Here is a 57,671-nt window from a genome sequence, read left to right as displayed (position 1 = left end):
AGTGGCTACGAAGCAACTTACTTAATTCGTCAAGCAGGACACCAAATGCCCATTCTTTTTCTATCAAATTTATGCTCAATTGAGGAGAGGTTAAAAGCTTATGATTCTGGAGGCAATGACTTTATTGCAAAACCTGCAGAGCCTACCGAACTGATTAAAAAGATTAATACGCTTCTTTCGTATGCACAACAGTCTAGCAATGACGCGGAAGATATCGCGATTCAAGCGCTTTCTGACATAGCCTCCCTTGGAACAATCATTCAGTTTTATAAACAAACCCAGCAATGTAGAACATACAGTCAACTTGCCAGCGCCATTTTTGAAACAACTCGCTCTTTTGGGCTACGCACCTCGCTGGTTTTTAGAGTAAACCGAGAAGAGATTGTCTTTTTCGACAACAAAGTGTTTAACAATATCGACGTTAGCTTACTTAGTTCTCTTAAAAATGCCCAGCGCATCATGGAGTTCGGTAGCAGTCGAGCTGCGTTTAATTGGCAATATTGTAGTTTGTTGATAAAAAACATGCCACGCAATGACAGTCGCAGTGGCGTTATGAAAGACTATCTCGCTTATTTAATGGATGGAATTGAGAGTTGTATTTTAAGAATAAAGACGGAGATTAGCCTAGGTAATACCCTTGACACTTATAAAAACCAAAATGCCGTGATAAAAACCGGTATCGTCGAGATCATAGAACACCTTGAGACTGAGCTAAATCAGCTATTTGCGTCTTTTGAACTGGGCCATGAACTTTCCCAGCAAACAGAAACCCAGCTACTTTCTTTGATAACCAACGCTCAAAACAAAGCTGATACATTGATGGAGGCTGGCTATGGGATCGAATCAGACTTAGAAGAAATACTTGAGCAGTTTAACGAACCAAAACACCAACTTTGATATCTTGATTCAAATGAAATCTTAATTACCCATTAAGCGGTGATGGCGCATTGCGATGGGTATTTAACTCTGACAACTATTTCGATTCTGCATAACTTCTGGTGGGTAACGGGAAAAGCAGTTTTGCTTTTCTAACTCAATTGGAATTTTGGCGACTTGTTTTTAAGTAAATATCAAGGTCCTTCGTCAAGTCTAAGAGCTGGTTCACTAACCTAACCATACTTTCAATTTCTTGCTTGCTAATCGAACCCAAACCGTCAGTTTTATGCTTGTGCAGTGCTGCAAATAGGCTTTGTAACGAAGTTTTGATTGCATCATTGTATTCAGCTACTCCCCGAAGGTTTAGTCGCTGTTTTTCAACTGCCTCTTTTTCGCTTTTTTGAAGCGTCGAGATCACTGCTTCAGATTCTGAGCAACGACTTTTAATGCCGCGCGCCAACTCACTTACCTCTTCACAATTGTCTTGCTGAGCTATTTCAAACTTGGTTACCTCTGGATAGTGTTTTATATACGATACCAGCACACTTATCGGTTTAAGAACTTTATACCAAATTGAATAGATTAACCAAATTATCAAAATGGCATACACAAGCTCTAACATCACGATGGACGAAGAGAGTAATCTTTTCGCATCTTGATATTCTCTTGTGCGTTTACTAAGTAAGTTTCTTTCCTCTTGTTCAAAAGCAAACAGAACCAACTCTATCTCTTCCATTAGGTGTTTACCTAAGTCAGTTTTGACTAAATCAACGGCTTCTTGCTTCGTAGCATGCTGTAATAGCTCGATTGTTTGCTCTAGTTCTGAAAACTTTTTATTAAGAATGACATCGAGCTCAGCGAGCCGTTTTTGTTGTGTCGGATTGTCAGCCGTTTTGCGCATTAATACCTCAAAAGTGCTTAAGCTTAAATTTGTTCCCTTTCTAAACGGTTCTAGGTAATCCATATTTTGAGTGAGCAAAAACCCTCGCTGACCTGTTTCTGCATTTTTAACATGTACTTTGAGCTGGCTAATTAAATCGATGACTTCATACGTATGTATTAACCAATATTCATGTTCATTTTTATTTGCATGACTACTCACTATGATAGATAGGTTCACGCCTGCTGCGACAAGGCTAAAAATCATAAAAATCAAAAGAACACTTTTTAAACTATAACCCAAAGCTCTACCCACCTTTTATTAACTCAATAAATTGTAGACCGAATAAGATAGGATGTAACTGACTTCAATTTGACTTAAAACACTTTGTACAAACTAGTAAACTAAAACTTAAAATACAGTGACAACAAATAAGTTCTCCGTCCTATTTTTAAAAAGACTCTGATCACCCTAAAATTTATAGCTAGAGGATGAAGTTGAAACTCCCAACGGCTATATGCGTGCGTTAACAATGATTTTATATCCAACACCCACTTTTGTTTTTATTACTTGAGGTTTTCTTGGGTTAATTTCGATTTTTTTCCTTAGTCTGCAAATAATTGTATCGACAGCCCGGATAGATTCAGGGCCTTCACCTAGTCGAGTCGCATCTATTATCTCCTCTCGCGAATATGTGCGCGGCGCGTTTTTTGCCAGCAAAAACAGAACTGCTTGTTCATGGTATGTCAATTCAATCTCTGCACCGGAATGTTCCAATAACATTTGATTGTAGATATCTAGCTTTTTGTCAGCAAGATACAATATTCCTATTGTTTTGGGCTGCATTGAAGTTGCGTCAATTAAGAGGTTAATTCGTAACAACAACTCCTTAACCGTATACGGCTTTGCTAGATAGTCACTGGCACCGAACTCTAAACCAGCAATTCTATCTTCATCACTTCCCCGGCCAGATGAAATAATGATGGGTGTCGAAGTTTTATTGCTTTTCAATTTACGCAGTAAAACCAAACCATCTTCGTCTGGTAAACCTAAATCGAGTATCATTAGCGCGTAGCTTTTTTTTTGTAAAGCATCCCAGCAAGTTTTCGCACTGTTAACCACATCTACCTTAAATCCAGTTAGCTCCAAGTATGCACAAGTCACCTCGGCCAGTTGTTCATCATCTTCAATTAGGAGTAAAGAGTGCACTAAGTTTCCTCATTTGATCAATTTTGTGTACAGAGATATTTCAGAAACATGTTAGACAAAGTATAGACACATATGGACGCTATAACTGTTAATGGTACACACGCTTTCATGAGCAATGCGCTTTTACAATCATACTCCCACAGAGGTATCTCTATGAAACAGTTAGCAGGAAAAGTCATGATTGTAGAAGACGATTTAGAGTATTTAAATCTCTACAGGGAGGTATTAAACACCCACTTCGATGTTCATTTTTTTACATGTGCACGGGATGCGCTCGGGGCCGTGAACACATTAAACCCACAGGCAATTATACTCGACCTACATTTGCCAGATATTTCCGGAATAGAACTTTGTAATGAACTCAACCAACAAAAACGAGAATTAACGGACGTCGAGATAATATTTGTCTCGGGTGAAACTGACATAGCACAAAAGCTAAAAGCTTATGAACTAGGTGCCGCAGACTTTTTAGGCAAGCCCTTTGAAATAGAAGATCTCAAGCATAAAATCGCATCAAGCATTCAACGTCATATCACCAAGCAAAAGTTGCGTGAAGAACCTCTAAAAAACACCTACTCTCCCAATCATTACAATACACAAGCGCCACTATGCAACCAAATTATGCACTTTTACAACTATTTATCTGGTTGCACTAACCCGCAGAATATTGCCGATGCGTTTTTTTCATTAATGTCAAATTTTGGTTTACAGACATCAATTTGTTTCAGGCTACCCAATGTTAAATGCTTACGCGACGACCATATTCGCCCGACACCAATCGAAGAAGAAATCTTTGAGATACTTCGACATACAGGGCAAATACATGAATTCGCAAACAGAATGCTCGTAAACGAAGAGCAAGTTTCCTTTTTAATCAAAAATATAGAGTGCGAAAGCCTAAGCTTTAAGGAAATTAAACATTCCGTTTCAGACATAGCTCAAGCGATGAATGCAAAAATAATCGCGCTTTCTGCATTAGGGGAAAAAACACCAATATCGTGTGACCTTTCTAGAAACCTTGATGAGCTTTGTTTCAATATATCCGACTATCAAATCGATACAAATAGATTACTCACCATCATGACGTATAAAATCACCGAGCATTTACAGTCTTTAAACATCCCGAACGAAGAAAACCTCAGACTGAATGAATTAATACAAAACACCATTCAAGAGATTGACGCAGCAAGTGAAAATCTTTTAGTCACTACATCAAAGTTGTCAGAGCTATTGAAATATTCAAAGTAATTTCAAAGTGCCTCCTACTGGCATATGCTAAATAGATAAAGATTACTTCATGAGTTACGCACTTAATCCTTTCTACATAGCGCACATACTTCACACTTTTTGACTATACTTTCAATAACTTTATGCCGTTCACGCTACCAACAGAAACGGTGGTAGTCGGTTTAATACCCCACTTACTTTTAGCTGGTTTGAGACAATTTAATGAAGCTGAGAACATTAATTTTTTTGGTTATGCTGTCTTGCACGACGGTTCCTTTAATCATATTTCACCTGTTAAACATAACAAGCGAAAAACAGCTCCTACTTAACGAAACCATCGCAAAACTGCAAGATGTTGCAGACATTAACCACAAACGAATTACGAGTCTACTTGCGAACAAAAAAAACTCAGTCGCCCTAATAAAGAGTCGAACTCAACTTAGGCAATTATTAAAACGATCTGACCGCGATGCAGCTCAAAAAGATGTAGCACGAATAGATAAGATTATAAGTCACGCGATTTCTTCGAGTGAAAGCATCTATGGCATCGCCATTTACAATCACGGCAAAGAACTTATTTATACTTCGAGAGAAGGTTTGCGCTCTCTCATCAATGTAAGTGACTTAAAAAAAGATAGTTCACTTTATAACGTAAAAATACTGTTTTCAGATCAATTGCAATTGCTCCTTTTTATCGAGCCAATCGAATTGGATGGACAACTAATTGGCTATATTGAGGTTGCATTTAAAAATGATGAACTTAGATCCATTGTCAGTGACTACACAGGCTTAGGCAAAAGTGGAGAAATAGTTCTGGCTTCGCGCGATGAAAATGGAGATGCTTTCTTTCTTACTCCAACAAGAAACGATCCAACAGTTGCCCTCTCCCTCACAGTGCCTAAAAGCAACCTAGAAATCCCTATAACACACGCGATCAATGGTACTAATGACATATTTCCGGACTATGTCGATTATAGAGAGGTCCCCGTATTGGCCATTTCACATCACATCCCAGAAACTGATTGGGGTATGGTTGTAAAAATTGACAAAGCCGAGGCATTTAAACGGGTTGAAGAACTAAATTTGCAGTCAATAGAAGTTGTAATTGGCGCACTTTGCTTGGTTTCTTTGCTTTCTTTTATATTGATCAGTTGGATCACCAAACCCTTTTTGATAATTCACGAGGTTTTAGCAAAAGCAGTTAATGATAAGCACATTTCAATCACAGAGCACCATACAATCCATGAGATCCAGGAGGTCGTGCAGTCCCTTAACTTCATGCTTCAACAACGCAATCAAAATGAAGAAGCCCTGTATAACAGCATCAAGGAGCTCACCAAACTAAACCATCAACTAGACTCTGAAGCTGAGCGCTTTAAAAGGTGGAAAGAGTCAAACTTCATTGGCATTATTCATTCAGATGCAAAAGGGAATATCCTCGACGCTAACTCAACTCTGCTTGAAATGATTGGCTATACACAAGACGAATTAACTGATGGCAAAATAGATTGGAAGAACCTGACACCAGAAAAGTATCTGCCGCTCGATCTGCGTGCTGTAGAGGAAGCGAATGACAAAGGGTACTGGACCCCATTCGAAAAGGTTTATATCCACAAATCTGGTTTAGAAGTTCCGATATTAATTGGTGGATCTATTTTCAATAAAGACAGTCAAGAATTCATCGTATTTGTGGTCAGCCTAGCTGATAAATATAAGCAAATGAGAGAGCTCGAACAATACAAAGGAATTATTGAGAATTCGAGTGATATGTTCGCATTCCTTGATTTGACGTATACATTTAAGACAGTTAACCAAGCTTATTTAAAATTGCATGGAAAAAAACGTGAAGAAGTTGTTGGCCATACCGTCTCTGACATTTTAGGCAACACCCTTTTTAAAAAACTAAAGAGCAAAATCGACCATGCTATAAAAGGTAATTCAGTCACGTTTAAAGAAAGCTTGTTTGTTGGGACACCACAAGAGCGTACATTAAGAGTCTCCTATATTCCCTACCACTCAAGTGAAAAGGAAATTATCGGCTTTATTTTCAAAGGCGAAGACATTACCGAGCTCGAGTCCAAACAGAAATTGATTGAGCTAAAAGAAGCTGAGCAAAAGCGTATTATAGAGTCACTGCTAGAAGGTATATTTACCACCGACTCACATGGCACAATTCTTTCCTTTAATCCCGAAGCCGAAAATATATTCGGTTATCAAGAGGACGAAATTGTTGGGCACAATATTGATGAGTTAACCGATGGCATAGATCAGCATAGCGCAAAGCTAGCTAACTACATCAAGTCCGGAAAGTCTCAGATTATCAATAACCGTCTAGGAAGAGACGTAAAGGCAAAACACAAAACCGGTTATATTTTCCCTATTCGTATTTCAGTCGCAAGTATGCCGTTAACGGAACAAGGCGAACTGCATTTCATCGCTAACTTTCAAGACATGAGTGAGCATGAACAACAGGCAAAATTAATCAACCGTAGTTCAAAACTAGAGTCCCTAGGTAATATTGCAGGTGGCGTTGCGCATGATTTTAACAATATCCTAGGCATCATTTTGGGCTACACTAATCTTATTTCAGATCACGATAAAGACCCGTCTTCATGCGTCCAAGCTATTGAAAGAGCTTGCTATCGAGGGCAAAAGCTCACTGGCAATTTGCTTACTTTTGCAAAAAAGAAACCCAGTACGCCTGTATATACCGATCTCAATGAGCTAATAAAGAAAAATAAAAAATTACTCGAAGCTGCAATGACCTCGAAAATTAGACTCACATTGGAACTTAATCCCTTGATTAGCCGTGCTCATATTGAAGAGAACCTATTTGAAGACCTCCTATTAAACTTATCAATCAATGCCATGCACGCGATGCCTAATGGTGGAGAGTTTAAAATATCAACTCAGCAAGTCACGTTATCTGATGAACAAATGGCTGCTCTCGAACTTAAAACAGAAAAAACGATAAGAGTCAGCTTTCAAGACACAGGTGAAGGAATTTTGCCGGAAAATATTGATAAAGTGTTCGACCCTTTCTTTACAACCAAAAAAGAGACAGGAAATGGTTTAGGACTTTCACAGTGTTACGGGTTTGTAAAAGCTTCAAATGGCGCAATCGATGTTTCATCTGAAATAGGGATCGGTACAGTATTTACAGTTTATTTTCCGGCTGTGGTTGAGAAATCTACCAATGGAACTTTTACTCACCAAAAGCAGTTATTGTCCCTCCCTCAACAGATTAAAAATATACTCGTAGTAGACGATGAAGAAGATATTCGTTTTTTAATTCAATCTTTTTTAACAGGAACTAAGGTTAATGTCGTCGAAGCAAGCAATGCCGTTGATGGCCTATCAATACTAAAAGAGCAAAGCATTGATTTGGTGATCAGTGATGTCATCATGCCTAAAATTGACGGGCTTGAGTTTATTCAGGCTGCTTTGAAAAGCAATAAAGAGTTAAAATATATGTTTATATCAGGCTTTATAGGCAATGAAGATATAGAGCACTTAACAACAAATTGTATCCTTTATAAGCCTTTCAACAAGCAACAGCTTATTGAAAAAATTATCGGTATCTTCAGTTGAAAAACTAAAAAAGGCGACATTAAATGTCGCCTTGCACCTTTAATCTCAAGGTTTTAAGGAATTAGTTACACTTACCTAGGTCAGTCCACACTTTCCAGGCGTTACCAACGTTGGAGTTTTGTGCTGGGTTTGCACCACGGTTCCACCAGTTACTGCGGTACTTGCTACCATTGTAAGACACCTCTGTACCAGCTACGTAAACTTGACCGCTGTTCCACTCGGTCAGACCTACACAACCTGTGTTATCAACACCATCAGTCACAGTTACAGACTTAGTTACGCTGTGCGTTGCGCCTGCATCGTCTGTTACGGTCACAGAAACTTGGTATGTGCCAGCATTTGCGAATGCATGCGCAACTGTTGCACCCGTTGTATTGAATCCGCCAACATTCCAGTCATAACTGACTACTTGACCATCTGCATCGCGGCTTGAGCTTGCATCAAAGTCACAAGCTAGAGCTGAACAGCTAAAAGTAAAATCTGCAACAGGCGCTTGATTGTCTTGTACACCGCTACAACCATGTGTCGCGATATAGTCTGAAGCAGCTTTGGCTTGAACTAGACCATAGCCATATTCATCATCACGACCCGCTGTACCTAAATCAATCGCGGTTGCATTTAGTGCATTACGAATATCGACGTTTGTACAACTTGAGTGCTGAGACCACACTAGTGCGGCAACACCTGCAACATGTGGGCTTGCCATTGAAGTACCGCTCTTAAGACCGTAATCTAGTACCGCGTTCAGCTCAACTTTCACACTGCTACCAACTGATGATTTAAGTGCAGTACCTGCTTCTTGTGATAAGGAAAGCACAGGAATAGTTAGGCCATGGTTTGTATCACCAAGCGTACCACCAAATTCACCTGGCGAGTTATTGTAAATGATTGCAGCGACACCACCACCCGCTTGGCAATTAGCTGCCTTATCTTTGAACGATGCACCACCACGCTCAATTAAACAGATGCTTTGTGTAGCAGCACATGTTGTTAAGCCTTGGCCACAATCAACTAGATCAGCACTCACTGTGCCTTCAACTGAGTGCGTCATGCCGCCCGCTTTAACTTGATTACCACCCGTTGTAATAGCAGCAAGAATACCGGAACTTCTTGGCACAGTTGACAGTACATCAGTACCTGGCGCCGCGATTTCAACTTGCACATTATATTGAGAAGATGGGTTTTTAACTCGGTTTTCGTCAATATTCGCGACTGAAACAACCGTATCGTAACTTGCTGGATAACTCATGGTCGCATTACCATCATTACCGGCTGCGGCAATCAACAATACACCTTTGTCGTATGCTGCTTGCAGACGCTCTTGGAAATATTGACTTGGGCTACCACCACCCAAACTCATGTTGATGACTTTTGCGCCATTTTCTACACAGTTATCTACAGCGCGAGCGATACGAGATGTTAGACCTTGTTTACCGTCGTTATCAAATACTCGAACGTTATGGATCCCTACTCTGTCGTTAGGAAGTACACCTACAACGCCTTTACCGTTTTTAAGTGCAACGATAGTACCAGCAACGTGTGTTCCGTGGCCGGAACCGTCTTGGTACCAAGTTAATCCACCTGGTAAATCAGTGAAACCTGTCGCATTTTGAGGTAAATCTGGGTGGCCTAAATCATAACCAGAGTCAATAACACAGACTTTGAATAGATCAGCGTTTGTGTCTTGCAACAAGTTTGCTTGCACTTCAGCTAAACCGTAAGGCGATGCCTCACCAGCAAAGTCTTGAGTAAACGGCTTGTATTCAATGTCTTCTTCGATATAAGCATATTGACCAGATGCTTTAAGTTTTGCCACTTGCTCTGGTGTAAGCTCCATTGTCACAACCGTACCATTGGGATCCGCAGACAATACTTCTGCTGTTGGTTCCGCGCTAAAGCTCTCTGCAATATTTGCTCTAGAAAAACGGCTCGTCTCAGGAGCAAAAATACTAAGATCACTCTGTTTTAGAATGTACTGTTTTGTCTCTTGAGCTTGAGCAACCGTTGCAGAAAGCGCAGCAACTGCGAATGCGACCGATGTTAACTTAAATGTTTTTTTCATGTTGATTCCTAATTATTATTCTTATCCGCATCCGATGCGGTGGTGTCCTGTTTAATATTTAACCATGTACCTTGTTTAAAAACAAACTACACAAACAAAAATACAATTACAACCTTTTATTTACACTTTTTAATTTTTTTGTCATTAAATACAAAAAAGCAATAAAAAAGTCTTTAATCAATGCTCTGCAAGCAAGAAAGAGAAAGGGTTAATACGAATTGCTTTTCTATTACACTTAAATACAAACTGGCAACATTTTGAAAAATAACACTGGAATTGAAAATTATTTAGCCACAGGGTATGTGGCTAAAGATAAAAGTTAAACAGAAAATGAAAAAAGCACTTATTTTCTCAGTAAGTTACCTGAGTATAATTTACTCCTCAATTTAACCGGCCATGTGATTGTCCCAACGTAGGCCTGAGTTTGAATTGAGTACATTAGAACCCTGCACTATTTCACCTCTACCTGTAGATATCATAAAACCTGATTCGGAAGCGCAAAGGCCTGCACAGTCTCTGACACTAACAACCTTTTTAAGCGAAAGAGTCTCTAAATCCCAAAAGCTTGTGATATTGCCTTTGGGAGAGGTCACACCAAGCGTTTTTCGTTTTTCATCTACAGCCAAACTTGCAGTGTATTGTTTGAAGCTAAGCCAAGTCGCTTGTGGTGCTTTAAGCGGCTCAAGCTTTGAGTTCATTTTGTGCTTATAAATTAAAGGTTTAATAATGTAATCTGGACCCTGAAATTGACAACCAACGTATATATTATCTTGCTGGTCGACACACAAATGCCGAGTACTCAGCTGATGATGAGGCGGCGCAACAGAATCAATAATGTGCCCTTTTTTCAAATCCAAATAAGATAGATTGGGCTTCATATCATTGAGATTCAATTTTGTTCTTGTTGAGCTTGGGTGAGTATGGATCCCACCGTTTGCAATGACTAATATATTTGGGTCAGACAAACTTTGAAGTTGATGAGGACCAACACCGCCACTGGGGAGAAATGTCTCTACTTTCCAGTTTGCGGTGTTTCTCACTGCAATCACACCTTCATTCGGATTCTGTGCATCATCAAATTTATTCTCTGTTGTGAACAACCAGTTTCCATCTTTGCTCAAAATGCCATGACCATAAAAATGATGTGCTTTCGAAGCCTCAATACTTCTGACAACCCTTTGCTCATGCAAATTGATAATATGGAAATAGCGCCCCGGTCTACGCGAAAACGCTAACAGCACTTGTTTATCAGGAAAAAAATGCAAATCGTGCGCTCTTTGTGGCAAAGCTACTTTTCCACGCAGTACTCCGTTGTTATCAAACCAACCAACAAAGTGCTCTCCGGATGATAAGGTAAATGCACTAGCAAACACCCTATTTGATTGGATTAAACAACCAGAAATTAGCGAACCAGCGGGTAATAAAGCACTCAGTGCGAGCACGCTTTTACAAAACTCTCTTCTCGGCTTACCGTTTTTAATCGCCGTCATTAGTGTTGAACCCTGGCTGTATATCTGTTACCTGAACAAAGTCTGTACTCATGACGGTTCGCAAAGCAGTGATGGCTACGCCTAACTCATTAATTTTTTCGCGACCTTCTGACTGTTGAATTAAGTCTGCTAATTTATTCCCTTCCATCGTTTTCAATATGGCAAAGATTACTTCGAAGCGCTCATTGATATCATCCTTTAAATCTTCTCTATTGTTAACGGCTACCAGATAGTCATCAAAGCCAAACTCATCACCAGCATCGTATAACGCTTTCAAAGATGTAATATTCGACTCAATACTTTGTAAACTCACCTGTGCCCAATGGCTTTCCAGCTCTTCCGGTTTGCCCGGCACATCAAGGCCTAATGGTTTCTTTAGTTTGTCATCTGCTATCACCTCTAAATACTCAAACCAGTATTTAAAAAGTGTTTCAAGCGCACTTTTACTGCTTTCAAATTCACCATTACCTGCCTTGAATTGCTGTGAAAATTCGCTTACCCATTGAGAATTAACCGAAGTCATTAAACTATTCACGTTGCTCGCAATGGCTTTCAGATAGTTGCATCGCTGGGCTTTGTCTGCTGCTGTTAAGATATTCGTATCTGTTTCTTGATTGAATACTAAATACTCGAAAGCAGGCAAACCTTGTCTTTGATGAGTAGAATCATTAAACCCCTGTGAAAAGTCGTAACTGGTTTCAATTGTGCTTTCGACAGAGCTGACAATTCTACTTGGTAAAAATGGCCAAAGTTGGATCCTAGAATACGTAAAATTGTCAGCAAGAGGGCCAAATTTAGTTGCACGGATCATCTGCCATTGACTATTTACTTGCTTCCATGAGTCTTGAAGCTGACTCAAATCACTTTGTTGAGGCTCACTAATATTACAGTATGTATTTGTAGCGCTGACCAAAGATTGGGTCGAATCTAAAAAAGACTGATACATAGGCGTAATTACAGAGTCACTAACCGCACCTAATACCTTGCTTTGTCCTTCAGCAACCTGCATTTCACCAGGAGCTAGTGTACCGCCATCTGATGTACCGCCATCTGATGTACCGCCATCTGATGTACCGCCATCTGATGTGCCGCCGTCTGATGTGCCGCCATCTGATGTGCCGCCGTCTGATGTGCCATTGTCAGCCCCGGCGTTATTGGTAGGGGTTGCACTATCGCCGCCTGAGCCTCCGCACCCTGAAAGCAAGGGCAAACACAACGAACTTACTATCGATAATATCAATAAATCATTTTTAATAGTCATTGTTTTATCCTAATGAAATTTTAAATTTGTTTTAGAAAATAAATTAGAGATTCACGCTCTTGCAGTGAAAGTGCTTTAAAGGCTTGCTGCTGTTTCTTGGCCTCGCCACCATGCCATAGCACAGCTTCTTCAATGGTTTTTGCCCTGCCATCATGAAGGTAGCCTTCAAACCCTTGAATTCGTTTCTGTAGGCCAATTCCCCACAAAGGCGGCGTACGCCATTCACTTCCGTTCGCTTGGTTTTCCATTCCTCGGTCAGCTAACCCTTCTCCCATGTCATGCAGTGCTAAATTGGTATATGGCCAGATTTTTTGATTCGCTAACTTATCGACAGGATAATCTGATGAGGTCGTGTAGCTAGGCGTGTGGCAGCCATTACAATTTAGCTGGTAAAAGTGCTTTCGCCCCTGCTGAGCCTTTTTTGATTTCAACTTTCTTGCAGGTGGGACTGTCACTGTTTGACTCATGTATAACGTTGGTTCAAAGAGTTTTTTAGGAATATCTAATATGGATGCGGGTTCTATACTAGCGGCCTGATTACAACCGGTTTGATGTGATAAACAATTCTCAGACTTAAAAACTGGATTGGTAATTCCAATATCATTTAAAAACGCACCGGCAACTTGCTGCTCTAATGTTGGGTGAAGACCTTTAAAACCAAAACGTCCAATTGCCAACTCGCCTGTTTTAACATTTTCAACTCGATTATATTTGGCGCTGATCCCGTCTTTGTTTTTATCGTGCGTATCTTCTTGTGCAAGTAAATCCTCTTCATTAATAGCATCCAATAAGCCCATTCCGTAAATTGCAGGTGCATATCGAGCAGAAATAAAGCTATCTTTGTCAATTTTTCCGTACCCCAAGTCTATTAGTTCATACCTTGGTTTTCTTAGTGTGTAAGGGGTTCCATCGTCGTACTTACCTTCAATTAAGTCATAATGAACTATCACCTGACCTTCCGCTATTGTCGGCGTTTTAATTCTACTGTGGCTTAATCTAACTGAAAACGGCTGTAGCTGCCCCCCGTAACGGCTGTCCACATTGCCATCATCTTTTAGAAAGCGAAATAGTAGCGACATTTTCGCAATTTCACCCGATTCACCTAACTTTCCTCGCCCGCCACTGTTGTGGCAAGCTTTACATGATCTCGCATTGTAAAGGGGGCCTAAACCATCACGGTCTCTGGTGATTGAAGGTGCAGCTACCCATGGATCGCGAAAAAATGAAAAGCCATCCCAAAAATCAAACAAAATCATACCGTCTTCATTTGCTATCGGTTCAATAAAGCTTCTTCTTGGTACTCTACGAGCGGTAGATTCACCGGCAGGTTTCATTTCTTGCTGAGAAAACGCAGGTGGTTGATATACTGAACTTTGTACAAAAACTACAAGTAGTGAAATGGTTGCTATGAAAATCAGCGTTGAAAATATCATTCTCACCATCATTACAACGACTCTAGAAATTTTATTAAAGCTTGCCTATCTGACTTGGTCATATTTACGAAGTTTTGCTGTGCCTGTTGGGCCTCCCCGCCATGCCAAAGTATCGCTTCACTGATTGTCCGTGCCCGCCCGTCGTGTAAAAAAGTTGCTCTAGGATTAACCGTTTGAACCAGTCCAAGCCCCCAAAGAGCTGGTGTTTTCCATTCGCTTCCCGATGCTTCGCCTTCCGGCCTTCCATCAGCTAGCCCTTCGCAGCGCTGGACATATAGGCATGAATTTGAAGTGAGATCATCGCACGCTTCACCGCTTTGTAATTCTCGTTTCATTTCACACTGCCCACCCATATCATGAAGCAATAAATCTGTGTATGGATAGATAACTAGATTTTCCAGTGCTGTAATATTGGTACGCGTATCACTCAAACCAAGAATGTCCACGTCGCCCAAAATACTGCCTTGTGCTTCACCAGTCTTATGTCTTGGGACGTGACAACTGTGGCAATTAGCTGAAAAAAACATGGCTCGCCCCTTTAAAACATCAGCACTCCATGTGTTATTGTCAGCATCAAAACCGCGGCGAACAGGTACAGCTAAGGTTCGGTTATAGAATTCTACTAACGCTAAGTCCAAGTTACCGAGATCAACCCCCTGATGATGCTGCTTTTGCTCTTTTTCAGCTTGTGTGAGACATGCAACTTGTTGATTCGTACATACTTCTTCGGGAACAAGTGAATTTGTCACTCCCATATCGCCTCTGTAAGCGCCCGAAGCTTGCTGCAACACTGAACCGGTAACCGCTTTATATCCAAATCTAGCCAGTAATTTTTCTCCAGTTGTAGGGTGCTCTGTAAAGGCCGCACGCCCTGAAATACCATCCTTATTCTCGTCGTTTTCATCTGCGTAAGCTAAAATTGCAGACTCAGGTATGCTTTCTATTAGGCCAGAGCCAAAAACATGAGGCGTTACTCTCGCAGAGAACTGAACACCTTCCATAAACGGGCCGTATGACAAATCTCTGGCTTTATTTATTGGTTTTCTCAATTCATAAGCTTCTCCATCTGAAAACGTTCCGCTTATCAACTCGTATTCAACCCAAGTATGTGCTTCACCGTATGCTAGCGCATCATCAATCGCGCCATTAAATTTGGCTTTGGCACTGCTTGATAATCCATCAATTGTGCCAAAAACTTGAATTTGGTCACCGTAGATTGGGTCCAAATTCCCTTGGCTATCACCTATTCGAAAAAACATGCTTAACATTGAGTCTTCGGTACTTTGTGGCAATTCACCTCTGCCATCTCTAATGTGACATCCCTGACAGCTTTCATTGTTAAATAGTGGGCCCTGTCCTTCGTGATTCTTTCTAAATATGTGGTCACCTGCTTTAAAATTACTATCTAACGAAAAATTAGCCTCTATGGACGGAATCGCTTCACCAAAAGCATCTTCATTTAATGTAAAAGATGTCGCAGCTCCAGCAGACAAATGTTCACTTTTGTCAGGCGTATCTGTTAACAAGGGTTCAAGGCCATCTTTGGGATCTACATCGAATGCTAAATTTGAAGGTGATTGATCATCAGTGTTATCTGGATCTTCATTTCCATCATCTGGTTCTGGTTCATTATTATTTCCATCGTCAGGCTGCGGTGGCGTAACATTGCCGTCTGTAGGCTGTTGCGGACTTGGTTGGTTCTGTGATGCTCCGTCTGAGCCACCGCCACAGCCTACCAACACACTGTTTGAAAAAAGTAAAACCAAAATCAATTTTGTAATTTTGTAATTCATGATTCAATGCCCCTACTTCGAATCATTAGAGTAAACGTCAAAAGCCGACAATAAGTCGGCTTTGTGATGTGACTAACTAATTAAAACTCTTCTTCAGTGTCACCAGTTAGCGACTCAGTTTGTAAACCAAGCGTATCGATGACTTTCTGAACAATTGCAGTTTGATCTTTAAGAGCTGTCATTGCAGCACGAACTTCCAATTGATTCTTTGTGGTCTGGATTTGTACATCAAACGGTAAGTTATTGTTCTTCGCGTTGTCATCGATTACTCGTACAGCGGCCATTGTCGCATCGATAGCAGTTTGTAATTCGCCTGCTAGTTCTTTGTGGCCTGCAGACATTAGCAAGTCATGAATACCCGCTCCTTTCAACACTTCACCATCTGTTCTGGTATAAGTGCCTAAATAGTGGTTTTCTATACCCAATGCATTCAACAAAATATCTCTATGCGTATTGTCTGAAAAACACGAGTGTTCGTCCTCTTGGCTATCAGTTCTAACAGCCACACTCATACGCTCTCCAGCTAGCTCGCCATGGCCTAATCGACCCATACTTTCAAGCATGGCAGCCAAATTTGCCTCTGCATTTTCTTCTTTCGTGTAATTTATGTAGTGGAAACCAGAGCCTGGAGTCCAAGCATCTACAACACCTTGCAAGTCATCAACAAGTAGCTCTGCTGCCGCTTTTAAATACATCCCCCTTCTTGAGCAAATGGTATCTCCAGAAACATTTGTTCCCGACGTACAAGTATCCACTGTATTGATGGTTTGAGTATTTGCGGTTGTATAATAATCAGTAACTGGGCGGTGGCCCGCTGTAAAATCTCGCGCTTGTGTGTACGAACCATCTTGATTTAGGTCTTGGCCCCACAATAAAAACTCAATTGCATGATAACCAGAAGACACATTTGCCTCTTCGTCATTCACTTCAAATTGATTCTTAATTAGCTCTGCGGTTATATCAGGGAAGCTGGTAGCATCGGCGATAATATTACCCCCAGTCGAATAGATAACATCGTCACCTCTAGCCTGCAATCCGTCCATATCTATGGTGTAATCAATCATAGCTTCAGCCAAAGGCCAAGCATTGATAGCTCCCTCTGGGCCTTCTTCTTTCACTAGTACTGGCTGCCCAGCATCATTGGTAGTCAAATCATCAATTGGGCCGTCTCTAAAACGATACACTTCAGATTGACCATAAGGTTCACGGGCATCTAACCAAGCTTGTTTTGCAGCAGTGAAGTTTTCATCAGTTGGTAGCGCAACAAATGCATCGATTTTTTCTTTTAGTGTTTTGGCTGTTTGCAATGAATCACTATAAACCGCATAAGCATGCTGAGCATTGGTTTGCACGACATCTTTCGCAACAGCGTATCTCACAACACCATCTAGGCCTTGAACACCCTGCTCACCTTGAACGCCCTGCTCACCTTGAACGCCTTGCTCGCCTTGAACGCCCTGCTCACCTTGAGCACCTTGTTCTCCATTATTACCGTCATCACCGTTACATCCCGCAAGTACCGCTGCACAAACAAGTGTTAGCGTAAAATGTTTAAAAGTTTTCACAATTTCCCCAAATTATCTATTTTTCATAGTTCACATGATTAAGGATGAAAAATTCCATCGCGAAAATACTAACCAACACAGTTAATGAGATCAATTATTATTTTTATTTATATTCAACTTGCTCAATGGTTGAAATTAATGAATCAGTATTAGTAATAAAGGGTTACAGATCGGGGGAAAGAAACATAGAATTAAACAAACATCATAAACTATTACGGTTTGCACAATAAAAGTAAACTACAGAAATGGATTAACACAAAGTTCTGTGATCTAGATCACTTTATAATTTACAAATATTACCGTTTTTAGGTATCTAACAATTTACTAATAGAACGATTTGCTCGATAATGCGAATAATTTCCATTTAAGGAGTAACATCAATGAAGGTTATAAACAAAGTAGCAGTTGCCGCACTGTGCATTTCAGCATTTCAAGCTTCAGCAAATGACTGTGAATTAGCCATAGAATCCAATGACATGATGCAGTTTTCTGAAAAAGCTTTGTCTGTTCCAAGTAAATGTGAAGAAGTAAAACTCACACTCGTTCATACGGGTAAGTTACCTGCCGCCGCTATGGGTCACAATTGGGTTTTAACCGAGAAAAAAAACGTAAAAGCCGTCGCTTCTGATGGTATGCGAGCTGGCGTAAAAAATAGCTATGTAAAGCCAAATGATCCTCGAGTATTTGCTTTTACCAAAGTGATCGGTGGTGGAGAGTCTACATCAATCACTTTTTCGACTAAAAATATGAGCAAAGATTTGGAATATAACTTTTTCTGTTCTTTCCCAGGTCATTTTGCAATTATGAAAGGTTCATTCAAAATCGTATAATCTGACAACACTGTTGCCAGTGTGACCCACGTTGCGCTGGCTTTAATTGCCTTTTTACTTGCCTCCTCCCCTTCAAATCAGCCAGATGTTTCTTTTGTGTAAATTTTAGGTCCGATTTTGTTATTTTTCAGAAAAACTTCGGTTTTTTATACCTGACTACAACAAAACCGTAAGGATATATAAATGAGAAAGTCATTACTGGCTAGTACATTAGCACTTGTTTTTAGTTCAGCAACTTTGGCAAACAACTATGCGCCACTGGCAGAAGTGAGAGACCAAATTAAGTCTCCTGAATATACACAACAAGAAAAAGAACGCGTTGTAGAACAAGCAAGAATTTTCTTAGAAGATCTATACGTACACCAATACGCAAAAGACATCTATTATGGTATTTCCCCAACAGGGCATGTGAATGCTGTTTCCGAAATTCATAAAGTAATTGCTGAGTTAGATAACCTAAGTACAGAACAATTACACGCACGCTTAACAAAAATCTTTAAAGCTCAGCGTGATTTGCACTTGGTCTATGTACACCCTCAGCCTGTGAGAAGCTATGCAACTTACCTACCATTTGAATTCGATAAAACGTTAGATGTGTTTGGTAACGCTGAAGTGCGCGTTTCGAACATTCTTGAAAATATTTCGCCATATGTGACCGACAGCCGTTTACCAGAAGTTGGAGATAAGGTTGTGTCTTATAATGGTGTGTCAATTCACAAGGTCGTTGAGCAAAACCTAAACACAGGTTACGGCGCAAATGAAGACGCAGGCTTTATTCGAGCTCTGAGCGCCATCACTCGCAAAAGGCACTCCGTTTCACTTGTCCCTGAAAAGAATGACGTCACTATCGAATTTGTATCTCACGTAACTGGTGAAACATATACCACTACCATTCCTTGGATCACAAGACTTCCAGCTAATGCTACGGCTTCCAACAGCAATGAAACAGCCATTGCAGATTTACTTGAAGAAAGTACAAACTTCGAAGCAGCTGAGCATGAACTAGTCAAAGCTGAATTAGACAGCGATTCAGGCACCCCATTTGCAACGACTCCAACGGCAGATCCAGAAGTGTCATGGGCAATCCGCGAAGTTGACGGTAAAAAAGTCGGTTATATCAAACTTGATAGCTTCAGTGTTGTTGGTTCAATCGATTACTCACTATGGCTACTTATCGACCTTCTTCAAAATCAGCTAGCAGATACAGATGCATTGGTTTTTGACGTTCGAAATAACCCTGGTGGATTGATCACCTATGCTGATAGACTCGTGCAATTGTTTTCAAAAAAACAAGCTAAGCCAACAGAGCTCAGATTTATCAATACTCAGCTGAACTATGACATCCTTCACGACACAATCTTCAGCACATTCGGCCCTCACTGGCAAAAAGTACTTGCTGATGTTGTTGGTACAAATGCAAGATACACGGCAAATGCAACCTACATTACTGTTCCCGAGAACAACGTATTTGGTCAAAACTATTACAAACCAGTCGGTGTATGGTCTAATGCTAAAACTTATTCATCAGGTGATGTATTCACTTGTGCAGTTCAGGATAATGGTGTAGCTAAAGTATACGGTGAACACACTCGTACAGGTGCTGGCGGTGCAAACGTTATGAGACACTCTGTTTTTGCACAGTATATTGGTGCACCTTATTTTGAGGCGCTTCCTCATGGCCAAGAAATGACGGTTTCTTGGAGACAAATGGTCCGTCACGGCCACAATAAAAATGCACTCATAGAAGATTTTGGTTGCGTATCAGACAAAGTAGTACCGCAGACGCTTAATAGCTTGCTGGATAATGGTGTTGGCAACTTTGACACCATTGCAAGAGATCTACTTAATCAAGTTCAAAGCAAATCGACGGTGACATTCTTGCAACCACACGTTTCTGACCTTAGTGGTACAGGCAGAACACTCTCTGTCGAAGTCACTAATACTGAGTTTGTGGACGTGTACTTTAACGACGTAAAAATGCAACGGATCCAAGCGAGCGCTTACGGAAATTCAAGTAAAACTATCGAGTATGCAATTCCAGACGACGCGATTGAAGGACAAATCAAATTCGTCGGTTTAGACGGCGGCAACACGCCGTTATGGAATGGTGCTAGATACTTTTACTAAGTCGATTATTTATAGCAACAACCCCATCATTTAACTAAATTATACAAATGCACAGGCCCATACAAATTGTGGGGCTGTGCATTAATGTTTAGCAACGATAAAGCTCATAGAAGACATAATTAAAAAGATACACCAATAAATCAGTTTGTGGTTTCGCGAATAAGTACACAACCAACCACTAATTGAAAAGACACAAAGTGCAACGAATAAGACCGTTTCTTTTGACGGGTTTTCAAACACCGTAAAGACAAAAATAACACCACCAAATCCAAACCAACAGGCTGTGGAGAAATGCCACATAGTCAGCAGTACCTTTTTTGTGCAAAATCGGCCTAGCAAACGTTTTGGCTTGACCCGTTCTAACGCCTTTTTATTTAAAATAAGCTTGTATCCGATCCAATGGTGCAACGTGCCAATTAACAATATTAAGAAAAATACAGAACTCGGCATCTACTACCCTAAATCACCACTGAAACTCTTGAATGAAGAAAACTAACGTGCGTTTTTATTTCCATTTTGGCAATTATATACTGAATACGGTAAAATTACTTCACATTCTTGGAACATTCCAAGTAATGAAAGAACTTTCATACTCATCGGAATAAAAAACGAAGGATATCAATCGATCAATCGGCGGCATCACGTTTAGTATCCTTTTGCTCCACGCTATTTACGAAGTTATCTATCTCTTCAGGGGTTTCGGCTAGCATATGCGCGATAGATATAAGCTCATTAAGTTCATCGCTGTTATTGAACGAAGCAGAATTACCCTTAAACTTTTTAAGAGCAGTGTACACCTTGTGTGCTGGTAATTTCGTCTTCAGGCTCAAATCGACTAAAAACTGATTCTGAGCACTGAGTAAATCAGAGTCGAGTGTTTGAGCTTGTTGCAATTTAACAATGGTTGCCTCGCTGTCCGCACAGCGTTTTTTTATGTCGCTGGCTAACTGCTCTACTTCGTGACAACTATCTCCCTGAGAAGTTAAAATCGAATTTTCTGCAAGGTCGCTTTTCACATATGTATTAAGGGTCTGAAGCGGTTCCAATACCTTATATTTTATCGTGTAAATTACCCAAATGATTAAGATCAAATACATGGCTTCGAGTAACCAGACTGAAATATGGTACAGCGCTTTTGCCTCTTTATACTCTGAGGTTCTCGCTTCTAGTAGTACCCTCTCCTCTTTTTCAAAGGCCAACAAAGTATTCTCAATCTCTCCCATTAAATGACGTCCAAGGTTCGTTCTGACAAGCTCTAACGCGTCTTGCTCCTGGCCATTTTTGACAAGCTGAATTGTTTGTTCTAACTCCGAAAACTTATTGTTCAGTATCACAATCAACTCTGACAACCTGTTTTGTTGAACTGGGTTGTCTTGCGTTTTGATTTTCAGCGCTTCAAATAGTTTAGAGGTTAATTTGGTGCCCGAGTTATAAGGCTGTAGATACTGCAAATCATGAGTAAGCAAAAACCCACGTTGCCCTGTTTCAGCATTTTTAATCTGTGTTCTGAGTTGGTTCACTAAATCAATCACTTCATGCGTATGGATCACCCAAAACTCATGTTTGTCTTTAACGCTTTGGCTGCTATTAAGTATTATCAAATTGACCAATGCAGTGATCAAGCTGGCTAATATAAAGACCGTAAGCACAGTTTTAAGGCTGTATCTCACTATTGATACCTATTTTGGCGGATCCATGTATATATAAATTGTAGTCACAAAAACAAATACTGTGAAAAATCATTAAGATAATTCGCTAAATATGCATGGGGATTATATTTAAGGAGGGGTTGTCACTAGGTGCTCACCTGACTTGAGTACAGCAATAAAAACCTGAGCACCTAAACTATTATGACCACTACATATCTGTAGGTATTTATAGTCGAAATTATGACGGGACTTTACTAACCAAGGTCTCGCATTAGTATCTCATACTCCTCATTTGCATCTGCAATAAGGTGGGATAGCTCTCTTGCATCGCGCTCTTTAAGTACAACTTGCCAGCTAGTAGATCCTTCAATACCTGTGATCACAATATCGGCACCAGTGTGTTCATATTTAATATTATCAAATTGGGTTGAATGGTGCTCATGAAGCTCAACAATATCGACATCCAGCTGACCTGTTGGGAAGACTTCAACATGGGCATGTAAATTTCTTTCTCCAGATAAGCAATATTCTCTATGTATAGTAATCATCACAAGCTCCTTACTGTTTGTTTAAGCCAAAAGTAAGTGTAGATCAGGTTACTCAGATAGTAATACTCCCCCTTGGATGCTGATGACTTATATTTTACAAATATCGGAATCGGCGTGAAAAAAACACATATTAAATTTTTATGAATTATCAGCTTTGGGTAAATCTCAAAGATCCCTTGAGGCAGATATCACATAGAGTTAATCAGTCCATAATTATCCAAATTGGCCTTGATAACCCGCTAAAGCTTAGTGATTGATTCAACTGATTGGTACTAAAGGAGCAGAAAGTCAGTTAAATAAAGTTGGAATCTTTCACGCAGTTTAGCGCGCAGTGCCAAAAGCATTGTTGGGTACAATTGTATACGACCAAGCTGAATTGAAAAAAACACATATTATGCACAAGTGACTGGCAATGATTGCATGGTGAGGCTAATTGATAACTATAGAGAATAGGCTGAAGCTAAAAATGAAGGTACAACAATAAGCTTTAAATATATAACAAAGGGGGCTATCGCCCCCTCTAAGTATTATTGAAACCCGTTCAACATATTTTCACATACAACAGGTGTCGGCCTGTGATTGTCATCAACCGCTACAAATGTAAAGCTGCCTGAAATTGCTAGGTGCTTGTCATCTTTGTGCATTGTTTCCAAGAAAATTTGCACTTCTACTTTAAGACTTGTGTTACCAACATGAACAACCTTCGCAACAAGCTCAGCAAACGTGCCCGCGGGAATAGCTTCTTTAAAGTCTACACGGTCCGAGGAAATTGTTACCAATGGTTTGCGACAAAACCTTGTTGCCGCGATAAACGCCACTTCATCCATCCACGCCAACGCATCGCCACCAAAAAGCGTGTTGTGATGATTGGTTCTGCCCGGAAATACAGTTTTGGTTACCGATGTTATCGAGTCATTAATACGTTTCGCAATGGTTGCGTCTCTATCTTGTTCTGTCATTATTTACTGCTTTTGTTTGCTGGTTTATCTATCATTAGTAATTCAGGGTCCAGTCTCTCACCGTACCAATTGAAGCGCCAATCTAAATGTGGGCCCGTCACGCGGCCAGTTGCGCCAATATCACCTATTACGTCACCTGTGGAAACCATGTCGCCTACTTTAACGTGTAATTTGCTCATATGAATATAGGTCGAAGTAATGCCGTAGCCATGATCTAAAATCAAAGTGCCACCACTGTAATACAGATCTTTTTCAGCAAGCACAACTTTACCCGGCAACGGCGCCCATATTGGTGTACCGGTTTTATTAGCGATATCTAGACCAAAATGGGGGCGACGAGGCTCGCCATTAAAATACCTTTGACTACCGTATACACCAGAAATACGACCTGTTGCAGGACGATAAACTGGAGAGTCAAAATATTCTAGCGTGCTGCTTTTAGCACGCGCAGCACTCACTTTCTTGGAGTCGTTACGAATGCGCTGCAATACCTCTTTCGGTGGAGAGACATATTTTTTTGCGACGCCGGTAATGCGATCGATATCGTAATCACGAGAGGTTATAAAAAACTCTTTTGAATGTTGGTTATTATTTTTGTCCACCCAAACTAGCTTGTGCTCGCTCTTGGCGTCACGTCCAAAGCCAAAAACAAACTGGCCATTGGGTGTTATTTTCAGTTCTTTGCCGTTTAGAGATACTGATTTAATGCCCTCTAAATGACCAGTGACCATGCCACCTTGAGTAAGGTGGCCTTTTAACTCAATTGCTTGTGCACTCAGTGCAAAGCATGCGCTCAGTGCCAGCAACAATTTATGCATAAGCAATAGCTCCTTTGCCCACACCCTCGTAAGCTCTTACTTTTACTTCTTTGTCTGGGTATGTTGATTTAATTTTATTAGCTAAGTAATCGGCGATACACTCTACTGTCGTATCACAAGGTAAAATATCACAGCGCTCTTGGCTGATACACATTTCAAAATAGCCTTGAGATGATTCGTATGCGAACGAATAGTCTTGTTGTTTCGCTGAAATATACTTTAATTGAGCATGCTCAATTAAGTCTTCTTGCGTACCTAAGTAGATATCTTCCCACTTTTGAGACCACTCTTTTTGTAGTCTAGGCATACTTACACCGTCAAAGAATATGCCGATCAATGAACGGTGACCATGAATAATGCGTTGGCAATTACCGTCGTGCTTTTTCAAGCCGTGGCTGTAATGATAATAAAAGCTACTGGTTTGCTCTGGACGTAGAGCAATTTCAATGTCTTTAACGTTGTCAGGCATTTGGGGCAAAATTTGTTGCTTTAAAAAGGCTATGACAGATTGCTCGTCAATCTTTTCACCTTCAACAACACAAACCGCTTCGTCAGGCGCACTCATTGCAAGGTGATGACCACCAAACTCATAATCGAATGATACCCTGCCGTCATTCATATCTAACTGACAATCTAACGCCGAGGGAATGGCCAATTTATGATCTATTGTGTTATCAATAATTGCTTTAATTTGTTTTTTTACTTTTGCAAAGTCTAAAACCATTGACTCTTCATTCAGTTGACCGTGCAGCGTCATATCAACTATCCAACTTTCTCCAACTGCGCCACGTTTAGCACATAAGTAAGAAAAATCTATTACCGTCAAGGCATCTACAAAAAGGATCATAAATTTCCATTAAATTACTAACAAACAACCCGATTATAAAGTTTTTTCAACCAAAAATCGCGTAATTCACAAAGAGAATTGATTTTAATGTTACTGACGTATGTTATAGATAAAAATTTAACTGTTCAGAGTTGTTTAGCGTACAAGTGTACGCTAGAGTACCCGCAATTAGAAAATGAAGAATGAATACTATGGAACCTAAAAATAGCTATACAAAAGAAGAACTAATCCTTTGTGCTGAAGGTAAAATGTTTGGTGAAAACAATTGCCGTCTGCCAATCGATAACATGTTAATGATGGATCGCATTGTTGAAATCAATGACAACGGCGGTGAATACGGCAAAGGCCAAATCATTGCTGAGTTAGATATTAACCCTGATCTATGGTTCTTCGATTGTCACTTCAGAGGTGACCCTGTAATGCCAGGTTGTCTTGGTTTAGACGCTATGTGGCAGATTGTTGGCTTTTTCTTAGGTTGGTCCGGCGGCCCAGGCCTTGGTCGTGCACTAGGTGTAGGCGAAGTTAAGTTTACTGGTCAAATCTTACCTACAGCTAAAAAGGTAACGTACCGTGTCGACATGAAACGTGTTATCAAGCGTAAATTGTTCATGGGTCTTGCAGATGGCGTTGTTGAAGTAGACGGCCGTGTAATCTATGAAGCAAAAGATCTAAAAGTGGGTCTTTTCCAAGATACTAGCGCATTTTAATTTTTATCAGTCGCTAGAAACAAATAAGCCCCTTTCGGGGCTTTACTTTATCTCTTCGGTTCTGTTGATTCTGTTTTAGGTTTTAAACATATTGCGATTGTCTATGGCCTCTCGCCAGCCACCTAACCATTCTGATCTGTGCTCAATTTGCTGATATGGACATAAATCTTTGGACCGTCCTGCTAAACCTGCTTTAAATCCTTGTGAGTGTGCTCTCTCTAAACGGTCTCTTTTCTGTCTCTTCATAGGTAAATTCCTCACCTTCAATTTTTGATTGCTTAGTCTTACCGACATCCACATTTAATAAATAGTTAACCCAACTGTAATTTGCAACTATATTTGCGTCTTAATCTCGAATGCTATTTACAACCTCGTTTTAAGCAGAAAAATATATATGTCGCGCAAATATGGCACTACAAGTCACCCAACTATCTTGGATAGAATCAAATTTAAATTTTGCAATAATGGTAACAATAAGACATCTGCGCACACTTAACGTGAGTGCGTGCAAAACTTATTCAGAAGGAATGGCCAAACCTCAGGTTCCAATTAACCATAGTTTGAAATCACATGCAATAGAGAATAGATAAGAACTTTTCTCAAATTGAAAATTTGGTTTTATCTTGCGCTTATTTAAAATAATTGAATTAAAATGACAAAATGCACAACTTAAAAGAGTAATAAATACCAATTACACTGTAAAAAAACATTCATTATTTTGTCACAAAAAAGGCCGCTGGATAGCGGCCTGATATCAATCACTTGGGCAGATTACTTAAGAACTTCTAAACCACCCATGTAAGGCTTAAGTACATTTGGCACGACAATAGAACCATCTTCTTGTTGATAATTTTCTAATATTGCAACAAGTGTACGACCAACAGCGAGACCAGAACCATTTAGAGTGTGAAGTAGCTCAGGCTTCTTCTCTCCCGCACGGCGGAAACGTGCTTGCATACGTCGTGCTTGGAAATCTTGCATGTTTGAACAAGATGAGATCTCACGATACGTGTTTTGCGCTGGTAGCCAAACTTCTAGATCATATGTTTTAGCTGCACCAAAGCCCATATCACCCGTACACAGAACAACTTTTCTATATGGAAGTTCAAGTGCTTGTAAGATGCCTTCTGCGCTGCCAGTAAGCTCTTCAAGCGCCGCCATTGAATCTTCTGGTTTAACCAATTGGACAAGCTCAACTTTGTCAAACTGGTGCTGACGGATAAGACCGCGTGTATCACGGCCGTAGCTACCAGCTTCACTGCGGAAACAAGGCGTATGTGCAGTCATCTTGATTGGTAATTCTTTCTCGTCGAAGATTTCGTCTCTTGCACAGTTTGTAAGTGGCACTTCAGCAGTTGGGATCAAACTGTAGCCATCTTGGTCTTCTTCAAGCACTTCTGTGTGGAATAAATCAGCCGCAAATTTTGGCAATTGACCTGTTCCGTACAAACTTGCTTTATTTACCAAGTACGGTACATACATCTCTGTGTAGCCGTTTTTGTCAGTGTGCGTATCAAGCATGAATTGAACAAGCGCTCGGTGCATACGTGCCACACCACCACGCATAACAGTAAAGCGAGAGCCACTTAGCTTCACGCCCGTTTCAAAATCAAGACCTTTGCCCAGTGCTTCACCTAAATCAACATGATCTTTCACTTCGAAATCAAACTGCTTAGGCTCACCCCATTTAGAAACTTCAACGTTATCATCTTCATCTGCACCCTCAGGTACATCTTCAGCAGGTAAGTTTGGCAATGTTGATGCTAAGTCTTGTAGCTGGGCTAAAATTTTGTCCTGCTCTGCTTTTGCAGCGGATAGCTGGTCACCAAGGTTTGCAACCGCATCTAGTAGCGGCTGTGCATCTTCACCTTTTGCTTTTGCTTGACCAATTGCTTTGGAGCGACTGTTTCGCTCGCTTTGTAATTCTTGGGTTTTTGTTTGCAAAGTTTTACGCTGCTCTTCAAGCGCGTTAACTGTTTCAACATCTAGCTCAAAGCCACGTTTTTTTAAGCGCGCAGCAGCTTCTTCGATGTCCTGTCTTAAATACTTTGGATCTAACATGTTTGTTCTTTTAACCTTTTTGCGTGACTAAGCAAAGACCTATCCAGGCCATAAATATACATACGACGACATTCAACGTTATATTCAATGCCATCTTCATAAACTGGCCTTGTTGTAACAACAATAGGCTGTCCATGGAAAATGTTGAAAATGTCGTCAAAGCACCTAAAAAGCCAACTCCTATCAAAGCCTTGGCAGGAGATACCGCTATTATTTGCTTTTCGATTAATCCGTAAAGAATGCCCATCAACAATGAACCAAGAATATTAACGGTCAATGTCCCAAAAGGGAATCCCTTACCCATGAGTTTTAACACAATATCGCTAATAAAAAACCTTAAGCAGGCGCCAAATGCACCACCAAAGGCAATCATTATATAAGTTTTGAGCATTTCCATTTATGCTTGACCTGGCTTTTTGGTATACCTTTTTTGGTTACTTATATTGTCTTGGCTTTTTAAGTAGTTGAGCTTTTCTTTAATTTGCTTTTCTAAACCGCGATCTGTTGGAAAGTAGTATTGCCGATCAGACACCGTTTCTGGAAAGTAGTTCTCTCCTGCTGCATACGCCCCAGGCTCGTCATGGGCATAGCGATATTCTTCTCCAAAGCCCATTTCTTTCATTAATTTTGTCGGCGCATTGCGAAGGTGCTCTGGTACGGGTAAATCGCCATCCGTTTGAGCATCCCGTTTTGCCTGTTTGAATGCTGTGTATACTGCATTGCTTTTCGCTGCACTTGCTAGGTAAATTGTCGCTTGTGCAATTGCGCGCTCTCCTTCTGCCGGGCCAACTCTGTGGAAAATGTCCCACGCATTAAGCGCGACTTGCAGTGCTCTGGGATCTGCGTTTCCTATATCTTCACTGGCAATAGCGAGCAAACGCCTTGCCACATAAAGGGGATCTCCTCCACCTGCCAAGATACGACAGTACCAGTATAACGCTGCATCAGGGCTGCTTCCTCGCACCGATTTGTGAAAAGCAGAGATTAGGTCATAATAGATGTCCCCACCTTTATCGTATTTCGCAAGATGGGTGGGCAATATTTGTGTCAACACTGACTTATCAATATCGACCTTGCTGCCATCTCGATGGCCTAAATCCACTGCCTGCTCTAATAAGTTGAGCGCTTTTCGTGCATCGCCGTCCGCCGCTTGTGCCAGCGCATTTATAGCCTCATCCTCAATGTTAATTGCAAGCTGACTTAATTGCTCGTCATCATTAAGTGCTTGCCGCAGCGCAAAAACCAACTCATCCATAGTCAATGGCTTGAGCGTGTAGACACGTGCTCGCGACAAAATTGCATTGTTTAATGCAAAAGAAGGGTTTTCAGTCGTCGCGCCTATAAAAACAAAAGTTCCATCTTCAATGTGGGGCAAAAACGCATCTTGCTGAGATTTATTGAATCGATGTACCTCATCAACAAATAGCAAGGTACGTCTCCCTGATTGGGCTAATCGGCTTTTTGCTTCTAGCACTACTTCTCTGATCTCTTTTACACCAGAGGTAACCGCTGACAGCTTTGCCAATTGTGCATCTGCATGGTTTGCAATGATCTCAGCTAAAGTTGTTTTGCCAACACCTGGCGGGCCCCATAAAATCAAGCTGTGACAACGCCCCTGTTCTATCGCACGATATAAAACAGAGTCCTTAGCAATTATGTGTGTTTGGCCAATATAGCCCTGTAACGACTTTGGCCGCATTCTAGCGGCCAAAGGTCTAACATCAGGTGCGAAGTCAAAACCTAAACTACTCACTGGCTGTTTGGTCGTCAATGACCACTCCATGGGGGATTTTGAAAGTAAATGACTTATCGTCTAGCTCAATGTTTGTTTTGGCATTTGAAAACTTAAACGTCGAAGTCTGTCCTGACGCATCTTTAATACTCAATGAATCAATGGCGACGCCAGCACTTGCAAAAACAATGTCTAAAAGCTCAACTTGTGATTCGACATTCGGCTTTGGTGAAATCCGGTAGCCTACAGTCGTTTTGCTTACATGGTACTTATCCCATTGCGCTTTGTCTTGAGTCGTTAATAAAATAAATGGTGTTGTATCTATCAAACCAGCAGTGTTCATTACTGTCACTTGCTCAGCAAAGCTGTCGAAATAGAACGTCTTATTTCCATCTGATACCAACAAGGTTTCATCTGGCTCAAGTTGCTGCCAGCGTATCTTTGATGGGTATTTAAGAGCTATATTGCCCGTACCATCTTGCAACAATGTACCTTCTTCATCCTTAACTTTTTGAGTAAAATTCGCTTCAAATGTATTCAGAGATCTGAGTTTTAACTTTAAGGACTCAGCTTCATTCGCAAAGCTTTGCGTAATAAAACCGCATGACAAACCTAGTACTAAGGCTATTGTTTTAAACTTCATTCTAATTTGCTCCACCTTTCGGTACTAATACTTCACGCGCACCATTGTGACCCGGTGCACTGACAACGCCAGACATCTCCATTTGTTCAACTAAACGTGCCGCACGGTTGTAACCGACTCTAAGCTTACGTTGTACACTCGAAACAGACACTTTACCTGTTTCAATTACAAACCCTACCGCTTCATCATACAGTGGATCAGATTCCTCATCGCCACCTTCTGGCTGCTCACCCGGTAACAAAATCTCTTCTGTTGCATCACCGCATAAAATATCTTCGATGTAATTTGGTTTGCCTCGCGCTTTCCAGTCATTTACTACTGCATGCACTTCGTGATCATCCACGAATGCGCCGTGAACACGAATTGGAACACTGGTGCCTGGCGGCAGATATAACATGTCACCCATGCCTAATAGATTTTCCGCACCTTGCTGATCAAGAATGGTACGAGAATCAATTTTACTCGATACCTGAAACGCCATACGCGTAGGTATATTGGCCTTAATCAAGCCTGTAATGACATCAACAGATGGCCTTTGAGTAGCCAAAACTAAATGTATCCCAGCTGCACGCGCTTTTTGTGCGATACGCGCGATTAACTCTTCAACTTTTTTGCCAACTATCATCATCATGTCAGCAAATTCATCGATTACAACAACAATGCTTGGCAATTTATCTAACTCTTCTGGGCCATCAGCCATACCATCAGTGTCTTTAAACAATGGATCCAAAATTGGCTGTCCGGCCTCTTTTGCTGCTAATACCTTTTGATTGTAGCCTTTGAGGTTTCTCACACCCAATGCAGACATTAGCTTATAACGGCGCTCCATTTCACCAACGCACCAACGCAGTGCATTGGCTGCCTCTTTCATATCCGTCACAACCTCGCATAACAGATGTGGTATCCCCTCGTATACTGATAACTCCAACATTTTTGGATCTATCATGATCATACGAACATCTTCAGGCGGTGACTTATAAAGTAAGCTTAATATCATTACATTAACGCCAACTGACTTACCTGAACCAGTTGTACCTGCTACTAGTAAGTGAGGCATTTTAGCAAGATCAGCAACCACTGGCTCCCCTGCAATATCCTTTCCAAGCACCATGGTTAATGGCGACGCGTTTTGTTCAAACTTTGGTGCATTAATGACTTCTGAGAGCCTTACGATCTCTCTGTTTTTATTTGGCAGTTCAAGACCAACATAAGTTTTACCTGGAATGACTTCAACAACTCGTACACTGACCGCTGAAAGTGACCTTGCTAAATCTTTTGCCAATCCAGTTATCTTGGCTACTTTAATACCCGGAGCAAGATCGAGCTCGAAACGTGTAACAACTGGCCCTGGATAGACCCCAACAACGGCGGCTTGAATGTTAAAATCCAAGAGTTTTGCCTCAACAAGACGAGATACCGTTTCTAATTCTTCTTTTGTTATCGGGTTTTTTGCTTTATCTGGCCTATCAAGTAGGTCAAGTGATGGCAGCGGATCAGCCGGAGGTTCCGCTTCTAACAAAGCTTCAAACTGCTCTTTTGCAGATGGTGGTGGTTGATATGCTGCTTTGCTAGCTTCACCAACTGGCTTTTTCAACGGTCTCGCAGGTGACACAACCTTTGTTACAGGCTCCTCTTTTACTGCTGCGTCATCCAACGCATTCAATGCAGCCACGGTGTCCATTGACTCGTCGTCAATCGCAGAGAAGTTTATTTCCTGCTCCAATATATGGTCAAGTTCATCAAATACATCAGCTGAAACTGGCTCATCAAAAGGTGGTTGCGTCTGCAATACAGGTTCAACCGCTTCGGCTGTTTGAGGCTTTTTATCTTCCTTTTTGCCGACAACAGAGAACAGCTTGTCTTTTAGTTTGAGTGGCTTTTCACCCTGGTCATGCACTTCAGGTTCAGCCACAGGAGCGCTTGGCTCTGTTATATTATGAGCGCGCTCAATTTTATGCTCATCTTCTGATTCAAGCTGTATTTCTTCAATAAGAGTCTCGCTTTCAGGTGCTTCAATTCGCGCTCCACTTTGAGGCATTGTGTCTGCTTTTTGCTGAACTATGTCATTTTTCTTGGTCATTTTAGCAAAAACAAACTTGATAAATTTAACGACCTTCTCGCCTAAATAATCAACAGCTTCAACCCAAGAAACACCGGTTAATAAAGTGATACCAGCAAAGAAAAAACATAACAGAAGAATAGAAGTGCCGGTGAAGTTAAATGCCGGCATCATGGCACCTGCCACGACGTCCCCCACTACTCCACCAGAAGAAAATGTATATATATCGTCAAAATTGATACTACTTATCGCACTGGATGAGGCGATAAGCAATGTTGCACCAATGATACGTAGACCAAGAGTGGTATAATCTAATTGGAAAATCTTATGTGGTTTTTTAAATAGCAAATAGCCAAATAACTGCATTGCAGCAGGTACCCAAAAGGCAAGCCATCCAAAACTCAATAACAAAATATCCGCAACCCATGCACCTGCTGCACCGGTGATATTATTTACTTTTACAAACTCACCCGCTTGTGTCCATGCCGGATCGGCTGGATCAAATGAAACCAAGGCGCAAAGCGTAAAAATCGCAGCAGCAGTGCTGACAATGAGACCTGTTTCTAGTAGGCGCTGAACACCATTTAAGCGCATTACATTCAACCTGTATTTATCTTTCTATTGTGAACTTCTATTATAGGTTACACCATATCAAGAAATTCTTTAAGGTGCACAAGGTTTTATAACCTCTCCTTGCTCCCCTTTAACCTCTTCCATTACAACATAAGTACGACTTTCGTTAATATTGGGCAGTTTTAAAAGAATTTCACCAAGTACACCTCTGTACTCCGACATGTCAGTTACCCGTGTTTTCAATAAAAAATCAAAATTGCCTGATACTAGATGACATTCGATAATTTCATCATGTTGCTTAACCGCTTCATTAAACTGCTCAAATACGTCTGGGGAGTTCTTGTTAATTGTAACTTCAACAAAAACAAGCAACCCCTGCCCCAGCTTTACTGGGTCTACCACCGCTTTATATCCTTTAATGAACCCATCTCGCTCGAGTTTTTTTACTCTTTCTAAGCACGGTGTTGCACTGAGCCCGATGCGTTTTGCCAATTCTACATTAGATATCCTTCCGTCTTTTTGTAATTCGACTAAAATTTTTCTATCAGTTCTATCTAGCTGAGTATGCATGAAAAGTGTTTTATCCTGCGTTTAAGCATTTTATAGATTTATCGTCTTTAAAATAGCACAAAAAAGGTAGGACACACTAGCTTTGCATAATTATAATAGTCGAAAATGTTATCCGTTCTTACTTTGAGGCGATTTATTATGATTATTGGTGTACCTAAAGAGATTAAAAACCACGAGTACCGTGTTGGTATGGTTCCAGCAAGTGTTCGTGAACTAATAAACCACGGCCACCAGGTTATTGTTGAAACAAGTGCAGGTATCGGCATTGGTTTCACTGACGAAGATTATATCCAAGCGGGTGCTGAAATTTTACCAACAGCTGCGGACGTTTTCGCAAAAGCTGAAATGATTGTTAAGGTAAAAGAGCCACAGGCTGTTGAGCGTGCAATGTTACGTGAAGACCAAATCCTTTTCACTTACCTTCACCTAGCACCAGATCTTCCACAAACTGAAGATCTAATTAAGAGCGGCGCAATCTGTATTGCATACGAAACGGTAACTGACGCACGTGGCGGTCTTCCGCTTCTAGCACCTATGTCAGAAGTTGCTGGCCGTATGTCTATCCAGGCTGGTGCTCAAGCTCTTGAAAAATCAAATCTAGGTCGCGGCATGCTATTAGGCGGCGTACCAGGTGTTGAGCCAGCTAAAGTTGTCGTTATCGGTGGTGGTATGGTTGGTCGTAACGCTGCACAAATGGCTGTAGGTATGGGTGCAGACGTTACTATCCTAGATCGTAACATCGACGTTCTACGTAGCCTAAACGCGCAGTTTGGTAGCCAAGCTAAAGTAATTTATTCAACTGTTGACGCACTTGAGAAGCATGTTGTTGAAGCTGACCTTGTTATCGGTGGCGTACTAATCCCAGGTGCTGCTGCGCCTAAGCTAGTAACAGCAGATCACATCAAAGCAATGAAGCCTGGTGCTGCTATCGTTGACGTTGCTATCGACCAAGGTGGTTGTATCGCAACTTCTAAAGCAACAACACACGCTGAGCCAACTTACATTGTTGACGATGTTGTTCACTATTGTGTTGCTAACATGCCAGGTGCTGTTCCACGTACTTCTACATTTGCACTTAACAATGCAACGTTACCGTACATCATCAAGCTTGCTAACCTAGGCTACAAAGAAGCACTTCTTTCTGATGAGCACTTCCTAAACGGTCTTAACGTTCTTAAGGGCCAAGTAACTTGTAAAGAAGTTGCTGAAGGTTTCAATATGGAATTTGTTGAGCCTCGTTCAGCTGTTGAAAACGCATAATCGCGATCAGCTTTTTGAATAATAAAAAGGTTCGCACTTTGCGGGCCTTTTTTATTTTTAATCAATAGTGCACCTCCACTACTTCTCTAATTTTCTCGTTTTTTACAATTTTTGGCTATTCTTATCTGTATAAGATAATGCAGTGAGCGAGTAGTTATGGCCATATCTTTGACCCAACAAGAAAAACAGATCCTTAGGTCTATTTCAATCCCTCCACGTCCAGAAGCGTTAGTCGAGTTTTCCGAAGAAACAAAATCAGCAGAGCCAAATATCAGTAAAATTACGCAAATTTTACAAAGCGACATTGCTATCAGTGCGGCGATATTACAAGTTGTTAATTCGGCTGCATTTAGACGCAGTAAAGAAATCGAATCGCTAGAACAGGCGATTATGATTTTAGGTTTAAAAAGGCTGATCCCGCTTGTAAAAGCTGTTGCAGTCAAAGCAACTGTAGATACCCCTGCCGCACTCGATAACTTCTGGTCTGAGCAAAGTGACATTGCCCAATTATGTTCAACACTTTGTCAAAGCCTCAATAAACCTGCTTTAGCAAACCATGCATATATGTTAGGCCTATTTCATACTGTGGGTATACCACTGCTCTGCGTGCACTTTGAAGACTATAACGAAGTTTTAGAAGTTGCTAAATCTGATGGATGGACTAAAGCCACTGAATTTGAATTCAATAAGTACAATACCAGCCACGCCACGATAGGTGCTTTATTGGCACAGCAATGGAAATTACCTAAACCTATGATAAACGTTATTTACTATCAACACGATGCCAATGGCATCTATCGCTCTGGTGAGTTAGAAGGCATAGCACTGGAACTACTCTCAATATTAAAGCTTGCACGCCACGGTAACTTCATATTTAAGAATACGGCTTCTATTGAACAAGACCCAGAATGGCACGCTATCAGTGATGAGGTTTTAGACTTTATCAATCTGTCTGAAGATGAGTTAGATGAGCTATATAGTTCGTTAGAATCAGCCTAAATTCTCGGTTTTTGATAATTTTGTCGCAAATTTGTAAATAAATCCTTTAAACTAAAGGAAATCATTGCAACTATTCGCTTATGATTTACCTTTAATAATAAGCTCATATCCGGGAGACGTTCAGTGAAGTTTAAATATAAAGTAGTCGCCGTTTCTGCTAGTGTATTAGTGCTTGCCTTATTTTTGCTTTCAGTCAAGCAATACTTCCTGCTTAAAGAAAATTTAGAACAACAAGTCACACATAGTATGGAAGAAGTGATCCAGGGGATCAGTAATACTGTCACAGCTCAAATGCAAGGCTCGATGAACCTTGCTGCACTTACAACTGGGTTAGTTTCTCAAGTAGACGAACTTGAAGACGCTAGGCCGATGATATCTCAACCCAAACTCACTTCTGAATTCCTATTAATAGGATACGGAAAAGAAAGCAGTGGCAAATATGTCGCGAGCGACCCTAATTGGGACCCCGGTTCAACATGGGACCCAAGAGTGAGACCTTGGTACAAAGATGCTAAGTCGGCAAGGACTCTAGTTGTTACAGATCCATATGCCGATGCGGTCAGCGGTGAAATTGTCGTATCAATTGGTGCTCCTGTATATAAAGACAATAATTTTGATGGCGCTATATTTTACGACGTTAGCCTCGCCAAGCTGGGTAATATGATAAATTCATTTAATTTGTTTGATGCAGGCTTCGCATTTATGGTGAGCTCAAATGGCAGCATCATCTCTCACCCTGATATATCACTAAATGGCCAACCAGCTCGTACATTTTTGGGCGACACGGTCGTAAGAGAGTCTTCTCAAGAAATTGAAATCGATGGCGTCAGCTATCTTGTTATGTTTAAAGCGGTAGAGGGATACGAATGGTATGTCGGCGTCGCACTGGAAAAACAAAAAGTGTTTTCAGCCATGGAAACACTTACATACAATGCAACTGTCGTGTCTATCATTGCAGTTATAGCGAGTTTCTTGGCCCTTTCTTACGTGATCAATATCCTACTCAAGCCATTGGAAGCAATAAACTCCGCGATGTCTAATATCGCGCGCGGCAATGCAGATTTGACCGTAAGGCTACAAGCGTCGAGCGAGCCAGAATTTTCAGACTTAGCTGAAAACTTTAATTTGTTCACCTCAAGGCTACAAAATATCATCGCAGAGATCCAAACCTTGGGCCACGAGGTGCTCGCAGATGCCAAACAGACTTCTGCCGGGGCAAATCACGCTACTCAAGCTATTCAAAGACAACTCGAATCTTTGAACTCGCTAGTCAACTCTACTGCGAATATGTCGAATACTGAACAACAAGTTGCGAGCACAGCGCAGCAAGCCGCTGAAGCGATTAAAACTACCGACGGCCTTGCACAGGACGGTGAAGGGATTGTAGAACAGTCAACAAACTCAATTGGTGAGTTGTCATCCCAGATAGAACGCGCCGTTGATGTCGTCAACGAGTTAGAAGTATCTTCTTCAGGGATAGAACAGATTTTATCTGTCATTAATGGTATAGCAGAACAAACCAATCTACTGGCTTTAAATGCCGCTATTGAAGCTGCGAGAGCTGGCGAGTCTGGACGTGGGTTTGCTGTTGTAGCCGATGAAGTTAGAACACTTGCCCAACGAACACAAGAAGCAACAACTGAAATAAAAACGATGATCGACCAACTTCAATCGGGCGCGGAAAATGCGGTTGGCGTCATGAAGCAGAGTCAGACAATTGTTGAAAAAACAGTAGTCAAAGCACAAGAAACTAAAGACGCACTCCATGCGATCAGAGAGTCAATTGACAATATTGTCGAGCTCAATGTGAATATTGCAAGCATGCTCGAAGAGCAAAAAGCAGTTGTTGAAGCTGTAGATCATAACGCATCAGAAATACGCAACTTATCCAACACTGTGGTTGATGAAGCAAAGGTGGTCGATCATACAATGCAATCGCAAGTTGATAAAATCGCTAAACAAGAGGAAATGTTAGAGCAATTTAAAGTATAAACTGGTTAACACCTTGATTTAAATAGCTAGAGTGGAGAGAATAAAGACACTGCTACTCTAGCTACACTGAATATTGGCATACATATAAATGCAAACAAATTTAAAAGAAAACTTTGAACAGTATTTTCAAATTGAAGAAACAAACCAAATCAACTTGTTTCCAGTTGATGAAAATATGGTGCCGAAAAATCAAGCACAACTTGAAGCCGCTATCCCACCATTGTTTAGGCTTGCTAACGAAATTAATGAACTCGATCTTAATGCTTTGAGACCACTGCGTAACCTCGGGGATGTCGCATCTGACTTAGCCGCTTATTTACAAGCACAATCTAGAAAAATTGACTTGATCATGAGTCATATATTGGCAAATGAACAACCTGAAGATGAAAGCAGTTACTGTGATAGTTACGGTGGTGGTGGCATAAAAGTAACCACAACGGAAAAGTTTCAAATTGGCCAAAACTTTAGGACAAAAATTTTTCTACAGCACGAAGCCAGTGCCATCTTTTGTTACAGCCAAATTATAGAAATAAGTAAACAGGAAGACGAAGACTTACAATATACTTTGGCGTTTACCCAAATAAGAGATTCTGATCAAGAATTGTTGGTTAGAGCAAGCCTGCACGCACAAACTAGGCAACTAAAAAAGCGTCAATCAGATAACGAAAGTGATCAAAATAGCTGACACAGCGTTGTGCAGTGATACACTTAGCCCCTAGCAATCAAAAATCAATAATTGTCATGAGTTTTACGTTATTACCAGAATGGTCACCGCAAGACGCGGTGATGGTCACTTGGCCACATAAGCAAACTGACTGGGTAGACATACTGGAGCAAGTTGAGCCTGTTTATGTCGCGTTATGTCAGCAAATCTCCCAAATTCAAAAAGTCGTTATAGTTGCGCATAGTTCTGAACTCAAGGCACATATCACCACCCTACTCGTTGACGCGAGTATCAATATGCAACAAGTTGTATTCGTAGATGCACCTTGCAATGACACATGGGCAAGAGATCATGGCCCATTGACTACTGCAAACGACCAAGGTGAGCTCAACATCAAAGACTTTGTCTTCAATGGTTGGGGCAATAAATACCAAAGCGATCTTGATACACAAATTAATACTGCACTTTGTAAACAAGTTGCTGATAAAACTAATAAAATACAAAAAATTGATTTTGTTCTTGAAGGTGGCGGCGTTGAAATCAACGAGCACAAAGTACTGCTTACTACCTCCGAGTGTTTACTTAACCCAAATAGAAACCCGGAATTGAATAGACAACAAATCGAGGCAAAATTATCTCAAGAGCTCGGTGCTGAGTCTTTCTTGTGGGTTGACCATGGCTATTTATGTGGCGACGACACAGACAGCCATATCGATACCTTGGTTAGGTTTGCACCAAATGACACCCTGGTTTACGTGCAATGTGACGATGAGGAAGATGAGCATTACAGTGCACTCAAAGCGATGGAGTCTCAATTACAAACTTTTGTTACGCCATCGGGCAAGCCATACAATTTAGTGCCACTGCCATGGCCTAAAGCAAAATACAACACAGAAAACGAACGCTTGCCAGCAACTTACGCAAACTACCTGATAATCAATGAAACTGTTTTGCTGCCAATATATGGCGACGAAAAAGATGCATTGGCGCTTACCCAATTGCAAAAAGCACACCCTGAGAGAACTATCATTGGCATAGACTGTCTGCCCATAATTCATCAGTTCGGTAGTTTACACTGCATTACTATGCAACTTCCTAAAGGTTTTTTAAGTAGGGATCCAAATGAGCAATAATAATTTGAAGGTCGCTCTTGTACAGCACAGCAACAGCGACAATCTTGAAAACAATTTTGAAAAATCAGTCGATGGTATCAGGAAGGCAGCCCAACAAGGCGCAAAGCTTGTGGTGTTGCAAGAGCTTCATCGCAGCCTGTACTTTTGTCAAACTGAAGACACAGACCTGTTTGACTTAGCCGAAACGATACCAGGCCCAAGTACAGATGCTTTTGGTGCACTGGCAAAAGAGTTAAACGTTGTGATAGTTGCCTCGTTATTTGAAAAACGCGCGACGGGTTTGTATCACAATACTGCGGTAGTCATCGAATCAGATGGTTCAATTGCAGGCAAATACCGGAAAATGCATATTCCAGATGACCCTGGGTTTTACGAAAAGTTTTACTTTACTCCGGGCGATTTAGGTTTCGAACCTATCCAAACTTCTGTTGGTAAATTAGGTGTGCTTGTATGTTGGGATCAATGGTTCCCTGAAGGTGCAAGGCTCATGGCAATGGCGGGTGCCGAATTGTTGATCTACCCAACCGCCATCGGCTGGGATCCTCGAGATGATAAAGAAGAACAAATACGCCAAAGAGACGCTTGGATGATTGCACAAAGAGCACACGCCGTATCAAATGGCGTGCCAGTGCTTAGTGTTAACCGAGTCGGCCACGAAACTGATCCGAGCGCACAAAGCGACGGTATATTGTTCTGGGGTAATTCATTTGTGGCGGGCCCACAAGGTGAATTATTAGTACATGGCTCTGAAGACCAAGAAGAAGTATTGGTCGTCGACATCGATCAAGAGCGCAGTGAATCTGTACGCCGCATTTGGCCATATTTACGTGACAGACGTATAGATCATTACCAAGACCTATGTAAAATATACAGAGATTAAGTAGTTAGGAGTTTAGAATGGCGTTAGTGCAGTGGAATGAGCTACCTTGGGTAAAATCGGCAAAGGATAAAATCCATTGGGGTCAATTACTCGGTAGTAGTTTGGCAATTTCCGTAAGCGAGAGTGTGAAGAACAACAACTCACTCGTTGTGTTGGTGACGCCAGATACCCCCAGTGCACTGCGCTTGGAAACCGAACTGGGTTATCTACTCGGTGAAGACAATGTCATGGTGTTTCCCGACTGGGAAACCCTACCCTATGACCACTTTTCTCCTCACCAAGACATTATTTCCCAGCGTTTGGCGAGTTTAAATGCACTGCGCAAAAAACAACAAGGTGTGCTACTCATTCCTGTTGCAACCTTAATGCTAAGAACTGCGCCACCGGAATTTATTTACGGCAATGCACTACAGTTTAAAGTCGGTGATACACTTGATGCACAAGGTCTAAAAGAAACGCTGACACAAGCGGGGTACCGCAATGTGCAGCAAGTGATGGAACACGGCGAATTCGCAGTACGAGGGTCTATTATTGACCTTTATCCGATGGGTAGCCAACACCCCTACCGCTTAGATTTTTTTGATGATGAGTTAGATAGCATTCGCCTGTTTGACATTGAAAGCCAGCGTTCAAGCGATACCATTTCATCTATTGACTTATTACCAGCCCATGAATTCCCAACCAATGATGCAGATATAGAGCGATTTCGCATAAAATACCGAGAGACATTTGGTGCCAGTTCTGAGCAAGACTCAATTTATATGCAAGTTACTCGTGGCAACTGGCCAGCAGGCATAGAGTATTACTTGCCACTGTTTTATGACAAGCTCGCAACTATTTTTGATTATCTGCCGAATGACACCGTGTTTATGCACCTTGGTGACATAGAGCATGCTGCAAGTGATTTTTGGCTGGATGTTAGCAAACGTTATGAAAGCCGTCGAGTTGATCCACTTAGGCCTCTTCTAGAACCAAAAGAACTGTACCTCAATGTCGAATCTTTGTTTGAGTCATTTTCTCACTATCCAAGAATTAGATTGAGTGAAGCGCAGCTTGGTACAAAAGCGGGTCACACCAATGTCGACTCAGCGCTTATTGACGACGTGCGAGTTGATCACAAACAGGCTGATCCCTATCACGCTATTTTGAGTTATATAACGACTCAAAAAAAGCAAAAAGGTAAAGTACTTTTTAGTGTTGAATCTGATGGTCGACGAGAGTCCCTACTTACACTACTAAAACCCACTGGTTTAAAGTTAAAAGAGTTCGAATCATTTGAAAAATTCGCTAAAGGTCGAACTGACGTAGGCCTTATTGTGAGCCCACTAGAGGCTTCAGTTTTTCTCGATGGCAAACAGCCTTTGACTTTAATTACCGAGCAAGAACTGCTTGGTATTAAAGTTTCCCAGCGCAGACGCCGTAAGCATAAATACGAGCAAGGCCAAGATGCGCTAATTAGAAACTTGGCTGAATTAAAAGAAGGCCAACCAATAGTGCATTTGGACCACGGGGTTGGGCGCTACCTCGGTTTACAAACCATTGATGCTGCGGGTGTTGCAACTGAATTTGTGACAATTATTTATTCAGGTGATGCCAAACTCTACGTACCTGTATCTTCTCTTCATATGTTGAGTCGCTATTCAGGTGGTGAAGAAGCTTCTGCACCTCTGCACAAATTAGGCTCTGATGTATGGGAAAAAGCCAAACGCAAAGCTGCTGAAAAAGTACGAGATGTTGCCGCTGAGCTGTTGGATATTTACGCCAAACGCCAAAGTAAGCCAGGCTATCAATTCAAACTTGACGGTGGGTCGTACAGAGATTTCAGCAATAGTTTTCCATTTGAAGAAACCGATGACCAACGCAATGCAATCGAGGCGGTTATTGGTGATATGCAAACTAACCAAGCAATGGACAGGTTGGTATGTGGTGATGTTGGTTTTGGTAAAACTGAGGTGGCAATGCGTGCTGCATTTGTGGCCATCAATGACAACAAACAAGTTGCGGTGCTCGTTCCGACTACACTACTTGCTCAGCAACACTTTGAAAACTTTAAAGACAGATTTGCAGACTTACCAATTGAGGTTGGCGTTTTATCTCGATTTAACAGTACAAAAGAGCAAAAAGAAACCCTGAGTGCGCTTGAAAGTGGCAAGATAGACATTGTAATTGGTACGCATAAGCTGATCCAAGAAAGCATTAAGTTTAAAGATTTAGGCTTGCTTATAGTCGATGAAGAACATCGCTTTGGTGTGCGTCAAAAAGAGAAAATCAAAAAGCTTAGAGCCGATGTAGATATCTTGACGCTTACCGCAACACCGATCCCAAGAACGCTTAATATGGCAATGAGCGGAATGCGAGACCTGTCGATTATTGCCACTCCACCAGCGAAACGCCTTGCTGTTAAAACCTTTGTACGCGAGCGCAATGATGAGCTGATCAGAGAGGCAATTCTGCGTGAAATTAAGCGCGGTGGTCAGGTTTACTTCTTACACAATAACGTAGAAACCATTGAGAAGACAGCGGCGGATATTGCGCAGTTGGTTCCTGAAGCAAATATTGCTGTAGCGCATGGTCAAATGCGCGAACGAGAACTAGAGCACTTAATGAGTGACTTTTATCACCAAAAACATAATGTTTTAGTGTGTACCACAATCATTGAAACCGGCATTGATATTCCATCGGCTAACACCATCATTATGGACCGTGCTGACAAATTAGGTTTGGCTCAGCTGCATCAGCTGCGTGGTCGAGTTGGCCGAAGTCATCACCAGGCCTACGCCTATTTACTCACTCGTAATAGCCAAAGCTTAACCAAAGATGCAGTGAAACGTTTGCAAGCCATTGAGTCTCTTGAGGACTTAGGTGCAGGTTTTGCGCTCGCAACCCACGATTTAGAGATCCGTGGTGCTGGTGAGCTTTTAGGTGATGATCAAAGTGGTCAAATTCAAACGGTTGGATTTACGTTATACATGGAGATGTTAGAGCAAGCAGTCCAAGCCCTTAAAGATGGCAAAGAACCAACTTTAGAAAACTTGCTGCAACAACAAAGTGAAGTAGATCTTAAAATCCCGGCACTGTTGCCGGATGACTACATTCACGATGTCAACATCCGTTTGAGTATGTACAAACGCATTGCCAGTTTGGCGTCTGAAAACGAGCTTGATGAATTGAAAGTAGAATTAATCGATAGATTTGGTTTACTACCAGACGCTGCGAAGAACATTTTTGAAATACAATTACTCAAATGCAAAGCCCAACAGCTTGGTATCCAGAAAATAGAAGCCAACCCGAAAGGCGGTTACTTCGAATTTAGTAATAATACCAGTGTTAACCCAACGTTCATTATCGGGTTGATACAAAGCAACCCTGCTATATATCGTATGGAAGGCGCGAGCAAATTACGCTTTAATATAGAAGAAAAAAATGGTCAAGAGCGCTTAAAGCTCATTAACGCCATGATGGATGACTTTCAGAAAAAGGCTGTTGCATGAAGCAATCTATAGTTAAATGGGGACTTTTGGCGGCATTGTCCACAGCGACAATGCCTGCACTTGCAGTGCGCTGGTTTGAAGTAGAGCTCATCGCTTTTGCGCAAAAAGATGCATCGCAAATTAAAGAGGACTTCTCCATTGAGACTCCTCCTTTGCCAAATAAAAAGCGATTGGATTTGCTAACACAAGGCTATAACAATGTTGGCCATCAGGCCTGTTTAGCTGGTAACCCCAACTATGACCCGCGCAGTGTAACAGAGCAATTTACCACATCTCAAAGCTCTTGGTATTGCGATGATGACATCAACTACGTTCAAAAGTATGACGTTTTACCAGTTGTACCTGTCAGCGAACCTCTAGAACACATGCAGTCGATGTACTTACTTGCACCAGAGCAGCTTAAGTTCGAGTCGATTAGAAAAAAACTAGAACGTAAAGGACATACTGCGATATTACACACTGGTTGGCGATTCCCAGATCAAAGTAAAAAACGAGCGCCCAATGTTGTTGTATACGGTGGTAAAAAATTCGCGCAACCAGCCAGTTACATATATCGCGAACAGCCCAGCGATAACTTTATTAGCTTGCTCAATAGCGCAGTGCAACCAAGTATTAAATCTGGCGGGGAAACGCTTTGGGAATTAGACGGCACAATGAAAATTCATATTCGCCACTATTTATATGTGACGAGTAATTTTGATTATCGCTACCTGTCCGACTCAGGTGAGCTAGAATCAGCAAGAATGTCACAGTTCACACGTGTATACAGTGGTGACATACACTATTTAGACCACCCCAAAATGGGGATTATTTTCCAGATAAGAAAATATAAACACTAACAGGACCGATAGCATGAAAAAACTTTGCGTTATGCTTGCCTTACTTTCACTTACAGCATGCTCAAAAGTGAACATTGAAAATTATGAAAAAATATCCGTAGGTATGGAACGAGCTGAATTAGAACAAGTACTCGGCTCCGCTGACTCATGTGAAGAAAAAACATTACACACCAATTGCATTTGGGGTAACGAGTCTAAGAATATCACCGTAACACTTGTTTCAGGCCGCGTTACTTTATACAGCAAAAAAGGCTTATAACTAATTGAAAAGGCTTTTAACTCAAGTTTAATCTATATTTATCATGCTTGTGTTCAAAGCCTAAATACTTGAGAAGATTAATACTTCGAATATTCTTAGGTGCAACTTTCGCGTTGACTTGTAAGATTAGCGCTTTCGGTAAGATGTGATGGAGTGAATCAATTAAGCAGGTTGCAGCTTCTCTCATGTAGCCTTGATTCCAATGTTCCGGCGACAACTCATAACCCATAGATATTTCAGAACAGCTCTGTTGATAGTCAAACAGCCCTATTGACCCAATTACGCTGCCTTCTTTCAATAGGATAAAACGTACACCAATGCCTTGGTAAAATAGTTCCAAATCACTTTGGATCATTGCTTTGATATCCTGCAAAGTCAGTGATTTACCATAGTCATTGTGTTGGCTTACTTTTGGATGATTCAAGATCTGCATTAGTACATTGCTGTCTCGATAAGAAACCACGCGTAATGTAAGTCTCTGTGTTAGTAGTTCCATTGGGTTTAATTGGTCGATTTTTTATTATTTTGGTATAAACTACCCCATCTTATTTGAAAGTCCAGTGAAGATAAAAATATGACGGAAAAAAACGCAGAATTTAAAGTCATCCCCCCCACTACCAAAGTGCTTTGCCCGGAAAAAGGTGAAGGTTGGACACTTACAGGCATCACCGGCATAGATGAACATACTTCAGTGATGTTTCAGGGCGTGCGCTACACATTACCAGCAAAATTAATTGTTGACGAACTCTTGCCTAACTATTTGGAATCTCAGAAAAACAAATAACCAGCGATTTTTTTAATCCATTAGTCGTAATTTATTGTTGCAATTTTGTTCATAAGGAGACATGATACAATTAGATTGCAAAGATAATAATGGAAGCGTCTGTCTCGAAGGACTAAGAATGCACGTCGTACAATGGACGTAGATGTGTGATTACTTTGTGTTGTATTAGCTTGTCTAGGATAAACCGAACAGAGTTTGTTACCATGCTAAAAACATCACTAACCATTTTAACCCTCGCAACTGCGTCATTGCCCTCCCTCGGGTTTGCCAACACCTGTCACGGTGAACTGTTTGGCATCAATGCTGGACGCGGCGATGTGGGGATCTTATTTGGCTTAAATGAGCAAAACAACAGTGCATATGCACAAACCCTCGCCGAATTTAGTGCTTCAGCGCTTGCTTATGATAGTCAGAGCAAACGAATGTACTACATCTCTGCACCAAGACCCATCGAATACAAGGTGGACATTAGCGGATTGGCACTAACCGCAGAGCAAAAGGAACACTTGCCTATAGAAGGCAGTCGGTTTAAGTATTTACGATTAGCGTATTACGACTTCAATACCAACTCACATACTATCGTTGATAGGACAACTCAGGTTCTCAGCCTTGTGTATGATGCAGATAACGATGTGTTGCTTGGGACTGACTTTAAAAAGTTGTACCAAATTAATAAAAACTCAGGCGCTGCAACTGAGCTAGGCGCTTTAGGATCACTTAAGGGTAAATTTAGAGGCGACTTGGTTATTCAAGATGGCAACCTCTACTTGATAACCAGCCGCTCTGTTTATCAAATAGACAGAAACACTTATGACGTGACTAAACTCGCAAACCACTCATTGACAGCCGCAACGGGTGCCACACTGAACCAAGCTGGTGAAATCGTGGTCAGCCGAACGCTCATTAATGACTATGGTCATGTCAACAAATCCAAATTATACAAACTCAACCCACAATCAGGTAATACCTGCCTGTTGGCTACAGTCCCTGTTCGTCTCAACGACCTAGCGACCAATACAGACAATGCTGTTGCCTGCTACACCACGCCGACTTGCGAAACTGATCCACTACCATCATTTACGTTAGAAGCGATAACAGATTCAGCCAATGAAGGTGGTCAGTTGGAGTATCAGATCACCCTAAGCAATGACTACTATCAAGATGTTACGATTGACCTTAGCATAGTTCACGGTTCAACCAGCGCGAACGACGTGAGTTTAGGTGCTAGCAGTGTCACTATTGCCAGTGGTGACACAACAGCAAGTGTCATTGTAAATGCGCTTGATGACCAAGATCATGAGGACAACGAAACATTTACCCTTCAGGCTACAGCAGATCAAAATGTAACTGGCTCTGCCTCTTTACCTGGCACTATTTTGGACAATGACCCAGCATGTATCCCTGATGATTACACCCGGATCAACTATCAATTTATCAGCGAAAGTGCCGCGTATAATAATGATTGGGGCGTACAAGTTAATGGCAGTTATGTGAAATTGCTTGATGAGTACGGAGGTTCTGGTAGCTATGATGTGCTTGTCGGCGCCAACTACAACTACGTTTTAGCAATTAATGGAAACAGCAACCAATTGACTACCAATTATTCAGTTTATGGTGATAAACAATATTGGGAAGATCAAAATGATAATGACTACAATGACTTTGTAGTTAGAGTCTGGACAACATCTATTCAAAAAGGATGTGATTAAACTTAATCTAATCTAACTTTTGTGCGATTTGCTGCTTAACTGGCCTTAACAGCAAATCGCTTTTTTGATAAAAACCTCTGTCACAATCCCTTATTCCCAAAAAATAAAGTGTGTTTGTTTCTCAACTCGACCAGGCGACGTTGTTACATCGTAAGTGTATTTCTGCAGTGACTCAAAAGTGACAGTGCTACGTAAAATACCTTTTTGATATTTATATTTTACCTGCTCATCGGGTGTAAGCGCTGAGTATATTGCGCCAGTGGAGTCGCTTTGATGTTGCTTGATTTCTAAATAGTCGTTGAAACGGCTTTGTGTTGTATTTTCAATCGATACCGATTCGACATCTGGTATATCCACTCTATCGCTAAAGTCCGAAAAAACAGTTGCCGCCGATGTATTGAATGAGATCCCAATTGCACCAATGAAATACACTAAGTCACATTTACCCATAATTACTCCTTTTTGCTGCACTCCTTTACTTTAAACAAGAATAACGACAAAAAGCCAGTGCAAAATATTATGGAAAGTCTCTATTTTTGGTCCGCATTAATACACACTCAGAATTTACTCTTTAAAATCAATCGATTAAAAAATAGTATTATTAAAGGGTCCACCTAAATAAAAATGGACGCTCAGCTTCAACTGTCTCGGTAAAGTGGCTCCAGTGCTTAGTAAACAAGCACACCTACGCTACCTGCTAATCATTTTTTAATGACATTAGCTAAGTAGAACAAACCTAAAATCGGAGTAATTAAAATGAACACATTTAAAAAAATGGCCATTGTAACTGGGCTGTCCTGTATCTCTATTACTGCAAGCGCCCATCACTTAACGCCAGACCAGCAGGCAAAATTATCAAGCATACTCGGTTGTCTATCACAGTCGAATGACACGGTCCATATTCATGGCTGTAATTTGCAAATCACCAATGGACTTGGTGAGACTAGCTCAAACAATGGCACAGGCAATTTAATCATTGGCTACAATAATGGTTCTTCTGCCCCGTCAGCCCCCACAGCTTCTACGTCTGGTTCTCATAACTTAGTCATTGGTCATGGACATACGTATACACGCTCTGGATCTTTCATTGCTGGGACAAACAATACCGTTCATTCTCCCGCTAGTTTTGTAACTGGTTCTAGCGGATTAGCAGAGGGTCGCAACGCATCTAGAAGTACCATTGCAGGTGGTTTGGGCAATAAAAACTTTGCTTTTCAAAGCGGTATTTTAGGAGGCAACAGCAATACAATTTCAGACCAATTCTCTCATGCAATGGTTATTTTGGGTGGACAACACAATGATCTAGACGGCCAATACAGCACCATTGCAGGCGGAGTAAGAAATAAAGTAGTGAAAGCACTACAAGCCAACATCCTCGGTGGTGAAGATAATACTGCAACCGTACAACAAACCGTGATCGCAGGTGGTCGATTCAACACAGCAGCCAGAGAAGCAGCCACCATATTAGGTGGGCAAAACAACACCGCAAAAGGATTCCGTTCAACCATTGCAGGTGGAGCTGAGCGCCAAACAACCACAGATCACGAATTCAGAGCTGGCGTCTTCAACTCACAAGACCCATATCGAGCTGACGCATTAAACTCAAACGACTAAAAAATAATATAGAAGGATAACTAAAATGAAAACACTATCTAAATTCGCTTTTATCGCGCTATCAGCAGCTTCTATAAATGCCCATGCAGCGCTTACTGAGCAAGAGCAAACAGCTTTAATTGACATTCTTTCTTGTTTAGAGCGAGTAGACAATACGCTTGTAGTCAGAGGGTGTGATGTCCAAGTTGTTAATGGCTCTGCGGGCAATGTAGAAAAAAATGGCAAAGGTAACGTTATTGTTGGTTATAACGCACAAACCTTACCTTCGCAGCGAGTTGCAACAGGCTCGCACAACCTTGTGATCGGAGATGGCCACCAATATACCTCCGTAGGCTCTGTAATTGCAGGTGACAACAACGCAGCCTTTGCAAACTCAACCTCAGTTGCAGGCACAAATAACCACGTATCAGGCTTTCACAGCGCAATCTGGGGTGGCGAGTCAAACGTTGCGCAAGCAAGCTTCTCGGTGATATTAGGCGGTCAAGAAAATCACACGCCTGCTTTTCATAACTTTGCGTTGATTGCCGGAGGTAAATCAAATACGGCAAGTAATTTCTTTGCTTCTATTTATGGTGGTGAAAACAATACCGCGAAAGGTCAAAGCTCTATGATTTTAGGCGGACAGAATAATTTTACTCAGGGTCCAAGCTCCAGTATCACAGGCGGTCGTAATAATGAGGCCAATGGCGAGCTAAGCGCAGTTTTAGGCGGCGAGTTTAACCGCGCGAATGGTTTTACCTCAAGTATTGGTGGTGGACTAAGTAGAACAGTTAATGGCCAAGATGACTATCAAGCTGGCTATTTCTTCTCAGAAAAATAATCAAATAAAAAATATTTTGGAGCTACAACATGTTTAATTTTAAAAAATCAGTACTACTAATGAGCCTTGGCCTACTAAGCAGCGCGACTTTTGCCAGTTCACACGACCACAACCCTATCAATGAAGAGCAAGCACTGCGCGCCATCCTGCAGTGTATGAGTAAAGTTGGTAATACTTTAGTTATTAATGGCTGCAACTTACATATTTCAAATGGCTCAGGTTATACACATAAGAAAAATGGCGTTAGCACAGCCAACGCCGTCGGAAATTTAATTCTTGGATACAATGCAGTGCGCTATGGAAGCCAAACCCCTCAACTTGACCACCGCGGCTCTCACAACGTGGTTTTAGGTGATGGCCACAGCTATCAATCTACTGGCACCCTTTTTACCGGACAAAACAACACAGTAACAGGTCAGTCTGCTGTGATTGCTGGTGCAAACAACCAGATCAGTGGTAATGCTTCTGCTATTATGTCTGGCAGTAATCACACTGTTGAAGCAAATCATGGTGTTATATTTGGCGGAACTAATCACACCCTCTACTCCGATGCAACATGGGGGAGCATTTCAGGTGGCGAATCAAACAGAGTTTATGCACCATTAGCAAGTATCGTGGGAGGCCGACATAATACAGCATATGGTATTGCCTCTTCTATCAGTGGTGGTCAATTCAACCAAACAACCGCTAACGCGCCATATGCAGTTGTCGTAGGCGGAAGTGAAAACAAATCAGGCAGCGCCGCTGCTGTTGTCTTGGGTGGGCGTTTCAATGAAGCAAATGGCGAAGCTTCAACAGTTGCAGGCGGATTCAAACGCGCAACACCTGGCAAGCACGACTACAGAGCTGGGAGTAACTACTTCTCAAATCAATAAGCTGTAAGGCACAACTTATTCATTGTTCGGTCTAAGCCATCTATTCCGATGGCTTATTTTCTGGGGCTTCTCAACTATTCTACTAAAAAATGAGTAAGCTCACGATTGTATCCACTGCCCTTGTCATCATCGAATAATCCACATTTTTCTTTGCGAAATTGACTCGGCGTTAACCCAGTATAAGACTTGAACAGTTTATTAAACGTGGATTTACTGTTAAAACCCGCATCAAATGCCACAGCTAACACCTTATGTTGGGTATTACACAGCAATAATTTTGCTTCATCGACTCGATATCGGTTTACAAAATCATAAAAATTCATTTTGAGGTGCATATTCAGTGTATTTGAAACCTCTGCAGTCGTGGCATTAATATGTTCAGCTAGCTCAGAAATACTTAACTGAGGGTTTAAAAACAGCTTGTCAGTTCGCATCGACAATTTTAACTGATGAACTATTTGCTCATTCTGACGTGAGTTGATCGGCTCAGCCTTCGCTATCGGCTCTGCCAACACGCCTTGTACATAAAGTGGTTTTATTTGATTAAAGTAGGACAAATAAAACAACCAGAAACTCATAGGTATATAACTGGCGAGCGTTATCAGCTTGCTAATAGGCACAGAAAAAATATCATTCACAGACAAAAGTAATAAAGTAAACACCCAACATACCAGCTGAAAACGGGCCATAAAAACCAACCAAGTATAGTTCTCATACTGGCGACCCACTCCAGATAAAGAGACATTTGATTCATGTGATTTTAAGTAGTGAAGTATATACATTGCGTATGATAGAGCACATATAACACCAAAACAGAACTCCCAAGTCATGCTAAATAAATAACTGGCGAAGACTGGCAATAGATGAAAAACATCTTCGAATGAGACTTTTTTCGCTTCTAAATGAAAACGTACATAAAAATAAAAAACCAGACCATAAAAGGGATCAAAAGATACATAGTGCTCATACGCCATAAAATCATTCATCACAAACGCTACTTGAGTGAGTTCCGTCATAAACAGTAATATCCATATGCACAGGAGGCTACATGCGAGGGTTTTAGTTTTTGATAGGAGAAGTAACAGACACAATATCCCTGCCAAGGCCAAACTTAAAATGTAGAAGTTTTTTATCAAATCGGTGAGTAGCTCAAACATGCTAATTTTCCTTATTTTCTTTTGCGCTATCATGCAGACCGTTTCACGCTCAAAAATGTCACAAAATTACTCACCAAATTTAACAAGTGACGAATGACATATGAGATGCCGCAGAGATTTTACTGCTTAATCACTAAAACATTGCGTTTGCTGTATTGGCGCACATACTTACATATCAAGACTTAACGAACTGGCGCCCGTAGGCAGATCTCCATGAAAAAATTCTCTGTGCTCCTAGTCGAAGATAATCATGTCTATGCAAAACTGATACAACTTTTAGGTAGAGATAAAGCGCAATTTACTTGGTGTAAAGACCTACAGGCCGCTAACGAGGCCATCAAAACAAAGCAGTTTGATATCTATTTACTTGATCTCTATTTACCAGATGGCGACAGCATCGAGTTTTGTCGATGTATCAATACACCCAAAAAAGAAGACACTATCACGGTGTTCATTAGTGGAGAAACGGATTTGGAGTGGCGGCTTCGTGCCTTTGAGGCTGGCGCAGAAAATTATATTCAAAAAGACATTTCGAAAGAACTGTTGAAACTAAAGCTAGATAGCTTACTGGATTATCAGGCCAATCGATTACTCGCACTAAAGCACGCAAAAAATGATTCTAAAGTTCAAACTGATAGAACATTTAGAACGCAGCTAGACCACAATGCACTTATCCATTTCTATCGTCAATGCCTTAATCTCAATGATGTCAGCAAGTTTTCTGGCTATTTATCCTCGTTAATGGAAAGCTGGGAGCTCGACTACATTGCACGTCTAAAGCTCACCGACGGTACTGAGTACCACTTTAAAAATAATGATGAAGCAATTTGTGAAATGGAGCTTGAGCTATTTAACGATTTAGAAGTAAACAGCGCCAATGTTCAATCATTTGGTCAATCTACATTTTTCAAATATCAACAAGCGGAGCTTATTGTGAAGAATATGCCTACCGATAGCTATAGTAAGGGGTCTTTAGTCGATATATTTCACTATGTTGTTGAGGCTATTGATATTCGATTAAATGAGATAGCCAAATTGCAGCACATGGACTCAATCATTCAAGAAATAAAAGAGCACTTAAAAGAACGAGAAGATGATAAAAGCCTTAGTTTGCTAAATGAGTTGGTAGACGATCTCGAATCTATCACAATTGAGAAAGACTTGTGTGACGATAATGATGACATGGTGTTTTTCTGAGAGAAATTAAATGGCAAAGTTCAAGAATATATTTAATAGTTAAAGTAGTTCCCCTAATCAGGGTGATTGCTGCAAAGATTTGGACAATACACAATAAAAACATTACTTGGTGGAAAATCGCTTCGGACTGAGAAAAGTTTAACTCAAACCTAAACTGACTTTTACTGGTATAAACAGGGGTAGCAGTCAGAGCAAGTCTGAACCAGTACAAATTAAGAGTAGATGTTCGATCAAAATCTTACAGTAAAGAGAAATCAACAAACTTATTTCTTTTGACTTTCTTTTTCGCTGCAAAGAGCCGGTAAACTACTTTTAAAATAAAAACCCCGGCAAAGCCGGGGTTTGTGGGTGCCAATTGAGTTTAAACGTTTAATTCAAGTGTCTTTTACTACCACAACTTATTGATAATAATTAATTAACTTAGAATCCACCATATTCCGAGAACTGAGCGCAACATCATCTTGCGCATCATCAAAAGCGAGCATTGCATTGACTAATAGCTCAGACTCTTTATCAATTTGTGCAGTTAATGCCTCTACATTATTGGAGTAATTAATCTGTATCAAATTTCTCAGAGAAAGTACTGTTCCATCTGTAAACTCAAGGTTATCTAGAAACTCGTGATGTTTACGGTCTAATTTCCCCGTAATAGGGTTGTAACCGCCGCCACCGTTAATTGTTACCTGCGATTGTGTAACGCCATCATCAATCGTGATCCAAGTTTTTTCTCTATACATTGTCGTTCTTACGCTTATCATATCTGATGTGATGCCATTACCAAATTTAAGAGTGTTACTTTCATAGGACCTTTCTATTACATCGCTACCATCCCCGAGTTGATATTCAAATACCACTCGATCAAGGGAGTTTCCAGCTCTCAATGTGTCGTCACCTAACCCACCCACGATGATTTTTTCCGCAGCTTCTTGCACATTACCTTGAGAATCTAAGATCGATTCTCCTGCATTGATCGTGTCATCGCCACCACCACCAAACAATTTAGCGTGTCCGCTCCCCCCATATATATTGTCGTTCCCCTCTCCACCAAACACAATGTCGCTACCAGAGCCTGCTCTAATCAAGTCGTCACCACCGTACCCGTATATGGTCTCATCCATATAACCACCTAGTAACGTTTCTCCAATGTCACTGCCGTTTACTCGCGCTGTTTCTTGTAATATCTGTACCATATCCAATTCAGTACCATCAGAAAACCTTACGTTCTCCAGCTTTTTCCCCAAATACTCGCCTTCTATTGTGATAGAACCAACTACCTCATCGTGCGCATTCCTCACTTCAAAAATTAAATCGTGCTGCACTCTTCGGTATGTCAGGTTATCAGCGTTTATTTGCTCTCCAAACAATAGAGTATCCTCGCCACGCCAACTCCCTGCTTCGATAATTGTGTCGTGACCATCACCTAAGTGATAGACATACGTATCATTTCCATAAGAATGGACAAATTTATCGTTCCCTTTACCCCCGATAAAGGTGTTACTCGCGTTGTAATCCTCTGCTGCGCTCGCATAAACGGTGTCATTTCCATCACCACCAAAGACAATATCATCTCCTACAGACTCGATTATATAATCGTCTCCTTCATAGCCTTTTATAGTATCTTCTGAGACCGTACCTGTCAGTCTATCTGCTTGAGCAGTGCCATGAACAACTTTTACAATATCTATCACCTCAGCCATGGTTATGACTGACCCGTCTACAAACTCGATACTCTCTATTTTACCTGCATTTAATTCATCAGGCCTTATCGGCGGAGTTTTATAATAAAAGCCATCTTTAATGGTAATACTGCCACTATATGAACCGTCAGTATTTGTTATTTTGATAAGGATATCGTGACCTACTCGTCCAAAAGTTACTTGGGCCTGGCTAATCCCCTCACCAAATATAATTTTATCTTCACCGAATTCCGTCCCGGCGTGTTCAGTATAAGTGTCATTTCCATCGCCAAGATTGTAAATGTAAACATCTGAGCGCTGGCCTCCGACAACAGTGTCATCGCCTAGACCTCCTTGTATCATGTTGGTTTCGTTTTTAGTGCCGCCCCATGTATTTATATTGTCATCGCCAGCTCCACCATTAATGGTATCGTTACCTTCTTTAGATGTTATGGTGTCATTTCCTTCTCCACCGTCCAAAATATCGTCCCCTAGACCTCCAGACAATACATCATTACCAGCTTCACCATTAATCACGTTATCTAAGTTTGTACCGCGAAGCGCTTCGTTCGCGTCAGTACCCTGAACAATTACTCCTTTGTCCATCCAAAGATTGTAAGTGGAATATGCTTGGCCATTGATATTTACTTGCTCTAGTTTACCTGTAGAGAATATTGGTGCTTGGTTTACCAATGTAATTGAGCCATTGACCTCTCCATTTTCATCCAAAACTTCAATTATTAAAGCGTTACCTAAACGGCGCATCGTGACATCGTTATACTCTATACCCTCCATGAGTACTAATTTATCACTCTTGCCTGGAGCATCAACTACTACATCGTGTCCATCGCCGTAACTATATTCAATGGTAGCACTGGTGTATTCGGTTAATATTTCATAGGTGTCATTGCCCTGACTACCTACCATCAAGGTTGTTTTTTGATCTTTTGTGAAACCATCATGCTTTATACGCAATACATCATCACCAGCACCACCATTCATAACTTTAGCTTCGAGCGTCGTAACTATAATGTCATTCCCAGCTTCGCCATAGAGCTCATCAAGGCCTGTATTTCCATATATGATGTCGTTTCCGCCTCCTCCATAAATGATCTCTTCGATTATAGTTCCGTATATTTCATTGTCATTGGCGTCACCTCTAGTCACTTTTGCAACTTCAACCAATTCGGAAAATGCAACCACAGACCCATCAAAAAGCTGAAGCTCTTTCAATCTATAATTACTATAGAGATAAGCATCTTCAACGAAAATACTGCCAGATAATGATGCATCAGTATGGTTTACAGTGATTTCTATGCCATCACCTTTGCGTTTGAACTCTAGCATGCTTTGAGTTATCCCAGAGCCAAATGAAATCACGCTATTTTTCGACAAGTAGTTTTTAATTGTGTCGTTACCATCGCCTAGGTTATATACATAGGTATTTAGAGCGAACGAACCTATATTGATGTCATCTCCTGTTCCACCGATAAAGGTGTTCTTATGGTCTTCCATTCCAGTGGCAGTGAGCACATCATCCCCCTCTCCACCGTCAAGTAGGTTACTACCAAGTCCCCCATCAAGTGTATCATTTCCACCAAGTCCAAATATCAAATCATCTAGACTGGTTCCCAACAAGCTATCAGCACCTGAAGTCCCATAAAAACGCCTTGCCATTTCGAATAAATCGCCGTCACTCCAATGGCTCCCATCTGCAAATTGAATCAGTTCAATTTTATAATCACTATCAGTGAAAGCTCGTTCAATTCGAATACTGCCATTAATACTCCCATCGGCATTTAAAATCTTTAAAACTATATCTATACCATCTCTGGAAACTTCAACATTATCCTTAGTGATTCCCGTACCAAACTGAATTTTATCTACCTGATAGCGATCTCCCTTATCCGTGATAACATCATGCCCATCACCAAAGTCATAAACATAAGTTTCTGCACTATAAGAACCGATTAGCTTATCATTACCTAAACCGCCAACAAGGGTGTTTTGATAGCTTCTAAAGCTGGTACTAGCGCTAGTCGAAATTTCATCATTACCTGCGCCTCCATCCAGATAATCATTACCAAATCCGCCTCGAATGATGTCGTTACCGTTGTGACCAAAAATCCTATCTGACTCAGACGTGCCTTCTAGCGAGTCATCCAAAGCACTACCATGTGTCGTACGAGCTTCAATTAATATTTCTTCAGCTGAAATTATACTGCCATCAAAAAGCTCTAATTGATCAACTACTTTGTTTGTATTTGTAAAGCCATTTTTAAAGGTAATTGAGCCACTTTGTTCTGCTTGCGTACTGTTTATTTCTATAACAACGTCATTTCCTAAACGCTTTATAATGAGCATTTCACGAGTGATCCCATCTCCAAATCGGAGAAGATCTTTATCTCCTATACTGCCTACATCATCAATTACATCATGGCCATCACCTAGACTATAGATATAAGTTTCTGAACTGACATACCCTTTGAGCATATCATCGCCTTGACCACCAACCAGTGTATTTTTTGTATACCTACTCGCCGACGTTTGTCCTACAACCAAGGTATCGTTGCCATTACCACCATCTAGGTAATCGTTACCACCAAAGCCATCTATGTGATCATCTCCATCTAAGCCATAAAGTTTCTCATTTTGGCGCGATCCTCGTATTTCATCATTGCCGTCCGTCCCAGTTTGCATTTGTGCCAAATTGAACACCTCTTCAGCACTTAAAAAGGTACCATCACTGAACACAACTTTATCGACAATATCGCTCTTATCACTAAATGCTCCAGCAAGCGTAATTGAGCCT

45 protein-coding genes (1 of these 45 running past the window's edge) are annotated in these 57,671 nt (G+C 41.1%); 21 read left to right on the top strand and 24 right to left on the bottom strand.

From position 1 onward, the window contains the following. A protein-coding gene (locus MHN81_RS22780; protein WP_239426787.1) for a response regulator crosses the window boundary here: on the top strand, positions 1-897 show its 3' portion. It extends 171 nt beyond the left edge of the window; 897 of the gene's 1,068 nt are visible here — the last part of the coding sequence; its start codon lies beyond the left edge, outside the window; the stop codon is at positions 895-897. Positions 898-1,033: 136 nt separating this feature from the next. On the opposite strand, the gene MHN81_RS22775 is transcribed toward MHN81_RS22780, so the two are convergent. After that, positions 1,034-2,023, bottom strand: a complete 990-nt coding sequence (locus tag MHN81_RS22775; protein WP_231105430.1) for a CHASE3 domain-containing protein — start codon at positions 2,021-2,023, stop codon at positions 1,034-1,036. A gap of 246 nt (positions 2,024-2,269) precedes the next feature. Continuing rightward, positions 2,270-2,965, bottom strand: coding sequence for a response regulator transcription factor (locus MHN81_RS28285; protein ID WP_023398839.1), 696 nt, complete (start codon positions 2,963-2,965; stop codon positions 2,270-2,272). A 153-nt stretch (positions 2,966-3,118) separates the two neighbouring features. Between MHN81_RS28285 and MHN81_RS22765 the strand changes: the two genes are divergently transcribed. Beyond that, positions 3,119-4,213 (top strand): response regulator, encoded by a 1,095-nt coding sequence (locus tag MHN81_RS22765; protein ID WP_023398840.1) that lies wholly within the window; start codon positions 3,119-3,121, stop codon positions 4,211-4,213. 201 nt (positions 4,214-4,414) lie between these two features. After that, positions 4,415-7,783, top strand: a complete 3,369-nt coding sequence (locus MHN81_RS22760; RefSeq protein WP_023398841.1) for a PAS domain S-box protein — start codon at positions 4,415-4,417, stop codon at positions 7,781-7,783. A 61-nt stretch (positions 7,784-7,844) separates the two neighbouring features. Here MHN81_RS22760 and MHN81_RS22755 read toward each other — a convergent pair whose 3' ends face one another. The 6 genes from MHN81_RS22755 to MHN81_RS22730 form a co-directional block, all read right to left on the bottom strand. Continuing rightward, on the bottom strand, positions 7,845-9,845 hold the full coding sequence (locus tag MHN81_RS22755) for a S8 family serine peptidase (RefSeq protein WP_023398842.1): 2,001 nt from the start codon (positions 9,843-9,845) through the stop codon (positions 7,845-7,847). A 386-nt stretch (positions 9,846-10,231) separates the two neighbouring features. Then, entirely contained in the window at positions 10,232-11,335 is a 1,104-nt protein-coding gene (locus MHN81_RS22750; protein ID WP_239426786.1) for a DUF1513 domain-containing protein, read from the bottom strand. After that, positions 11,322-12,596 carry an imelysin family protein gene (locus tag MHN81_RS22745; RefSeq protein ID WP_239426785.1) on the bottom strand — a complete coding sequence of 425 codons (1,275 nt, stop codon included), beginning with the start codon at positions 12,594-12,596 and terminating at the stop codon, positions 11,322-11,324. Before MHN81_RS22745 ends, MHN81_RS22750 begins: the two co-directional genes overlap by 14 nt. Before the next feature lie 20 nt (positions 12,597-12,616). Beyond that, positions 12,617-14,029 carry a di-heme oxidoredictase family protein gene (locus MHN81_RS22740; protein WP_239426784.1) on the bottom strand — a complete coding sequence of 471 codons (1,413 nt, stop codon included), beginning with the start codon at positions 14,027-14,029 and terminating at the stop codon, positions 12,617-12,619. A gap of 11 nt (positions 14,030-14,040) precedes the next feature. Continuing rightward, entirely contained in the window at positions 14,041-15,822 is a 1,782-nt protein-coding gene (locus tag MHN81_RS22735; RefSeq protein WP_023398846.1) for a di-heme oxidoredictase family protein, read from the bottom strand. Positions 15,823-15,902: 80 nt separating this feature from the next. Beyond that, positions 15,903-17,387, bottom strand: a complete 1,485-nt coding sequence (locus MHN81_RS22730) for an imelysin family protein (protein ID WP_023398847.1) — start codon at positions 17,385-17,387, stop codon at positions 15,903-15,905. Positions 17,388-17,767: 380 nt separating this feature from the next. On the opposite strand from MHN81_RS22730, the gene azu reads away from it, so the two are divergent. Next, positions 17,768-18,217 carry an azurin gene (gene azu / locus MHN81_RS22725; protein WP_023398848.1) on the top strand — a complete coding sequence of 150 codons (450 nt, stop codon included), beginning with the start codon at positions 17,768-17,770 and terminating at the stop codon, positions 18,215-18,217. 183 nt (positions 18,218-18,400) lie between these two features. Then, the gene (locus MHN81_RS22720) at positions 18,401-20,344 is read left to right on the top strand and encodes a S41 family peptidase (RefSeq protein WP_239426783.1); all 1,944 of its coding nucleotides are present in this window, start codon (positions 18,401-18,403) and stop codon (positions 20,342-20,344) included. Between the two features lie 626 nt (positions 20,345-20,970). Here MHN81_RS22720 and MHN81_RS22715 read toward each other — a convergent pair. From MHN81_RS22715 to MHN81_RS22695, 5 genes are all read right to left on the bottom strand, one after another. Then, positions 20,971-22,014, bottom strand: coding sequence for a CHASE3 domain-containing protein (locus tag MHN81_RS22715; RefSeq protein ID WP_023398851.1), 1,044 nt, complete (start codon positions 22,012-22,014; stop codon positions 20,971-20,973). 233 nt (positions 22,015-22,247) lie between these two features. Then, entirely contained in the window at positions 22,248-22,541 is a 294-nt protein-coding gene (locus MHN81_RS22710; protein ID WP_023398852.1) for a hypothetical protein, read from the bottom strand. Between the two features lie 527 nt (positions 22,542-23,068). After that, positions 23,069-23,500, bottom strand: coding sequence for an acyl-CoA thioesterase (locus MHN81_RS22705; protein WP_023398853.1), 432 nt, complete (start codon positions 23,498-23,500; stop codon positions 23,069-23,071). Continuing rightward, complete coding sequence (locus MHN81_RS22700) at positions 23,500-24,318, bottom strand: M23 family metallopeptidase (RefSeq protein WP_023398854.1); 819 nt, start codon at positions 24,316-24,318, stop codon at positions 23,500-23,502. The genes MHN81_RS22705 and MHN81_RS22700 overlap by 1 nt, the downstream gene beginning before the upstream one ends. Next, positions 24,311-25,165: a 6-carboxytetrahydropterin synthase gene (locus MHN81_RS22695; RefSeq protein ID WP_023398855.1), complete on the bottom strand. Its 855-nt coding sequence runs from the start codon at positions 25,163-25,165 to the stop codon at positions 24,311-24,313. Before MHN81_RS22695 ends, MHN81_RS22700 begins: the two co-directional genes overlap by 8 nt. Positions 25,166-25,356: 191 nt before the next feature. On the opposite strand from MHN81_RS22695, the gene fabA reads away from it, so the two are divergent. Continuing rightward, a complete protein-coding gene (fabA, locus tag MHN81_RS22690) occupies positions 25,357-25,872 on the top strand; it encodes a bifunctional 3-hydroxydecanoyl-ACP dehydratase/trans-2-decenoyl-ACP isomerase (RefSeq protein WP_036975796.1) in 516 nt (171 codons plus the stop codon). Between the two features lie 75 nt (positions 25,873-25,947). Here fabA and rmf read toward each other — a convergent pair whose 3' ends face one another. From rmf to lrp, 7 genes are all read right to left on the bottom strand, one after another. Then, positions 25,948-26,118, bottom strand: coding sequence for a ribosome modulation factor (rmf, locus tag MHN81_RS22685; RefSeq protein ID WP_023398857.1), 171 nt, complete (start codon positions 26,116-26,118; stop codon positions 25,948-25,950). Positions 26,119-26,643: 525 nt separating this feature from the next. Then, a complete protein-coding gene (serS, locus tag MHN81_RS22680; RefSeq protein ID WP_023398858.1) occupies positions 26,644-27,933 on the bottom strand; it encodes a serine--tRNA ligase in 1,290 nt (429 codons plus the stop codon). Between the two features lie 10 nt (positions 27,934-27,943). Next, positions 27,944-28,324 carry a fluoride efflux transporter CrcB gene (gene crcB, locus MHN81_RS22675; protein ID WP_036975851.1) on the bottom strand — a complete coding sequence of 127 codons (381 nt, stop codon included), beginning with the start codon at positions 28,322-28,324 and terminating at the stop codon, positions 27,944-27,946. A 6-nt stretch (positions 28,325-28,330) separates the two neighbouring features. Further along, on the bottom strand, positions 28,331-29,686 hold the full coding sequence (locus MHN81_RS22670) for a replication-associated recombination protein A (RefSeq protein WP_036975855.1): 1,356 nt from the start codon (positions 29,684-29,686) through the stop codon (positions 28,331-28,333). Next, positions 29,679-30,308 carry an outer membrane lipoprotein chaperone LolA gene (gene lolA, locus MHN81_RS22665; RefSeq protein WP_023398861.1) on the bottom strand — a complete coding sequence of 210 codons (630 nt, stop codon included), beginning with the start codon at positions 30,306-30,308 and terminating at the stop codon, positions 29,679-29,681. The genes MHN81_RS22670 and lolA overlap by 8 nt, the downstream gene beginning before the upstream one ends. A gap of 1 nt (position 30,309) precedes the next feature. Further along, the gene (locus tag MHN81_RS22660; protein ID WP_239426782.1) at positions 30,310-32,961 is read right to left on the bottom strand and encodes a DNA translocase FtsK; all 2,652 of its coding nucleotides are present in this window, start codon (positions 32,959-32,961) and stop codon (positions 30,310-30,312) included. Positions 32,962-33,030: 69 nt separating this feature from the next. Next, positions 33,031-33,510: a leucine-responsive transcriptional regulator Lrp gene (lrp, locus tag MHN81_RS22655; RefSeq protein WP_023398863.1), complete on the bottom strand. Its 480-nt coding sequence runs from the start codon at positions 33,508-33,510 to the stop codon at positions 33,031-33,033. A 138-nt stretch (positions 33,511-33,648) separates the two neighbouring features. On the opposite strand from lrp, the gene ald reads away from it, so the two are divergent. The 9 genes from ald to MHN81_RS22610 all read left to right on the top strand — a co-directional run bounded on the left by ald (position 33,649) and on the right by MHN81_RS22610 (position 45,027). Then, positions 33,649-34,770 (top strand): alanine dehydrogenase, encoded by a 1,122-nt coding sequence (gene ald / locus MHN81_RS22650; RefSeq protein ID WP_211012224.1) that lies wholly within the window; start codon positions 33,649-33,651, stop codon positions 34,768-34,770. Positions 34,771-34,926: 156 nt separating this feature from the next. Then, complete coding sequence (locus tag MHN81_RS22645; protein WP_023398865.1) at positions 34,927-35,769, top strand: HDOD domain-containing protein; 843 nt, start codon at positions 34,927-34,929, stop codon at positions 35,767-35,769. A gap of 123 nt (positions 35,770-35,892) precedes the next feature. After that, the gene (locus MHN81_RS22640; protein ID WP_023398866.1) at positions 35,893-37,761 is read left to right on the top strand and encodes a methyl-accepting chemotaxis protein; all 1,869 of its coding nucleotides are present in this window, start codon (positions 35,893-35,895) and stop codon (positions 37,759-37,761) included. Positions 37,762-37,849: 88 nt separating this feature from the next. Beyond that, a complete protein-coding gene (locus MHN81_RS22635; protein ID WP_023398867.1) occupies positions 37,850-38,446 on the top strand; it encodes a PilZ domain-containing protein in 597 nt (198 codons plus the stop codon). Positions 38,447-38,502: 56 nt separating this feature from the next. After that, positions 38,503-39,558: an agmatine deiminase family protein gene (locus MHN81_RS22630; protein WP_239426781.1), complete on the top strand. Its 1,056-nt coding sequence runs from the start codon at positions 38,503-38,505 to the stop codon at positions 39,556-39,558. Then, a complete protein-coding gene (locus MHN81_RS22625) occupies positions 39,548-40,438 on the top strand; it encodes a carbon-nitrogen hydrolase (protein WP_023398869.1) in 891 nt (296 codons plus the stop codon). Before MHN81_RS22630 ends, MHN81_RS22625 begins: the two co-directional genes overlap by 11 nt. A gap of 17 nt (positions 40,439-40,455) precedes the next feature. Further along, complete coding sequence (mfd, locus tag MHN81_RS22620; protein WP_023398870.1) at positions 40,456-43,929, top strand: transcription-repair coupling factor; 3,474 nt, start codon at positions 40,456-40,458, stop codon at positions 43,927-43,929. Further along, complete coding sequence (locus MHN81_RS22615) at positions 43,926-44,768, top strand: CsiV family protein (RefSeq protein WP_023398871.1); 843 nt, start codon at positions 43,926-43,928, stop codon at positions 44,766-44,768. The genes mfd and MHN81_RS22615 overlap by 4 nt, the downstream gene beginning before the upstream one ends. Positions 44,769-44,781: 13 nt before the next feature. Continuing rightward, the gene (locus tag MHN81_RS22610) at positions 44,782-45,027 is read left to right on the top strand and encodes a hypothetical protein (RefSeq protein WP_023398872.1); all 246 of its coding nucleotides are present in this window, start codon (positions 44,782-44,784) and stop codon (positions 45,025-45,027) included. A 16-nt stretch (positions 45,028-45,043) separates the two neighbouring features. Here MHN81_RS22610 and MHN81_RS22605 read toward each other — a convergent pair whose 3' ends face one another. Further along, entirely contained in the window at positions 45,044-45,523 is a 480-nt protein-coding gene (locus tag MHN81_RS22605) for a GNAT family N-acetyltransferase (protein ID WP_023398873.1), read from the bottom strand. Between the two features lie 78 nt (positions 45,524-45,601). On the opposite strand from MHN81_RS22605, the gene MHN81_RS22600 reads away from it, so the two are divergent. Continuing rightward, positions 45,602-45,811, top strand: coding sequence for a hypothetical protein (locus MHN81_RS22600; RefSeq protein WP_023398874.1), 210 nt, complete (start codon positions 45,602-45,604; stop codon positions 45,809-45,811). 203 nt (positions 45,812-46,014) lie between these two features. Beyond that, on the top strand, positions 46,015-47,520 hold the full coding sequence (locus MHN81_RS22595) for a hypothetical protein (protein ID WP_023398875.1): 1,506 nt from the start codon (positions 46,015-46,017) through the stop codon (positions 47,518-47,520). 90 nt (positions 47,521-47,610) lie between these two features. Here the strand turns inward: MHN81_RS22595 and MHN81_RS22590 are convergent, their stop codons facing one another. Then, positions 47,611-47,970, bottom strand: a complete 360-nt coding sequence (locus MHN81_RS22590; protein WP_023398876.1) for a hypothetical protein — start codon at positions 47,968-47,970, stop codon at positions 47,611-47,613. Between the two features lie 306 nt (positions 47,971-48,276). Between MHN81_RS22590 and MHN81_RS22585 the strand changes: the two genes are divergently transcribed. The 3 genes from MHN81_RS22585 to MHN81_RS22575 are packed head-to-tail and all read left to right on the top strand — an operon-like array spanning position 48,277 to position 50,829. Next, complete coding sequence (locus MHN81_RS22585; RefSeq protein ID WP_023398877.1) at positions 48,277-49,134, top strand: hypothetical protein; 858 nt, start codon at positions 48,277-48,279, stop codon at positions 49,132-49,134. 25 nt (positions 49,135-49,159) lie between these two features. Further along, positions 49,160-49,954, top strand: a complete 795-nt coding sequence (locus MHN81_RS22580) for a hypothetical protein (RefSeq protein WP_239426780.1) — start codon at positions 49,160-49,162, stop codon at positions 49,952-49,954. Positions 49,955-49,983: 29 nt separating this feature from the next. Further along, positions 49,984-50,829 (top strand): hypothetical protein, encoded by an 846-nt coding sequence (locus MHN81_RS22575; RefSeq protein WP_023398879.1) that lies wholly within the window; start codon positions 49,984-49,986, stop codon positions 50,827-50,829. 74 nt (positions 50,830-50,903) lie between these two features. On the opposite strand, the gene MHN81_RS22570 is transcribed toward MHN81_RS22575, so the two are convergent. Next, entirely contained in the window at positions 50,904-51,845 is a 942-nt protein-coding gene (locus tag MHN81_RS22570; RefSeq protein WP_239426779.1) for a helix-turn-helix domain-containing protein, read from the bottom strand. Positions 51,846-52,199: 354 nt separating this feature from the next. On the opposite strand from MHN81_RS22570, the gene MHN81_RS22565 reads away from it, so the two are divergent. Beyond that, positions 52,200-53,183, top strand: coding sequence for a response regulator (locus MHN81_RS22565; protein WP_023398881.1), 984 nt, complete (start codon positions 52,200-52,202; stop codon positions 53,181-53,183). Between the two features lie 398 nt (positions 53,184-53,581). Here the strand turns inward: MHN81_RS22565 and MHN81_RS22560 are convergent. Next, a partial coding sequence (locus MHN81_RS22560; protein WP_275447068.1) for a calcium-binding protein occupies positions 53,582-57,671 on the bottom strand: 4,090 nt, incomplete at its 5' end.

The sequence above is a fragment of the Pseudoalteromonas sp. Of7M-16 genome, from assembly GCF_022347805.1.
GTDB lineage: Bacteria > Pseudomonadota > Gammaproteobacteria > Enterobacterales > Alteromonadaceae > Pseudoalteromonas > Pseudoalteromonas luteoviolacea_F.
This window is presented reverse-complemented; position numbering and strand designations above follow the sequence as displayed.

Excerpts from the sequence above, each read along its gene's own strand:
- MHN81_RS22775 (WP_231105430.1), bottom strand. The coding sequence starts at position 2,023 with ATGATTTTTAGCCTTGTCGCAGCAGGCGTGAACCTATCTATCATAGTG.
- MHN81_RS22765 (WP_023398840.1), top strand. The coding sequence starts at position 3,119 with ATGAAACAGTTAGCAGGAAAAGTCATGATTGTAGAAGACGATTTAGAG.
- MHN81_RS22760 (WP_023398841.1), top strand. The coding sequence starts at position 4,415 with ATGAAGCTGAGAACATTAATTTTTTTGGTTATGCTGTCTTGCACGACG.
- MHN81_RS22755 (WP_023398842.1), bottom strand. The coding sequence starts at position 9,845 with ATGAAAAAAACATTTAAGTTAACATCGGTCGCATTCGCAGTTGCTGCG.
- MHN81_RS22750 (WP_239426786.1), bottom strand. The coding sequence starts at position 11,335 with ATGACGGCGATTAAAAACGGTAAGCCGAGAAGAGAGTTTTGTAAAAGC.
- MHN81_RS22745 (WP_239426785.1), bottom strand. The coding sequence starts at position 12,596 with ATGACTATTAAAAATGATTTATTGATATTATCGATAGTAAGTTCGTTG.
- MHN81_RS22740 (WP_239426784.1), bottom strand. The coding sequence starts at position 14,029 with ATGATATTTTCAACGCTGATTTTCATAGCAACCATTTCACTACTTGTA.
- MHN81_RS22735 (WP_023398846.1), bottom strand. The coding sequence starts at position 15,822 with ATGAATTACAAAATTACAAAATTGATTTTGGTTTTACTTTTTTCAAAC.
- azu (WP_023398848.1), top strand. The coding sequence starts at position 17,768 with ATGAAGGTTATAAACAAAGTAGCAGTTGCCGCACTGTGCATTTCAGCA.
- MHN81_RS22720 (WP_239426783.1), top strand. The coding sequence starts at position 18,401 with ATGAGAAAGTCATTACTGGCTAGTACATTAGCACTTGTTTTTAGTTCA.
- MHN81_RS22710 (WP_023398852.1), bottom strand. The coding sequence starts at position 22,541 with ATGATTACTATACATAGAGAATATTGCTTATCTGGAGAAAGAAATTTA.
- MHN81_RS22705 (WP_023398853.1), bottom strand. The coding sequence starts at position 23,500 with ATGACAGAACAAGATAGAGACGCAACCATTGCGAAACGTATTAATGAC.
- MHN81_RS22700 (WP_023398854.1), bottom strand. The coding sequence starts at position 24,318 with ATGCATAAATTGTTGCTGGCACTGAGCGCATGCTTTGCACTGAGTGCA.
- MHN81_RS22695 (WP_023398855.1), bottom strand. The coding sequence starts at position 25,165 with ATGATCCTTTTTGTAGATGCCTTGACGGTAATAGATTTTTCTTACTTA.
- fabA (WP_036975796.1), top strand. The coding sequence starts at position 25,357 with ATGGAACCTAAAAATAGCTATACAAAAGAAGAACTAATCCTTTGTGCT.
- rmf (WP_023398857.1), bottom strand. The coding sequence starts at position 26,118 with ATGAAGAGACAGAAAAGAGACCGTTTAGAGAGAGCACACTCACAAGGA.
- serS (WP_023398858.1), bottom strand. The coding sequence starts at position 27,933 with ATGTTAGATCCAAAGTATTTAAGACAGGACATCGAAGAAGCTGCTGCG.
- crcB (WP_036975851.1), bottom strand. The coding sequence starts at position 28,324 with ATGCTCAAAACTTATATAATGATTGCCTTTGGTGGTGCATTTGGCGCC.
- lolA (WP_023398861.1), bottom strand. The coding sequence starts at position 30,308 with ATGAAGTTTAAAACAATAGCCTTAGTACTAGGTTTGTCATGCGGTTTT.
- MHN81_RS22660 (WP_239426782.1), bottom strand. The coding sequence starts at position 32,961 with ATGCGCTTAAATGGTGTTCAGCGCCTACTAGAAACAGGTCTCATTGTC.
- lrp (WP_023398863.1), bottom strand. The coding sequence starts at position 33,510 with ATGCATACTCAGCTAGATAGAACTGATAGAAAAATTTTAGTCGAATTA.
- ald (WP_211012224.1), top strand. The coding sequence starts at position 33,649 with ATGATTATTGGTGTACCTAAAGAGATTAAAAACCACGAGTACCGTGTT.
- MHN81_RS22645 (WP_023398865.1), top strand. The coding sequence starts at position 34,927 with ATGGCCATATCTTTGACCCAACAAGAAAAACAGATCCTTAGGTCTATT.
- MHN81_RS22635 (WP_023398867.1), top strand. The coding sequence starts at position 37,850 with ATGCAAACAAATTTAAAAGAAAACTTTGAACAGTATTTTCAAATTGAA.
- MHN81_RS22630 (WP_239426781.1), top strand. The coding sequence starts at position 38,503 with ATGAGTTTTACGTTATTACCAGAATGGTCACCGCAAGACGCGGTGATG.
- MHN81_RS22625 (WP_023398869.1), top strand. The coding sequence starts at position 39,548 with ATGAGCAATAATAATTTGAAGGTCGCTCTTGTACAGCACAGCAACAGC.
- mfd (WP_023398870.1), top strand. The coding sequence starts at position 40,456 with ATGGCGTTAGTGCAGTGGAATGAGCTACCTTGGGTAAAATCGGCAAAG.
- MHN81_RS22615 (WP_023398871.1), top strand. The coding sequence starts at position 43,926 with ATGAAGCAATCTATAGTTAAATGGGGACTTTTGGCGGCATTGTCCACA.
- MHN81_RS22610 (WP_023398872.1), top strand. The coding sequence starts at position 44,782 with ATGAAAAAACTTTGCGTTATGCTTGCCTTACTTTCACTTACAGCATGC.
- MHN81_RS22605 (WP_023398873.1), bottom strand. The coding sequence starts at position 45,523 with ATGGAACTACTAACACAGAGACTTACATTACGCGTGGTTTCTTATCGA.
- MHN81_RS22600 (WP_023398874.1), top strand. The coding sequence starts at position 45,602 with ATGACGGAAAAAAACGCAGAATTTAAAGTCATCCCCCCCACTACCAAA.
- MHN81_RS22595 (WP_023398875.1), top strand. The coding sequence starts at position 46,015 with ATGCTAAAAACATCACTAACCATTTTAACCCTCGCAACTGCGTCATTG.
- MHN81_RS22590 (WP_023398876.1), bottom strand. The coding sequence starts at position 47,970 with ATGGGTAAATGTGACTTAGTGTATTTCATTGGTGCAATTGGGATCTCA.
- MHN81_RS22585 (WP_023398877.1), top strand. The coding sequence starts at position 48,277 with ATGAACACATTTAAAAAAATGGCCATTGTAACTGGGCTGTCCTGTATC.
- MHN81_RS22580 (WP_239426780.1), top strand. The coding sequence starts at position 49,160 with ATGAAAACACTATCTAAATTCGCTTTTATCGCGCTATCAGCAGCTTCT.
- MHN81_RS22575 (WP_023398879.1), top strand. The coding sequence starts at position 49,984 with ATGTTTAATTTTAAAAAATCAGTACTACTAATGAGCCTTGGCCTACTA.
- MHN81_RS22570 (WP_239426779.1), bottom strand. The coding sequence starts at position 51,845 with ATGACGGAACTCACTCAAGTAGCGTTTGTGATGAATGATTTTATGGCG.
- MHN81_RS22565 (WP_023398881.1), top strand. The coding sequence starts at position 52,200 with ATGAAAAAATTCTCTGTGCTCCTAGTCGAAGATAATCATGTCTATGCA.